This is a genomic window from Luteibacter sp. 329MFSha, from assembly GCF_900111665.1.
Taxonomy (GTDB): Bacteria; Pseudomonadota; Gammaproteobacteria; order Xanthomonadales; family Rhodanobacteraceae; genus Luteibacter.
This window is the reverse complement of record NZ_FOJE01000001.1, coordinates 1,077,383-1,133,710: the sequence shown is the minus strand read 5'-3', so window position 1 is coordinate 1,133,710 and position 56,328 is coordinate 1,077,383. Positions and strand designations below refer to the sequence as shown.

Genomic DNA, 56,328 nt, shown 5'->3' with positions numbered 1-56,328 from the left:
CGGTGGAAACGATCCGGTCCAGACTCCCCGAACTGCGCGGGCTGCTCCCGAAGGACATCACGATACGGCCCATCTTCGACCTGACGCAGACCACCCGGTCGGGGCTTCACGAGGTGGAGCTGACGTTACTGCTGAGCGTGCTGACCGTCGCCGCGGTAATGCTCGTGTTCCTCCGCCAATGGGGGCCGATGCTGATCGCCATGGCGAGCGTGCCGTTGTCGCTGGCCGGTGCCTTCGTGGCCATGTGGATGTTCGGTTTCTCGCTCAACACGCTGTCCCTCATCGCGCTGGTGCTCGCGATCGGTTTCGTCGTGGACGACGCCATCGTGGTGATCGAGAACATCGTGCGGCACATGGAACTGGGGCTGTCGCCACTCGACGCGGCGCTGGTGGGCACGAAGGAAATCGGGTTCACGGTCGTTTCCATCACGCTCTCGCTCATCGCCGTCTTCGCGCCCATGGTGTTCGGTAACAACATCTTCGTATCGCTGGTGCGGGAGTTCTCCGTCACGCTCACCGCGGCGATCATCGTGAGCGCGGTGGTTTCGCTCACGATCGCGCCGGCGCTCTGCGCGCACTTCTTCCAACGGCGCACCGGCAGCGATAGCCATCGGTTCGCCACGCTCGAGCGTCGTCTGGAGCGATTCGACGACGCGATGCTGCGTGTCTACCAGCGGATGCTCGCATGGGCCATGCGTCACCGCAGGATCATGCGCTGGCAACCGGTGGCCCTCATCGCGCTGACCGTCCTCATGGCGGTCGCCGTCGCGATGACGGCCGGTGGCGGCATCATGCCCGACGAGGACCTCGGCATGCTGCAGGCGAACGTGCGTACCGATGCGAACGTGTCGCCGGATCAGCTCGCGCGGCGCGCCAGGGACGTTTCCGCCGTCATGCTCGCGGACCCGGACGTTCTGGATGTCACCACCGTGCTCGGCGGTGCGAATGGTCCCGGCGGCGCCGTCGGAAGCACGGCGTCGTTCTACATCGATTTGAAACCTTTCGCGGAACGGGACGCCTCGGTCGACGAGGTGATCAAGCGCCTGGGCGAGACGTTCAAGGGGTGGGGCGACCTCGAGGTGGCACTCACGGCGGTGCAGTTCTTCGGCGGCGGCGGGGACACCCGTTCGGGTGGTGGCCAGTACCAGATGCAGCTGACCAGTTCCTCCGGACGAAGCCTGCAGGACACCACGCTCGAACTGGCGAAGCGGTTCCGTGCGCTTCCCCAGCTGCGCGACGTAGGTACGAGTTTCGACGGCATCGGCATGGAGCAGTCCGTGACCGTGGACCGCGAGGCGGCCTCGCGGCTCGGGGTGACGATGAGCAGGGTCGACGAGGCGCTGTACAACGCCTTCGGGCAACGGCCCGTATCGACCATCTATTCGGACATCAACCAGTATCGCGTCGTGCTGACGTCCTCGGGAGCGAGCTCGCTGCAGCCGGGCACTCTTCTGAACACCTACGTCCGCGGCGCACAGGGGCGCATGATCCCACTATCGGCGGTCGCGAGCATCGCGCCGTCCATTACGCCGACGGCGGTCAGCCACTGGAACCAGCTGGAATCCTCCGCCATCACGTACAACCTCGCACCGGGTGTCAGCCAGGTCGAAGGCATCAAGATCGTGGACGACCTGGTCGACCAGGCGAGGCTGCCTCCGGGGGTGCAGAGCGATTATTCGGGCAGCAACCAGAAACTCATCGAGGCGGTCGTGGGTGCCATCGTGATGCTCGTCGCCGTGATCGTGATCATGTACGTCCTGCTGGGCATGCTCTACGAGAGCCTCGTCCATCCGCTCACGATCCTGTCGACGCTCCCCGCGGCGGGCATGGGCGCCTACCTCGCCATGCTCGTGACACAGACCCCGCTCACGCTCATGTCCGTGATCGCCGTGCTTATGCTCATCGGCATCGTCAAGAAGAACGCCATCATGATGGTTGATTTCGCGCTGGTCGCCGAACGGAGACACGGCATGGGGCCGGTGGAGGCCATCACGGAAGCCGCGCTGGTCCGGTTCCGTCCGATCACCATGACGACGCTCGCCGCGATGGGTGCGGCGCTGCCGCTCGCGATTGGGTTCGGTGTCGGATCGGACGTACGCAGGCCGCTCGGCATCGCGATGCTCGGCGGACTGATCGTCTCGCAGATGCTTACCTTGCTCAGCACGCCGGCGATCTACCTGTGGAAGCACGACCGCGCGCAGCGCAAGGCGTTCAAGCGATCGGGCGCGACGGGTTCGCGTGTCGAGGCTTCGCCAATAGCCTGACCGCAGGGCATTTACCCGCTGAACTCGACGATCAGACGGTGCAGACGGTCACACGCGCCCGGGAGTCTGGCTTCGTCCGCGGTGGCGATGCCCAGAAGCAGACCTGGTTGTCGTGCACTTGCGGGACTGAACCAAGCGGATAGCGGCTCAGGTGCAAGGCCCCAAGTGCGAGCCTCCTTCGCCAGCGCGACGTCAGACACCCCAGCACCAAGTCGCACAAGCGCGGCGAGTCCGCCGATGCTCACTTGGTAGCCTTTGTTCTCCAAATTGCTTCGCAGAGCCTCGCCTCTGGCCGCGTACACACGCTTCATGCTGCGAAGATGCCGCATGTAGTGACCTTCGCCCATGAAGCGTGCCGTTGCCAGCTGCACTGCCGGCCCAGGCGCCGAGCCGAGGCACATCACCGCCTCCGTGAAGCGATCGGTCAGCTCCGAAGGCGCAACGATGAAGCCTAGGCGCAGCGTGGGGCTGATGGTTTTGCTAAACGAACCGATATGGATCACGCGCCCGTGACCGTCCAGACCCGCCAACGCAGGTGCAGCGCGGCGTCGGAGTTGTAGCTCGCCCAGATAGTCGTCTTCGACGATCCACGCGCCAGTGCGTGCCGCCCATTCGATCAACGCCACTCGTCGACTGAGCGAGAGGGTGCCTCCGAGTGGCGCCTGTTGCCCGGGTGTTACCAGAGCGAGCACCGCGTTCGGAAAGGTCTCGACACCATAGCCGACGTCCATACCATCGTCGTCGACCGGCACGTCAACGGGAACAAGCTGGGCTAGCTCAAGCGCGCGACGAGTTTGGAAAAACCCCGGATTTTCCATCCAGGCTGCTCCGCCTTCCAAGCGTAGCACCCGCAGCGTGAGCTCCAATGCGCCGGCAAAACCGGCGGTTACGAATATTTGGGATGGACGGCACGCGACGCCCCGCGCGATCGCGAGGTGTGCAGCGATTTCGCGACGCAACTCCAGCTCGCCACGTGGATCGGGATACGCCGCCGGCATCGCAACCTCACGCCGGGCGGCATTTGCTCGCAAGCGAGCGAATAGGCTTGCCGGGAAGCAGTCGGAGGCCGGTACACCCATCTGGAACATCGCGGGCCCGACGAATAGGTGCTGATAGAGCTCCGGCACATCGTCGGAACCGTTCGGCGGGGCGACCCGCAGGGTCCCAGGATGTTCGGCGACCCGCGTACCACCGGGTCGCGTCGAGGTGATGACCTGTTCGTCAGCCAGCCGCTCGTACGCGGCCTTGACCGTGCCGCGAGCCACGCCCAGCTGCGCCGCTAAGGCACGCCAGGACGGCAACTTCGCCCCTGGTGCCAGCGCGCCACTACGGATGGCGGATAGCACTCCCAGCCTGATCTGCTCGGCCAGCGTCGATGCGGCCGATCGGTCAATTCGGATGTTTAGCCCATGTGTCATGACTCATGGTACATCGGAAAAATCGAGTTTTGGTTCTTTTGGATGCACCTTGCTGGGCGCATGCTTGCGTCATTCCGACAAGGAGGACCCTATGCCGACCAAACGCTTGCTTCTCGCCGCGCTCCTATCCTTTGCACTCGGCGGGACGAATTGTGCACTCGCCCATGATGGCGTGGTGACACCTAACTTCTCCCATTCGATACCCAACATTCCGGGCAAATCGCTCGTCGCGGTGGAGGTCGAATACCCCCCGGCGGGAGCTTCGACGCCCCATCGCCACGCCCGCTCCGCTTTTATCTATGCGTACGTGGTCTCCGGTGCGATTGAAAGCCAGGCCGACGACGGTCCTGCCAAGGTCTACCGCGCCGGGGAGTCGTTCTACGAAGCACCTGGTGCACATCACCGCATCAGCCGAAATGCGAGCAAGAGCGAGCCGGCCAAGCTGCTTGCCGTGTTCGTCGTCGACAGCGGCGAGCAACCCCTTACCACCCCCGACAAATAGGTACTGCCATGTCTCCTCGCATCAATTACACCCAAGTGGCACCTGCAGGCGCCAAAGCGCTCGGCTCTTTGTACGGCTACATCACGCAGTCCGACCTCGATCCCATCCTTGTGGATCTGGTGTACCTGCGTGTGAGCCAGATCAATGGCTGCGCTTACTGTCTGGACATGCATACACGCGACCTCATGAAGCGCGGCGTGACCATCGAGAAGCTCGCGTTGCTTCAGGCGTGGCGCGAAGCAGGTAAGGTCTTCAGCGAGCGCGAAAAAGCCGCACTCGCCTGGGCTGAAACCGTGACCCGGGTTGCAGAAACAGGCGTCCCGGAGGACGATTTCAAGGCTGCTTCAGCTGTCTTCACCGAGAAGGACCTGGTCGACCTGACGTTCGCCATCGGCTTGATGAATACCTATAACCGCCTGGCCATCAGCTTCCGCAATACTCCGCAAGCTGCATTGCGTGCCGAAGGTTGAGCCGCGGAGCACGTCCCATGTTGGCCCCACAGCTCCCCGAGATCCATATTCCCGACAGCCCGCTTGCCCAGCAGGCGATCGAGCTCATCCGCGATTGTGAGAGTGAGTTGCTCTTCCTGCACTCGATGCGCGTTTACGCGTGGGGCGCTTTGGCGGGGCGGCGCGACGGCTTGGTTTTCGATCCTGAACTACTACTCGTCGGCGCGTTATTCCACGATCTGGGTCTTGTGGAACGGTTCCGCGGCAGCACACTTCGCTTCGAAGTGGACGGGGCCAACGCCGCGCGCGACTTCCTGGTCAGCCACGGTGTCGCCGGGGCCGAAGTCGATAAGGTGTGGGCTGCTATCGCGTTACACACCACACCTGGCATCCCTCAATTCATGCACGCCGAGGCCGCGCTGCTACACATGGCGACAGGTATGGACGTGGCGGGCCGTGCCTACGACCAATTCACCGACGCCGAGCGGAGCGCTGTGACGAATGCCTGGCCGCGCGGGACCGACTTCAACCAGGCGATCATCGACACGTTCTATGACGGGCTGAGGCACCGGCCGGACAGTACGTTTGGGACGTTCAACGACGATTTCCTGGCCGCCAAGGACCCTCATTTCCAGCGCGTCGACCTGTGCAGCATGATCCTTCAATCACCATGGGCGCGATGATGCGCCTCCGCCATCGCCTGGTCCGGAGCCGCATCATTCGTGGCTCGCGAATTCCTTCCGCCTAGCAACAGCCGGGCCCATTCAACGAGAAGAACGCATGCAATCCCGCACGTTTCTCATTACTGGTGCAAGCAAGGGCATTGGTCGTTCACTGTCTGAACGGCTCGCCCGAGCTGGTCATCAGGTCGTTGGCGTCGCGCGCCAGGCCGATGCGAGCTTTCCTGGCGAGTTGGTTTCGCTAGATCTCGCCGACAGCGTTGCCACCAAGCGTGCGTTGAGCGAGCTGAGCGCCCGTTATGCCTTCGACGGCGTAGTCAACAACGTCGCTGTGGTGCGGCCACAGGCCATCGATGATATCGATCTCGATACGTTCGATGCGACGGTTGCCCTCAATCTCCGTCCGGCGATTCAAACGCTACAGGCCCTTCTACCGGGAATGCGGCAACGCGGATGGGGGCGAATCGTCAATATCTCGAGCCTGACCATCCTGGGCATGATCGAGCGAACCGCTTATGCTGCCGCCAAGAGCGCGATGGTGAGCTTCACCCGATCGTGGGGCCTGGAGTTGGCGCGGACTGGCATTACCGTGAACGCGGTCGCGCCCGGCCCAACGGAGACTGTACTCTTCCGCGAAAACAATCCGCCCGGGAGCGTCGGCGAGCAGCGGTACCTCGCCTCGGTACCCATGAATCGGTTCGGTAAGCCAGAGGAGCTCGCGGCGGCAATAGATTTCTTCCTGGGAGAGGAGGCAAGCTTTATCACCGGGCAGACGCTATACGTGGACGGTGGAGCATCGATCGGCAAGCTGCAGTTCTGATCTCGCTTGGTGTCGACGTCATCGGGGCCTGTCCTACAGTAGCCAGCTGTCACATCTTTGCGCTTCGCCTCGGCACTCCCCGTGTCGGCTTTGTGCTGCTAGGCGACGAAGAATGGTGCCCTCAGGATATCCTGACACTTCGTGTCACGGTGCCTTCAACGCATGGCGTAAGATGGAGCTTACGCCGATGGCGACTGCGGCTACGCGATCGCTGTTCGTGGACGTTTCCGAGAGGGGCGATGTCGTTATGCATGCGATGACGACGTCGGTTGACGATCCCGAGTTCAATATCTCGATTAAGAAGGAATAGTAGGCTTCAGAGCAGGATGCGCGCCTCATGTTTCCGTACCGGGCCGTGTACGGTGTTCCGAAGCGCGAGACATACTCTGGTTATTCGGTTGAGCACTAGAGGGGCTTGAGATGAGCCCCGCACTAATCGCATTGCTGCTCTTGACCACTATGGCGACGGATCTCGCAGGCGCTCGTCGACAACAGATCAGTTTCGATTGGTTCCGTGCAGCTTGGTGAGAAGTTTGGCCTTCCACTTCGCCTCACTGGCCAAGATGTCAGCCACGGAGGCTTTCGAGGATGCGACCTCCAGGATGGTCACGGCGTAGTCGTCCTCGGACGCAAGCTTCAACCCGATGTTTCCGCCGTGCCCGTTCGCCGCGTAGGTGGCCCATCGACCCCAGAACCCATCTTCGCCCGTGGCGCTGCCGACGTACTGCTTCCCTGTTTTGAGTGACACCAAAAGGTAAACGCCCTTCGCTGCTGTGAGTACGGTCCTCCACGTTTGGGGCACGTGACCAAGATCGCGGATCGTGTGCATGAATCCGTCGTGCCCGGGATAAGGCGGATCTGTATGTGCTCGCCGGATTTCGATGACGGGCTTGGTCATGCCTCCGCGTTGGACCCACGCTCTTGCGCCAGGGCCCCACTCGATGACAATCCGGCCACGGTATTCAGCAAGCGCAGGGTGGGGTGAGAGCGTGTATGAATGGAGTCCGGTGACGTCGTGGCCAAGGAGGGGATCAACGGTATCATCAGCGGTTACCCCTATTGCATCGACGGTGTACACGCCCACAAAGATCGTCTCGCCGATCGGAGTGACGACGAACGAGACGATGCTACCGCCGACTGAGAAGCGCTCGGTGCCCTGAATCGCTTGGTAACGATCGAAGGAACCATCGTCGGAGAGCCAAAGGCTGTGAGGCGTCCGGCCCAATGTCCCGCGCTTGTCCTGGTGCCTCACCAAGCGGGTGGTCTTCAGGTCGATCCCATTGATTTCGAGCAACGCGTTGATCGTGATCATCGTTTGTCCGGCCGCGGCTGGATGGCGACGGCGAAAAGAAGTGGTCTCGGCGAGCGACGTATGCTGGCCCTAAGCTTGGAAATCCTTGGGCAACGCCGGGGCAGGGCCGAAGCTCGGGCTGTTCCATCGCGCATCTTTAGCATGTACAGGAAGCAGCTTGTGTCCCACCGCTACGCTACTGCGATAAACCCTGTGTAGGTGGTGCTACCGGAACAGGTTGTGTCGTTGGAGCTTGCTGAATGGCCTGGATCTGTTCTGCTTGCTGCTGAGCCTGGGCGCTCTGAAACTGTTGCATGGCTTGCGGCCATTGGACGCTCGTCTCGGCGATCGGGGTCATGGCTGCATGTGTGGATACACTCGTGACCCGATCAAAGAAATGATCGCGCACGCCTGGCGGTCTTTGTGCTCCCCAAAGGCGCGAACCGTCGTCGGACAGCGCAATCTGGTCGACGCGCAGCAGGCCGTCCTGTCGTGCCGACACGGTAAGTCCGGCGGCCAGGTTGTCGCTGTGGACATCGGAGGGCCGGCCGAGATCCGCGTCCAGTCGATACACGTGTGAGCGAACCTGCAGAAAAAGGGCGTGGTCCGGGTGGTCAGGATGGTCCAACGGCCGGGTAGCACCTTGCGCGAGCGCGTTCGCGACCGCCTCCTGGGTGCGAGCGCCGGCGATGCCGTCGGCGGCCAGCCCATGCTCTCGCTGGAAAGCCTCCACGGCCGCCTGGGTACCCGCGCCAAAGCGACCGTCGGCACCAAGGGGCCGGCCCTCCGCGTCGGCGTAGCCAAGCTGCGCGAGCTGGGTCTGCAGATCGGACACGGCTTGGCCATGCGATCCGTGCCGCAGGGCATGCGAGGCGGCTTGCGCCGGTTCAGGCGTCACGTGCGTGCGAGAGTGGAACTCGGGATCCGCCGGCAGGCGTTCGTGGTGTTCCTGCCTGGCGGCGACGAAGCGTTCAAACGCCGGTACATAGGGGACAACGTGTTGACGCGACAGCGCAAGAGCTTCTGGGCTGGCGTGGGAGCCATCGTGATGGTAGGCGTAGATGTATTCATCGCCTTGGCCGCGGCTGCGAGCTAGTGCGGCGTTATCCTTGTAGATCGCCACCAGTCCTTCGGCTTGTCGGGTCAGGTCGCCGATCTGAGCATCGGAGATGCCATAGCTATGTCCCGTTCTCCGTACGAACTGTCCGACTCCGTACGCCGAAGTGGGCCCCGCTGCGGCGTCCGGGTTAAAGCCGCTCTCGAACCGGGCTGTCGCCAGGACGTAAGCCGTGTCCTTGTCATCGAGTCCTGCCCGTTGAGACGCCTCCACCAGCGCATCCATCACTGCGGCCTGAGTCTCGACGCTCGCGTCACCGTGGATGTGTGAGTTGCCGGCGAACCGGCCGGGTGAACGATCGATCGGGTCGTTGTAATGCGATAGCCGGGAGTCCACCTGGTCGTCGCGATACGCCGGCCCGCGAGGCTGTAAGTACGGCGCGTAGAGGTCCCTTTGATCGTCCATGTTCCACTCCTATGGCAGGCTAGTGCGCGTAGCTCATCGGCGCCTTAGATAGGCCCAGGTTCTTCGAAACCCGCATAAAGTCGGCGGTGTTGGGATGCAGCGATTGCGCACCGGGTAGCGATGGGTCGGAAACGAAAGCCGGATCGCTTTCCGTCAGGCGCTGCCCGTCCGGCGTGTAGACGTGATGCCATTCGCACGATGCGCAGGCATGAGACACGTCCCCGTATTCGACGACGAAGAAGGGCTTGGCGTTTGCCGCATGTGTGCAGCTCAACCCCACCGGATCGTACTTTTCGAGGCCCCGCGGCGTGGGGACGACAACGGGCGGCGACGCACCCGAGCGGAGGACCAGTTCGGTGCGCGAGCAATCTGAGCCCTCTCCGCTGCAGCGAAGTACCATCGTCGAACCGCCGCAGGTCTTGGCGACGGCCGGGTGCGCATTTTCGGCCAATGCGTGTGACGCTCCACTGCTCGCAATCATGAGCACGAGCGCGGCAACCGCGTGATGTGGTCCAGCCATCGTCTTCTCCTCGTCCACTTATGCGTCAACGATAGCCTGTACGTCCGGCAGATCAAGCCTATGCTCCTAGGCCTGGTGGTCGAACCGTTCGTGACGCCGCAGCCCAATTTCGAGCGACGGAGTTTAGCCATACAGGGCGACGATGACTTGATTACCGATTTCAGTTCCGCTTGTGCGGACTTGCTCAACCGAATCGGGTTTGACAAAAACTACAATCCGGACGCCGATGGCCGACTCCTCGAGAAGCTGATTGATGACCTTTTCGAGTAACGAGTCGCGCCCTTCACCCGGGGAGAAACAAAAATCCTTCTAGCCAACACGAGGCGTAGCTCCGGTCAAGCCGGTGCGGGCGAACCTGACGAGAATTTGCCCCACCTCCCATAATGGGCGGCTCGAGGGTATGTGCTGAACGATAAGTAGGGGTTCGATCTTTCCCGTCAGCTGTATCGCGAAGCGGCTAGTAAGCTCTCGCAGCAAGACGTCATGCTGATGGCTTTTCGTGGCGTATGCTGACCAGTTCACGGTGCGGGCATCGGGCCTGATTTAATATGGCATCGAACTCCGAATGCTCCGCCTTGAAGCCGAGCGCCTGGCCGACTTCGTGCTCACGCCGCGGAATGCCCATGCCGAAGGCATGCACTCGTATGCACCGCTGAACCCTCCGCTTGCCCTCCGCAATCCGGCGTTTCGAAACGCCATTGGCGAGCAGTGGATAGCAGCTCGGAACGCCGACATATCGGAGTTCGGGGTCCCGAACCGGGGAGCGGCTCAATGGCCTAGTCCGGTGCCGTTCCGCATTGGCAGCAATTTCGCTCTTGAATCTCATCGTCTCGCCATTTCTGCCTCTGTGCACTCCTGGTCGAAAGTGGACGTCAGGGTAGGGCGATTTGCCCATGTTATCGCGGGTGAGAGGACTACTGCCGCCCACGCGGGATTTGTAGCGGCTAGGGCAAGACGAGCACCGGACGCGGGTGGCGTCCGATCTCAGAGCGCGTCGAAGGCCGATTGGTACGGAAGAGGCGGGGCGGGCCATGATGCTGCAGGACCGTCGCCTGCGGCTTAACATAGATCGTGATGAAATCCGAAGGGGATGCCCGGTGACGGAGTACCGATACACAGCAAACGACAGGGTAGAGCAGCTACGCGCGCTTGAGCAGTCTCTTGTTGACCTCATTCCTCTGGTCGAGGCCATCCCTGCAAAGGCCGACCTTGCCCCTCGATATCGATGTGCCCTGGAAGAGGTGAGGGCGCTGATGGACGGAGGTTTCGAACAAGGAGATCTGTCACAACTTTCGCGGGCAATTCCGGACGCATTTCCTCGTCACAAGGACTGGATTCCGCCACTCGAGTTATCCGAAGACGGGCACTGGCAGGAGCCGGAATGGTTCAAACGATTGGAGTCCAAGCTCGCACCGGTGCTCAACATTGCTGCGAAGCTCCGCGTAACCGGCTTTTACTGAGTGTTTCAACTGCGCGCTTCCGGCACGTGGCGGGTGATCGACTACCTGTTGTCCGCCGTTGCAGCAGGAAACCGCGGAGGCGATGCGCGAGCGTTGAACAGCTACCTCGCGATAGTCGAACGGAAGGTGGGATGCTTGGTTATTTCAAGGAGATATCCGCGAAAGTTAGCTTTAACGTAATTACGGCGATGCTCGTCTTACTTGCCATAAACCTCCTTGCAGGTCTGTGGGGTCTTCCGCTGCGCGTGATGAACATTACGTGTGTCCTGGCCTTCGTCTTCTTCGTCTACACACTGCTGCCGTCATCTCTCAAGGGCTTCGCGCTCACCCTCAGGGAATGGGGGCGACATCTACCGCCGTGAGATGCACGGGATCGACGTCCCCACCGCGTCCGACTTCCGCAGGGCGGCCGGAAGGTCCCTCTCCGTTCTGACGGCGGTCGTTCTGTTTGGCGCCTGGATGCAGTTCTTCCGGCGCGATGTGGGGGCCTCGTATTCATGCAGTCCATGGCGGTTCTGTTCGGCATGGAATCGGGCTTCGTCATCGGTTACATGGTTGTCATCCGGCGTCGTAGCTCACCACCGTAGTACGTCTTCATCCCTGATGTCCGAAAGCTGGCGGCCTCGAATGCCGGCTAATCCCGCTACGTGAACGGAGTAAGGTAGTGCGCATAATGTATATTATGTAAAATCGCGACATCGTGTTTTCAGCGGCGTGCCGACCCCTCTACCGCGTGCGTCGATCGCTGCGGTTGTGCCGATTTGGGATCTAAAAGTGAGTTTCCAGACGCTCCAGCCAAACAAACGAAGCGAACGCATTCTGCGGTCCGCCGGGCTAATGCTTTTTTACAAAGGTGCCATCTGCCTTACTCGTCGGGGCATCGAGCTCCTTAAGGAAGGACTCGCGTATCGCGACTAGACAATCTTGCGCGTCAAGACCATAGCCATCACGAAGCGCCACCGAAACATGCCGAGCCGTGTCCGCGAGTATGATGCCCCAAGCGCGTTCCTCGTCGATGCTGACGGTCTTGTTCTCTCTGTACATTCCGATTTTGATCGAAGCATGGAGCCTTCTTTTTGCGATCCAGACGCGGAGCATCTCAACGGCTTGCTCATCTTCGATCGCAGCTTCTGGAATGGGTTGTTGCTTCATCGTCGACTCCGATCAAACACAATGTTGCTACTTCATCGCCGCTTCCGCAGCCACCACGATGGCCTTACGGACGTCTTCCAGAGGCATGAGTAATCGAGCGTATTGGTCCTCCCGCATGAGGGTCTCGTACACCGTTTCCAAGTCGGAATAGGTTTCGAGAAAATGGAAGAGCGTACTTTCGCAAGCCTTGAGAATGTCACGAGCGACCGAGTCCACATCCGAGGCCGCTGCTACCGTCCAGCGATGCTGTCCCGTCCCCAGCAGGTTGCCATACTCGCAACCAATCGTGGCTTGATGGCCGCGTCGATCCGTGGCGCCGCCGATTCGCGCTTGGATCACGTCCAGGCGAACGGCGGCATCGACTACCACATCGAAATCGGCAGGATGTTGGACGATCGCAAGGTGGATAGACTGCCAGCACACTGGCGTGGGTTTATGAAAGGAACGTCTCGCAGCAACGAATGAAAAACCGAAGCGAGCGAGAAGATCGCCCAACTCGGCCAACAATCGCTTCTGCCACTCCGCTTTCGCACTCACCGGATCGGATTCTTTTGCTGGACGGCTTTCATAATGACCGTTGCTCGCCTTTAGTTCCATGGGGCGAGCCGGTTCACCGCGGCCGATCGATCGCGCCACCGGGAAGGCAGTCGCAAGCGCACGTGCCAGATCGCTGGTGTCGGTCCTGAAGCCGGACCCGCGTGATCGCACCGATCGAGGACGACGGTGTATATCCTGCCATCGTCGCGTTGGCCGTCGAACTTCACGAGGGCGCGCATGCTATTTCCGTCCAGGGCTCGAGGTATGGCCTGTATCCGTCTCGCGGCGTCTTCCCAATTCAACGATGATCCCCTGTTCGCGCCGGACGCGGTATGTCAGGAGTATGCATCCTCGGGACCAGTGTTTCCCAACCTGAGGCCCCCTGCCTCGCCAGCCGCTCCAGCCAAAGAAACGAAGCGAACGCGGACGTCGCAGGATGCGATCTCGTTCGCACGATCGTCTCCAGCAGGTCGAGTACGGCGTTCCGGTCCACGAGGCCCATGTCGGCCAGTGCGCATTCCCGCAGTTGCGTCGCCAGCGACGCCGCCTGGCGTGCGATGAGCGGCGGCAGCACGTCGGCGAAGGTTTCTTTCAGGTAACCCTTGGGAAACACGTCGGTACCCAGATGGCTTTCCAGGTAGCGGCGCATCACTTCCCTGCCCTCGCGGCTGCTTCTCGGCAACCGATGGCAGAACGCGGCCAGGTGCGGATCGCTCAGCGGGTTGACGGGCCACTGGCCGTGCGCGAGCAGGTCGGGCGCGCGGCAGGCCTGTGCCAGAAGCGACGTCACTGGCACCGGGCTATCCGGTGCATCGAACAAGGGCCGGCTGCGTGCCGCCGCTCGCGCGTGGGACGTCATGATCGCTTCGGCGTGGCCGCGCGCGTCCTTCGACCACTCGGGGCCCGTGACCGCGCCGGTCGACACTTCACCGATGTACGCGGGAAAGAGTTCGTCGCCGCCGATACCGGTGAACAGGACGTCGCGGCCTCGCTCGCGCGCGGACGTCCACAGGGCTTCGCATGCCTCGAGGTAGAAGTCGCGACAGAAGCCGTAGGGCCGCGTTGGCTGTGCGAGGCCGACGTCCGGCGGCCAGTCGGCGATGTCGACGGTGTGGTCGGACAGGCCAAGCCGCTCGGCAATCATCCGGCGGCGGTGCACCTGCGGAGCGCGCACTTGCCCGTCGAGCAGGATGCCCTTGCTGTCGATGCCGGCGTGTTGCCTCGTCAAGGCTGTCGCGACCGTCGCGGAGTCCATGCCGCCGCTGAGTTCGAGCGACGCGCTGCCGTCTCTCCACGGGCGAAGATGCACCGCGCGTTGCAGGGCCTCGGCGAACGCTGGAAGCGTGTCTTCGCCGTCGTCGTGCGAAGGCGCTGCCGCCGGTACGGCTTCCGGGTAGCGAAAGCGCGCCCTCCCCGGTTCCACGTGCAGCGAGGCGCGCTCCGTGAGCATCACCACGCCCGTGTAGAGCTGCCGCGCCGCGTAGAGCGTGCGCAGGGCCAGCTGATGGCTTGCGACCTCGAGATCGAGCAACGCAGGCCCGGCGGCGAGGTCGGCGGAGTTCCACGACAGCGAGACACGGTCGTCCAGCACGCGCGCATACACCGGTAGCACGCCGAGGACGCCCGCGCGGACACGCAATCGGTGGCCGGCCTGGGCGACCTCGATCATCACGTAGTCGAGCGGCCAGAGCAGGCTGGCCTGATACAGCGCATGGAACCTCGCCTCGTCGACATCCTCGACGGCGATGGCACGCGAGTCGTCGAGCGGTGCATCGGAAGCCCTCCGCTCGCGCGTCACGAGAAACCATTGTCCCGGTGCGCGAATGCATAACGTCTCGAGCATCGGATGACGGCAGGGAACGATCCTGCTTCCGCCCAGCACGATCGCGTCGGCACGGGGCATGGGATCGAACGATAGGTCGGACAGCGCGATCTCGGCCTTGATCAATGGCGGGGCTCCCTGAAAACAAAGAAAGCCGCCCTCTTCCGAAGGCGGCCTCGACCTGCGTCCTGCAGACGATGGTCCGGAGACTCAGCCCCAGTCGCCGCCGCTATGGGTGGAGCCGATGCGGCCGATGTCGCCGACGTCGTCGATCTTCGGGGCCCACTTACCCACGGTCATGGTCGGCTGCATGGGTCCTTCCATCTGGACGCCGAAGGGGTTCACGTCGTGCATCACCTGATCGCGCTTTTCCATGGAACGCTCCTGAGGTCATACGCCGCCGGATGCGGCCTTGGGACCGTAGCATGCCCCTCCTCCGCGCGGGGCATCATCCATACGCAAACTCGGCAGGCGTGTGCGTCCGGCGCCAAAGCGCTCGACGGACACGGCACCTGATCCTTGTTTGCGTCGCGAATTCGTAGGGCTTCCCCTACAGCATCACAGTGAGTCTTCGTGCAGAATTTGTGGCCAATCGAGTCTTGCCTCCCGGCGACTGGCCCGAGGATTCGAATGCATCGCATACCCGAGGAGACGCATCATGAAGACGTATGCCCGCTTTCTCGCCGTGCTACTCGCGCCCGTTCTCGCGCTCCCGCTCCATGCGGCCCCGTCCGAGAGTCGCGATATCGACGACATTCACCAGGTGATCGCCCAATTCCAGCAGGCCATCAAGGGCCGGAACAGCGACGCCATGCTGGGTCTGTTCGTGGACGGCAATGCTCCGCTGCTCGCGTCGGCAAGTGAGAAGACCCTTGCCACCGTCCGGGCGAAGAAGGCGGACGCGGCAAAGATCCTTCCTTCGACCAGCGCGAAGTTCGCCATGCAGATCGGAAAAGCCGAGACCTCGGACGAGGAGCGGTTCTCAAACATCAAAATCGATGCCGACGACGCCGTCGCCGCCGTATCGTTCGACTTCACCTTCCTTTCCGAGCAGAAGCCGATGAACGAGGGCAAGGAGGCGTGGCTCCTCGTCAAGACCGAGCGGGGATGGAAGATCAGTTCCATCGTCTACTCCATGAATTTTCCGAGCAAGGGCTGAGCATGAGAAGCCGCCCTCGTCCCGGGGGCGGCTTTGACATGACTGCACGCGGCCATGGGCTCGGGCAAATCCGGCCTGATCAGGGCAGCATCCGGACCTTGGCCTCGCGTGCGAAATAGCGGCCCATCGCGCCGTCGATGAATGCCTTGACGTCGGTCGCGGGGATCACGCCTTCGTCGGCGTCGAGCCCCGACGCATCGAACAACGTCCGGCCGCCCTCGTCGAGCGCGATGGCCTTCAGGTGGCCGAAGGCATCGCGCACGAAGTCCACCGCGGCCGCCTCACGGACGAGCTGACCGGCGCCCTCCTTGCTGAGCACGACGGCGACGGCGTCGAAGTTGATCGACGGGGTACCGGCCAGTTGCCCGTCCGCGGCCAGCTTCTTGCCGTCCGAGAGCGTCGCGCCACCGACTTTGGGGGCCACGATCTTGGGCGTGGCTCCTGCGCTTTCCACCGCCTTCGTGAGCGCCGAGACGACCTTCGCATCCGAGCCATCGTTGATCAGGATGCCGACCACGCGGCCTTCCAGCGTCTTCTTCATCTTGCCGATGATCTGCAGCGCTGGCGACGGTGGCATGTCGATCGGGGCGACCTTCGCCGGCGGCGCCGGCGGCAGATCGTCCATGGCGAGACCGCTCGCGACGCGCTTGGCCAGGTCGTCGTCGATGTGACGAAGATGGCCCACGACCCGCTCACGAACGTGTTGCGTGTCCACCTTGGACAGTTCGAAGACGAGGGCCGACGCGATGTGCGCCTGCTCGTAAGCGGTCTGACTCGTGTAGAAGAGGCGAGCCTGGCTGTAGTGATCCGCGAACGTCTCCGCACGCACCCTGCCCCGCTTGCCAGCCTCCTCGCCGTCGTACGAGCGGAAACCGCGCTTCGCATCTTCCCGCGGCGCATCGGGTTCAAGGGAACTCGGCCCGTACGCGACGCGCCCCTTGGGCACCTGGTGCTGCATGTGTCCATCGCGCTGGTGGTTCGCGAACGGGCACTTCGGCGCATTGATCGGCAACTGATGGAAATTGGGCGAGCCCAGTCGCGACAGCTGCGTGTCCAGATACGAGAAGAGGCGGCCGTGAAGCAGCGGGTCGTTGCTGAAGTCCAGTCCGGGCACCAGATGCGAGGGACAGAACGCCACCTGCTCGGTCTCGGCGAAGAAGTTGTCCGGCCAGCGATCGAGCACCATGCGACCGACGATCTTCAGCGGCACCAGCTCTTCGGGGATGAGCTTGGTGGCGTCGAGGTGGTCGAACGGGAACGCCGCCGCCTCCTCCTCCGTGAACAGCTGCACGCCCAGTTCCCATTCCGGGAAATTGCCGGCCTGGATCGACTCGAACAGGTCGCGACGATGGAAGTCGGGATCGGCGCCCGCGAGCTTCACCGCCTCGTCCCACACGGTGGACTGCAGCCCCAGCTTCGGCCGCCAGTGGAACTTCACGAAGGTGCTGTCGCCGCTGGCGTTGACCAGCCGGAACGAATGAACGCCGAAGCCTTCGATCATGCGCAACGAACGCGGAATGGCCCGGTCCGACATGGCCCACATGATCATGTGGAACGCCTCGGGCGTCAGCGAGATGAAGTCCCAGAACGTGTCGTGCGCACTCGCCGCCTGAGGGAATCCGCGGTCGGGTTCCATCTTCACGGCGTGGATGAGGTCGGGAAACTTGATGGCGTCCTGGATGAAGAACACGGGGATGTTGTTGCCGACCAGATCCCAGTTGCCCTCCTTGGTGTAGAGCTTCACGGCGAACCCGCGCACGTCGCGCGGGGTGTCGACCGACCCGGCGCCACCCGCGACGGTCGAGAAGCGGGTGAAGACGGGCGTGCGCTCGCCGACCTCCGTCAGCACGCGCGCGGTGGTGTACGCCTCAAGCGACTCCGTCAGCTCGAAGAAGCCGTGGGCCGCCGAACCGCGGGCGTGCACGATCCTTTCGGGAATGCGTTCGTGATCGAAGTGCGTGATCTTCTCCCGGAGGATGAAATCCTCGAGGAGCACGGGGCCACGCGGTCCGATCTTCAGGGAGTTCTGATCGTCGCCGACCGTCAGACCCTGGTTGGTCGTCATCGCAGGGTGCGTGCCACCCGCCTGCTGGTGGAGTTCGTCACCTTCGCCGCGAACGTCGGTCGACGTCGCAGGCGTTACCTTCTTGCTCTTCGTTGCCATGGCTGCTCCCCACTCGGTGAACCGCTACGATGAGGGCCGCGACGTATAGGTAAAGTTCATTTGCTTCAGCGATCCGTCACACCGACATCACACCCAGAACGTGCCCATGCCACTGACTCTTCTGATTGCCGACGACCATCCGATGTTTCGCGGGGCGATGCTCCATGCACTGGCCACGTTGCTGGCGGATGGCAGGGCGCTGGAGGCCGGCAGCCATAGCGGCATGGAGGCCGTGCTCGCGAGGGGTGAGCCTGTCGACCTCGTGCTGCTGGACCTGACCATGCCCGGCGCCATGGGATTCTCGTCGCTGCTGTGGCTGCGCGGCGAACACCCCGACATTCCCGTGCTGGTGGTGTCGTCCAACGATCATCCACGCAATGTGCGCCGCGCGGAGCAATTCGGCGCGGCCGGCTTCGTGTCGAAATCGGCGCCTGCGGATGTGCTGCGCGAAGCGGTGCTCACGGTGATGCAAGGCGGAACCGCCTTCATCGGCGCCCGGTCGGAACGCAGCGAGGATGACGCCAGGCTCGCGGCACGCCTGGCGAGCCTCACGCCCCAACAGTTCCGCGTGCTCATGCTCCTGGCCGAGGGGTTGCTCAACAAGCAGATCGCCGCGGAGCTGGGGCTGGCGGAGAACACGGTAAAGATCCATGTCACCGCCGTGCTGTCGAAGCTCGAATGTCGCTCGCGCACGCAGGCCGCGGTGCTGGTGAAGTCACTGGACCTCGACGATGGCGTGGAAGGCTCGCACCCGGGCTAGCCGGTTACCATCAGCAATCGCGTCATCATGGCGCGCAGGCGCGCTGGGGCCAGCGGTTTCACGAGGTAGCGCAGTCCGTGAGCCGATGCGCGCTCGATGTCGGCCTGCCGCGGGGACGCCGCCATCAGCACGGTGGGCGGCAAGGCCCCCCAGCGCGCCACCATGGCTTCACGCAAGGCGTCGCCTTCGCGACCGTCGAGCGGATCGTCCATGAGGATCAACGCCGGCGCATGGTCCGTCTCGGCGAAGCGCAAGGCGCCGCGCTCGCTGTCGACGCCCTGCACGTCGCAACCCCAGCCTGCGAGCAGGTCCATGGCCTGGCGACGCGTGAGGGGATCGTTGTCGATCACGAGGACGCGCTTGCCCGCGAAGGGTGAATCGTCATCGTTCGTCACCGTGTGCACGGGCGACGACGCGTCGGCATCGGCCAGGGGCAGCGTGATCGAGAACACACTGCCCTTCCCCTCCCATGAGCGCACAGCCACTGTCGCGCCGAGCAGCCTCGCGATGCGGTCGACGATCGACAGGCCCAGCCCCGCGCTGCGCCGGTCGCGGTCCACGCCGTTGTCCAGGCGGAGGAACTCCTCGAAGATCGCCCGGGTCTTCGGCTCCGGAATGCCGACACCCGTGTCCCATACCTCGATGCGCGCCTGCCCAGCGGCACGGCGCACGCCGAGCACGACGCGCCCGCGCGGCGTGTAATGGATGGCGTTGCTGAGGAAGTTCTGCAGCACCCGGCGAAGCAGCAGCGCATCGCTGCGCACGGTGAGCGACGTGCCCACGTAGACGAGCGACAGGCCCCGCGTGGATGCGAGCACGGCCGATTGCCGCGCCAGGTCGCGCAGCAGGGCATCCAGCAGCACGCTGGCGAACCGCGGCGCCACGGCGCCGCCTTCGAGTCGCGACATGTCGAGCAGGCTGGCCAGCAGCTCGTCCTGTGTGTCGAGCGCGCTGCGCACGCGCTCGGCGAGTTCGCGGCGTTCGGTATCGAGTCCGCTGGACGCGAGGCTGCCGATGAACATGCGCGCGGCGTTCAACGGCTGGAGCAGGTCGTGCACCGCCGCCGCGACGAAGCGCGTTTTCGAGCGATTGGCCTTGTCGGCCTCGGCCTTGGCTTCGATCAGGTCGCGCGTGCGCTCCTCGACGCGGCGCTCCAGCGACGAGGCCAGGCTGCGCAGTTCGCGTGCCGTGGCCTTGTAGGCCGTGATATCCGCATAGCTGGTCACGAATCCGCCGTCCGGGAGGGGATTGCCGCGGATCTCGAGCGTGGTGCCGTCCGGACGCTCGCGCTCGTACATGTGCGGGCTGCCGGCACGCAGGTACTGCAGGCGGCGCTCGATCGCCTCTTCCGTGTCGCCGGGACCGAGCAGTCCGCGGCGCGCGTTGAAACGGAAAAGGTCTTCGATGGGACGCCCGACGCGCATGTACTCGTCCGGAAAACCGAAGATCGCCTGGTACCGCGAGTTCCACGCGACGAGGCGCAGCCCCGCGTCGACCACGCTGACGCCCTGGGGAAGGTGCTCGAGATTGCCGTGACCGCCTCCCGCAGCCTCGTGGGCCGCGGCCACGATGCTGTCCTGGGCGGAGCGAAGCGCGGATGCGTGGTGCGCGACCATCCGTTCCAGTTCTTCGCGGCTGCGCTGCCGCAAGCGGCTCAGCCGCAGGCGCTGCTGCAGGAACAGGCCCAGCAGCAGCACGGCCAGCCACGCCGCGAGGACGGCGAACACCGCATGGCGCGCCGCGACGGTCGCGGGGCCGGCGTCGGCGAGCAGGTGCAGGGTCCACGCTTGCTGCGGCATGGTCAGCGAGCGCCAGATCGTGTCCTCGTCGAGCCCGGGCGAGGTCACCCTGACCCGGAGGATCCCGCCCGCCGATGGTTCCAGCACCTTCCATTCCACGCGTTGCAATGGCCGCATGCCGTATTGGCGCGTGCCCGCGATGGCGGTGGCATCGGCCGTCGAGAGGAGATGCAGCGCGCGGTAAATCCACGCCGGCCGATTCGCGAGGAAGACGACACCGTGCGCATCCGAGAGGAACACGACGTCGTCCCCGCGTGCCCAGTCCTCCTGCAAGGCATCCAGCGAGATCTTGAGCACGACCACGCCGATGCGGTGGCCCGCCGCGTCCTCTACCGCCTCCGCGATGAAGTAGCCCGGCACGTTGGTGGAAACGCCCAGCGCATAGAACATGGCATGGCCGTCGCGCATCGCGTCGCGGAAATACGGCCGGAACGCATAGTCCAGCCCGACGTTGCTCTCCGGGGTGTTCCAGTTGTTCGCGGCCAGGGCGCGACCGTGGCGATCGAGCAGCGTCAGCGTCGAGGCACGGACCGCGCCGTTCGCCTGGTCGAGCTTCGCATTGAGGGCGGCGCCGTCGACCGCATCGGGCGGCCCTTCGAGGGCCGTCCGCAGCTCCGGATCGAGCGCGAGCACCCGAGGCAGCACGCGGTACCGGTCGATCAGGCGCTGCACCGCCAGGGCATGGAGGCGGAGGCGGTCGCCGGCCTGCGCGTCGATGGTCAGCAGCGTCTGCTGCCACGCGTACCACCCGCCCAGTGCCGCGCTGCCCGCCACGAGCAGCAGGAGCACGAGGATTCGCAGGGCGCGGGATGAGCGGATCTGGGCCATAGATGGACGGGCATCGTCGCACGGCCGGAGGGCGACTAGCCGGAATGTGCTATGGGGTTGGGGGCCGTGGCGGGCTACAAAGCATACCCTTGCCCCCAGCCGAACCCGCCATGCACGTGCAGGACACCACCCCGGCCGCGCCGGTCCCCTTCTACCGGCAGACCTATGTGCAGGTGCTGGTGGCGATCGCCGCCGGCGCCCTGCTCGGCCACTTCGCGCCCGCCTTCGCCGAGCAGCTGAAGCCGCTTGGCGACGCCTTCATCAAGCTGGTGAAAATGGTGATCGCCCCGGTGATCTTCCTCACCGTGGTCACGGGCATCGCGGGCATGCCGCACCTCAACGCCGTGGGCCGGGTGGTGCTCAAGGCCATGGTCTATTTCCTCGTGTTCTCGACGCTGGCGCTCATCGTCGGCATGGTCGTGGCGAACGTGGTGCAGCCGGGCCGCGGCCTGAACATCGACCCGGCATCGCTGTCCACCCGCGAGATCGCCGCGTACGCGTCGAAAGCGCACGACATGACGCTCACGCACTTCCTGCTCGACATCATCCCCGACACGGTGGTGGGCGCGTTCACGTCGGGCAACATCCTGCAGGTGCTTTTGTTCGCGGTTTTGTTCGGCGTCTCGTTGACGCTGGCCGGCGAGCGGGCCAGGCCGGTGGTGGTCTTTTTCGACGCGTTGACGGCGCCGGTGTTCAAACTGGTGCACCTGCTGATGAAGGCCGCTCCCGTCGGTGCGTTCGGCGCCATCGCCTTCACGATCGGCCGCTACGGCATCGGATCGCTGTCTAACCTGATGTACCTGGTCGCCACCTTCTACGCGACCGCGCTCCTGTTCGTGCTCGTCGTCCTCGGCGGCGTCGCACGCGCCACGGGTTTCTCGATCTTCCAGCTGCTGCGTTACCTGAAGGACGAGTTGCTGCTCGTGCTCGGCACGTCGTCATCGGAAGCCGCCCTCCCCTCCCTGATGGAAAAGATGGAACGCGCGGGGTGCGAGAAGTCGGTGGTGGGCCTTGTGGTGCCCACCGGCTATTCGTTCAACCTCGACGGCACCAACATCTACATGACGCTCGCCGCGCTGTTCATCGCGCAAGCGACCAACACGCCGCTGACGCTGGGTGAACAGGTGGCCCTGCTGCTGGTGGCCATGGTGAGTTCGAAGGGCGCGGCCGGCGTGACCGGCGCCGGCTTCGTCACGCTCGCAGCGACGCTTTCCGTGGTGCCGTCGCTGCCGGTGGCAGGCATGGCGCTGATCCTCGGCGTCGACCGCTTCATGAGCGAGTGCCGCTCGCTCACCAACTTCGTGGGCAATGCCGTGGCCACCATCGTGGTCGCGCGCTGGGAGGGCGCGCTCGACCGCGCCGCGCTCGGCGATGCCCTTGCCAACCGTGCCGGGGAGAGCGGCACACCGTCGATCATCGCCACCCAGGGGAAACAGCCATGACCCTCGTTCGCGCCGCGCTGCTCGCAGCCGTCGTCGCCCTCGCCTGCACCGGTACCGCGGTCGCGGATTCCACCGTGCAACCCGGCAAGCCCATCTCGTACGACCTGTGGCCGGGCCCGCCGCCGGGCGGTGGTGGCCCAAGCGGTCCCGAACGCGTCGGCCAGACCGGCACCGGCGTGGGCGCGGTGTCCAACGTGAGCAAACCGCGTATCGAGGTGTACAAGCCGGCCAGCCCGAATGGCGCCGCCGTCGTGATCGTCGGTGGAGGTGGGTACTTCCGTATCGGCATCGGCCACGAAGTGATGCCGACGGCACGCTGGCTCGCCGCGCTCGGCGTCACCCCGGTCGTGCTCTATTACCGCCTGCCCGCCGACCGCTGGCCGGCCGTCGCGCCGTTCCAGGACGCGCAGCGGGCCATCCGCCTCGTCCGGGCGCATGCGCAGGAGCTGGGCATCGATCCGAAGCGCGTGGGCGTGCTCGGATTCTCCGCGGGCGGCAATCTCGCCGGCATCGCGGAGACGCGCTTCGCCGCTGCGTTCTACCCCGCGGTGGACGCCAGCGACACGCTTTCGGCGCGCCCGGACTTCGCCGGACTCATCTACCCCGTCGTCTCGCTGCGGACGCCCTTCGACACGACGCGGTCGTTCCGCGAACTGTCGACGCAGGGCGACGCCGTGCAGGCGTATTCGGTCGAGCTGCACGTCACCCGCGACACGCCGCCGACGTTCCTCGCCCAGGCGGCGGACGACCCCATCGCCAATGTCGGGAACAGCCTCGTGATGTTCGACGCCTTGCGCAAGAACGACGTCGACGCCGAACTGCACGTCTTCGACAAGGGGGGCCACGGTTGGGGTCTGGGCGATCCAGGCAGCGCGCCATCGGCATGGCCGCGTCTGTTCGCCGCGTGGGCGCGCCGCCACGGCTTCTTCAGCGCCGTCGACGCCAGCCCGTTCGCGAATCCCGCCGCGTCGACGCCCATCAGATCCGCGCCTGCCGCGTCGCCCGACGACGCTGGCAACGACGACGACAACAACTGAGCGGGGAAACGATCATGACAATCACGTCCCGTCTCTACCCGGCGCTGGCCGCGGTGTTGTTCGCCGGTGCCGCCATGCCTGCCCTGGCCGCGCAGGAAGTCAACAACGCCGAACTGCTCAGGCTGATCAAGGCGCAGGCCGCCGAGATCAAGGAGCTGAAGCAGCGGCTCTCCGCGGTGGAGGGCCATAACACGCAGGGCGCAATCGCGGCGGAGCACACCGGGACCACCGCTGTCGCGGCAGGCGATGAATCGAGCCGTCGTGACGCCCAGGTCGGCAACGCCATCGCGGACACGCGCGAAAGCGAGATGGCCGTGGCCATGGCGCGCGGCAACGGTGGTGGCTCGGCGGGTGGCGGCTCCGGCGTGCGTTGGGGCCGCGGTGGCGAAGCGGGCCCCACGTTCCGCAGCGACGATGGCTTCTTCACCTTCAAGCCCGACGGCCGCCTGCTGTTCGATGTGAGCCGCACCTCGGGCTCGAACTTCGAATCGCGCAACATCACCGGTTCGCAGGTCACCAGCGCACGCCTCGGCGGTGAAGGCACCATCGGTGCACTCGGCTACCACGTGGAAGCCGATTTCGCGGACAACGAGGTGGCGCTACGGCAGACCTATCTCACTTACACGACGCAGGTCTTCGGTCAGCGTACGCGGTTCTACCTCGGCAATTTCCTGAAGGACCTCGGCACCGAAGGTTCGTCCGAATCCGCGCGCGTGCCCTTCATGCTGCGCAACGCGGCGACGGCCGTGGGCCAGCCGGTGGTCAGCTACTTCGGCCTGGGCGCCCAGATGCGCATGTGGGGCGACGGCTGGCATGCCAGCCTGTCCATCAGCGGTAATTCGCCGAACAGTTCGACTTCGGGGTCGAACACCGACAGCACCACGTACCTCACGCGCGCGCACTGGACTCCCGTCAAGGGTGCAGACGGCTTCCTCCACGTGGGTAGCTGGTACTACTACGAGAAGATCAGCGACGGCGTCACCAGCATCAACAACACGCCGGCCATCGCCGCCGACTACAACGACAACCTCGCGGTCTCGGCCAGTTCGATCGCCAATCCGACGCAGGACCACGGCAAGGGCTTCGAACTGGGCGGCGTCTATCGAAACTTCTGGATGATGAACGAGTACGGCAAGCGCACCATCGATTCCAGGACCGCCGATTCGGTGAGTCGCCACGGCTCGTCGTTCGCGGCGGGCTGGATGATCACCGGCGAGGCGCCCGGGTTCTCGCAGCGCTCGGGAAGCTGGAAGGCCGTCAAGGTGAACGACCCTGTGACTTCGGGTGGATGGGGCGCCTTCGAACTGGCGGGCCGCGTGGACCACTACGATTACGCCGACGCGCCACGCGGCGGCACGGGCAAGAGCTATACGCTGGGCCTGAACTGGTACCTCAACGACTGGTCGCGACTCATGCTCAACTACGTGCACTGGAACACCGACAACAAGGTGGGCGGGTTCCAGGGCCCGGACGCCGGCAATACGCTCTCCATGCGCGCGCAGGTGGTGTTCTAGAGGGCGAAGGGCCTCGGAGCCTCAGCCGGTACGAGCGTCGCCAGACGACTCCGTAACCAACGCTGGGCTGGATGCCTGTCGTTTCGACGATGCCAGCACATGACGTACGGGCATGGCGACAGTTCGACCGGAGGCTCGAGCAGATCGAGCCGATCGTGCCACCCGCCGATATCGACGACGCCGCGCATCAGCGTGGCGATCAGGTCCGAGCCGGCGATGATCGCCGGGGCGGGATACATCTGGTTGATCGTCACGCTCAGCCTGCGCGAAAGCCCCCGCTTCGCAAGCTCGGTATCCGTGTGACCGAATCGATCGCCCTCGGGTGATACGAGCAGATGTTCGAGCGTCAGGTACGTGTCGAGGTCGAGCGGACGCCGGGAGACCGGGTGCCCCTTTCGTACGACGCAGACAAAGGCCTCCTCGAACAACGGCTGCAGGAAGATGCGGCCCGGCGCACTTGCGGGAGGCACGCCGACGGCGACGTCGACTTCGCCGCTATCGAGCAATGTGAGGGCGTCGTCCCTAGCGGGATACGCGACGACGTTCACGCGGACGGCCGGGCAGTCTTTGCGGAGGCACGCCAGAAGACCCGGCAACAGCCTGAAGGCCGCGTGTTCCTGCATCCCGATGTTGACGGACGGTGCCGATGCGAGCGGATCGAACCGGTCCGCGTCGCCGAGCGTCCGCCGGATCTCGCGCAATGCGCGGCCGATGGGTTCGGCGAGGTCGACGGCGCGTTGCGTGGGCTGGAGCTGTTCCCTTCCCCGCACGAACAGTTCGTCGCGGAAGAGCGTGCGAAGCCTCGCAAGCGAAGCGCTCATCGCGGGTTGCGTCCGCCCTACCCGCTTCGCCGCGCGAGTCACGCTGCGCTCCGACATCAACGCGTCGAAGGCGACGAGCAGGTTGAGGTCGACTCCGTGAAAATCCATGGCGGTGATGAAAACACATATCCCGCATCGATGGATTGCATCGGCATACTCGTTCTCCGTCTCCTTCGTCCGCATCGGTAACGAAAGGAAAAACGACAGGTAACAGCGAGGTCGTGATCGTCATGGCGAGGTAAATGCCTCGTCGCGTAAACATCCATCCGGGAGCTTCCATGAAAGTCGCCTTCAAAGATGATTCGTTCGCTTTCGAGTTCGTCCGCAACCTGGGATTCACCTACTACGGTGGCGCCGACATCGGGGAAATGATGGCCACCGCGGCCGAGATCACCGAGGGCGATTTCGAAAGCTGGTTCACCGCCTGGGACAAGCGAGCGAAGAAGCTCCTCGCGCGGGCCGACGACTACCTCGCGGGAGGCCATGCGGTGAGCGCGCGCGAAGCGTACCTCCGGGCGTCGACCTACTTCCGTATGGGCGAGTTCTATCTGCATGGCGATCCGTCCGATCCGCGCATCCTCGAAAGCGCCCACGCGTCACAGCGCACCTATGCGAAGGCGGCATCGCTCATGGGGCCGACGTGGGAGCCGATCGAGATTCCCTACGAGGGCACGACGCTGCCCGGCTATTTCTACAAGGTCGACGACTCGGGAACGCCCCGGCCGACGATCGTCTTCCATGGCGGATACGACTCCAGCATCGAGGAGCTCTACTACTTCGGCGCCGCGGCGGCGGTGCGGCGGGGCTATAACTGCCTGACCTTCGACGGCCCCGGCCAGGGCCTGCCGATGCGCGACCAGGGCCTGCCGTTCCGGCACGACTGGGAGAAGGTCGTCACCCCTGCCGTCGACTATGCGCTGGGGCGGGCGGACGTGGACGGCGATCGGCTGGCGTTGATCGGCATGAGCCTGGGCGGTTACCTGGCGGCGCGCGCGGCCGCCTTCGAACACCGTTTCAAGGCGGCGGTGTTCTTCGACGGGGTCTACGACTTCGGCGGTGCGATGCAGAAACTGTTGCCGCCTGAAGCCAGCGAGGCGTACGCCACGGGCAACGACGCCGCAGGCGACCGGATCATCCAGAAGATGATGGACGAGGTGACCAACATCCGCTGGGCGATCACGCAGGGCCTGTGGTCCTTCAAGGCGCCGAGCATCGCGGATTTCCTGAAGCAGACGCAGCGCATGTCGATGCAAGGCCTGGCCGACCGGATCCAGTGCGCCTGCCTCGTCCTGGAAGCGGATGGCGACATGTTCTTCAAGGGGCAGCCGAAGCAGATCTTCGACGAGCTCCGTTGCCCGAAGACCTTCTACGCTTTCGGGGCCGACGATGGCGCCGAGAACCATTGCCAGTCCGGCGCGCTCGGATTCAAGGACGAGGTGATTTTCAACTGGATCGACATGATCCTCACGCCGGGGTCATAGCGGCTGGCCTGGGTGGCCAGTGGTCTACGCGTGCAGCGACAGGCCCTTGACGGTCTTGTCCACGGCGTTCTTCGGCCCGCGTACCGCGAGGCCCACGAAGTCCATGGCGTCGATGTTTTCCTCCCGGAACGCGCGGCGGTTGTCCGCGTCGTGGCCGGTACGGAACATCGCCGCCACGTACGGGACGATCGCCAGTTCGCGCTCCAGCGCCTTGCGATGCACCTTGCGCAGTGCGTCGACATCGGCGGCGTAGATCATCATCGGCTGGATCAGCATGCGGCCATACCTCGTGCCGGCCGCGTCGACGTATGGGTCGCCGAGCGCATCCGGCGCCCCGGCCGCGACGCCCGTCGCGAGGAACGCCACCACGTTGAGTTTCTGCCATGTCATCAGGTCGTCGCGCACGACCAGTGCCACCTTGGTATCGAACATCGAACGGTCTCGTCGGCTTCGTTGGCCACGAGCATCGGTGCGTCGGCGACGGGCCTATAGAACGTTTGTGCAAGCCCGTTGGTAATCGCCCGGCGTGCTGCCGAAGGCGCGGCGGAACCAGCGGCCGAGATGGCTCTGGTCGGCGAATCCCACGGCCGAAGCGACGTCCGCCGGGGCTTCTCCGCGCGCCAGGCGTTCGCGCGCGGCGCGCAGACGCAGACTGACCAGGTACGCGTGTGGCGACTGCCCGATGGCGGCCGTGAACTGCCGATGCAGCCGGAAGCGGTCCACGCCGGCCTCGGCGGCAAGCTCGTCCAGACCGACGTCACTGGCCATGTGCGCATGCAGGTATTCGCGCGCACGCAACGCCGCGCCGCCTTCCGACGCGGATCGCGACGCCCGATGATCCCAGTGTCCCGACAGGTGGTCCACCATGCGGTGCAAGCTCAGATCGCGCGCCAGGCGGCCTTCCGCTCCGGCGATCGCGGTGAAGGCGCGGACGATGGCGTCGCGCAGGCGCTCGTCGTCGCACAGCGTCGCGCGGAAGCGGCCGGCGAACGCCGACGCGGCGGCTGACGACCGTTCCTCCAGCGTCGTGCGTAGCCACGCCTGGGGCACGTAGAGCATGGCGTAGGTGAAGCCGCCTTCGTCGATCGCATCCCCGTCGTGCACGGCGCCGGGCTCGATGAGGATCACCCTGCCCCGCGTGCTCGTCAGCGTGGCGCGCTGGCAACGGAAGCGCTGCACGCCTTGCTGTGTCACACCGATCAGGATCTCGTCATGCGCGTGCGCATCATAGGCATGGCCCTCGAAGTGCGCCTGCACGCTCTCGATGCCGGTCTCGGCGTCGCGACGGAGGTGGAACCAGTCGTTGGTGCTGCGGGAAGCGCGGGGCATGCGCCCAGTATGCACCCGCCGTGCCGGGTGGTCGCAACCCGATGCCTATGCATCCAAAACCGCCGGCCCCGCGTATGACCTTCCAACGGTGGTCGCGTGAGGGGTCTGAGCATGAGGCATGGGTCGAGGGGCACGTCCTGGCTCGGCGTGGCCTTCCTGATGGCGGCCGCTCCGGCGGGAGCCTCGGGGACGACCACGTCCCACTACACCGGGACGGCCTACGCGCCCGGTTCGGGTGCGATCCTCTACAGCGAGGAACACTGGATCGTCGACGAGGGCGCCTCGCGCGAGCGGCTGGTCCTCTACCGCTGCACGGACGGGCGTCCCTTCGCGCGGAAGTACCTGCGCTATGCGAACACACCGTGGTTGCCCGACGTCGACTACGAAGACGGGCGAACCGGTTATCGCGAACGCGTCAGGGTCGACGGCCGCCGGCTGTCGACGACGGTCGTCGACGGCCGCTCCGACAACGCCGATACGGCGACGCTGGCGGTGCATCCGGACACCGTCGTCGACGCCGGCTTCGACGATTTCGTGCGCATGCATTGGGACACGATCTCCGCGCCGAAGGGGCTGAGCGCGCGCTTCGTCGTGCCGAGCCACGGGGACGACCTGGGGCTGAACATCCGCCCCGACGGTGCGGACGACCCATCGGCACGGGTGCGCCGCTTCCGCATGGCGCTGGACGGCTGGCTGGGCGCCATCGCACCGAAAGTCACGCTCGTGTACACGGCGGACACCCGGCGACTGGTCGGCTTCGAGGGTCTGAGCAACGTCAGGGGAGACGACGGGAAGACGCAGAAGGTGCGCATCGTCTTCACGCCGGAGGACGATCGACCGCCAGCCTCGCTCGCCCAGGTCGACGCGGCGCGGCGCCTGCCGCTCGCGGGGCGCTGCACACGCTGACGCGAGGCGTGGCACGAGCGGCTCGCTGGCTTTACGCCTCTACACGACGCTTTGCCAGGCTTTACGAGCGCCGGTGGGGACGGGGTGTTACATCGAGAGTCGTACCGCGAGACCGCCCGAGCCGCCCATCCCACGACATCGCCGGAGCCACCACCATGCGCGTCAAGCACGTTCTCTGCATCGCCACAAACACCGCCGTCCTGGGGCCTTTCGAGCGGACCGTCGGCTTCTTCTTTCCCGAGATCGCCCATCCCTTCGATGTCCTCGAAGATGCCGGCGTCGCGGTCGAGTTCGCCTCGCCGCTCGGCGGGATCGTCCCGGAAGACGGGTTCGACCCGAAGGACCCGGTGCAGGCGAAGTTTCGCGAGAGCGCCGCGTATCGGCGTCTGCAGAGCAGCCGCAGGTTGTCGGAGGTCGACGTGCTCGACTACGACGCGATCTTCTTCCCCGGCGGTCTTGGCCCCATGGAAGACATCGCGAAGGATCGCTACGTGAAGCGCGCCGTCGTGCGGGCGTGGGGCGGCGGCAAGATCGTTTCGGCGGTGTGCCACGGGCCGGTGGCGTTCCTGGGCGCACGTCTGGACGACGGCACGCCTTTCGTTAAAGGCCATAAGCTGACGTCGTTCTCCAAGGCCGAAGAGGATGGTTACGCCGCGCGCGACGTCGCCTTCGATCTCGAGGGTGTGCTTCGGGAGACTGGCGCCGACTACAGCTGCGTCGAGCCCTGGCAGCCGTACCATATCGTCGACGGACGGCTGATCACCGGCCAGAACCCCGCCTCCGGCACCCTCGTCGGCAAGGCGATCGCCGAGGCGCTGGCGAAGGTCGACTGACCGATCGCTTCGCCTGTCACCGAACGAACCCATGCCCCCTGCCCCGGAACGTTTCCCATGAACCAGACGGCACCGACGACTTCGCGGCGAAAGATCCAGGCGGTGCTTACCGCCAGGCCCGGGAGCGAGGGGGCGCTCGGTGAGCTCCTGCGCGGCATGGTGGCGCCGTCGCGCGCCGAACCGGGCAATCTTCGCTGGGACATCTGGCGCGATCCGGAGCAGCCGGGGCGCTTCGTGCTCGACGAGCTCTACGTCGACGCCGATGCCGTCGCGGCCCATCGCGCGAGCGCGCATTTCGCGCACTATCTGTCCCTCGTCGGGGGCCTGGCCGAGCGGCAGGCCCATCTCGTGGTGCCTTTCGACGTCGCCGGCGAGGGCTGACGCCGCCGGATCGCCGCGCCGGTCAGGCGACGCGAACGAGGTCCATGTTGCCCGCGACGCGCACCGTTTCCCTGACCTGCTCGATGTCGGCGACGAAGCAGTAGCCCCGGCCCGCGACGCTCGCGATGTAGCGACCGCCGTCCTTGCCGCAACCCAGCGCCTTGCGGAGGTTCGCGATCTGCACACGCACGTTGGAATCGCCGACCACGAGACCACCCCACGCCTTGGCCATGATCTCGCGCGGAGAGACGATCGCGCCGCGACCCTCGACGATGGCGACCAGGGTGTCGAACGCCCGGCTGCCCAGCACGACTTCCGCGCCGTGGCGGAGAAGGCTCCGCCTTGCCGGATCCAGTCGATAGGGTCCGAAGAGGTAGACAGCTTTCATCGTGAACTCCCGGCCCTCGGGCCTCATGAATCGATGAATCCGCGTCGCGACGCGATGGTGACCGCATGCGTCCTGTCCGTCGCACCGAGCTTCGCGAGGATGCTCTTCATGTGCGCCTTCACCGTGTCCTCGGTGATGTAGAGGCAATCGGCGATCAGGCGGTTGGTCATGCCTTCCTTGACCAGCCGCAGCACCGCGAGCTCCCGCACCGTCAGGCATTCCATGCCGCGGTGTGCCGCCAGCGCCTCGCTGACCTCGGGAGCGACGATCTGCCGCCCCTCGGCGCAGGCGCGAATGGCCTCGAGGATGTCGTCCCGGCTGGCGGACTTCAGCAGGTACGACGTCGCACCGAGATGCAGCGCCTGGGTGACGCGCGCGTCGCCCGGATACACGGTGAACACGACCACGCCGGTGGACGGATGTCGCCGGCGTATCGTCGTCAACGCCTGGAGACCGTCGACCTTCGGCATCTGTAGGTCCAGCAGCGTCACGTCCGGCGACAGCGCGTCCACCATGGCGATGGCTTCCGAGCCGTCGGCCGCTTCGCCCACCACGAGCATGTCGGGCTCCGGGCCGATGGTCGAACGCAGCCCGTCCCGCATCATCGGGTGGTCGTCAACGATGAGGACCCGGATGGGTCGCGCGTTGCCCACGCTCCGCTCCTTGCGCCATGTTCCCGGAGACCATTAGGCGACGCGAGGGTGAGCGTACGCAATTACCCGATGGGGTAGACGCGGCAAGCGGAGAACGGGCAATCGCCGGGGCCCGGCTCGGGTATATAACGGCTCCCCCGACATCTGGGCCAGGCCGCGAGTGCGCATCGAACGCCTCATCCCGAACATTTTCCGATGGCTGGCGTGGTGGCTGACCCCCACCACCGTCGTCGCGACCGGCGTGCCACCCGCCATCGTGCAGCCGGCGCAGTACGTGCACCAGACCTGGACGATCCAGGATGGCGCACCGCCGGCGATCTGCGCGATCGCACAGGGACCCGACGGATACCTCTGGCTAGGCACGGGTAGCGGTCTGTATCGATTCGACGGCGTGGAGTTCAGCCGCTACCAGCCCTCGTCGGGACAGCACCTCGTGGCCACGAACCTCACCGCGCTCGCCTTCATGCGCGATGGCGGCTTGTGGATCGGCTCGTACGACGGCGGCGCTACCCATCTGAAGAACGGCACCCTGCGCTCGTCGACCACGCGCGACGGTTTTCCACCGGGATGGGTCTACGGTTTCGCCGAGGGGCTCGACGGCGAGGTGTGGGCGGCGTCGGGACAGGGGCTGGGCCGCTTCGACGGCACGCACTGGCGCACGATCGGACGCGACTGGAACTTCCCGGTGGACCGCGCGGACTGGGTGGCCGTGGACCGCGAAGGCACGCTTTGGGTCGCCGCCGTCAACCGGCTGGTCTACCTCCCGCGGGGTGCGAAGCGCTTCCAGTCGACCAACGTCGCGCTCGCCCCCGGAGCCACGATGGCCATCGACGGCAAAGGCACGTTATGGATATCGGACCGCCTGCATGGCACGCGTCCCCTGCCCGACCTCTCGGCGTCGCATCCGTTGGCCACGGATCCGGATCGACTCCCCGTCAGCGCCGCGCACGCCGCCGCCCGTATGACGTTCGACCATGGAGGCAGCCTCTGGGCGACGGCGCTGGACAACGCCGCGGTGTTTCGTGTCGCGCGGGATGCGCTGCCTGGCGCCGGCGAGAACGTCGTCGAGGCGACGATCGGCGACAGGTTCGAGGCACCGCTGTCGTTGACGGCCAATACCGCGATCCCCGTCGCCGTCGACCGCGAAGGAACGGTCTGGGTCGGCACCGGGCTGGGCCTCGACAGCTACCATCGCGGGCCCGTCGGATCCCTTCGCGACTTTCACCTCGCGCCGAAGACGCACCTCGGCATCGGCAAGGACGCGGCTGGGCGGCTCTGGCTTTCCGACAGCGACCGCATCTATCGCCTCGATGGCGACCGCTTCACAACGGTCGTCGACGGCATTCCGGATACGGTGCTCGGCGTCTTCCACCAACGGGACGACACCCTCTGGATCATCGGTTTCCACGATCTGTACCGATACGACGGCGGTCGGCTCGCCAAGGTGCCCCTGCCCGGCCACCTCTACGCGTCACGGCTGAAGTTCGTCGCCTCGGCGCCGGACGGTGCGGTCTGGACGTCGATCGAAGGCCTCGGGGTGCACCGATGGGTCGGTGGCGCGTGGAAGCCGTGGCGACCGCGCAGCGGCGATCTGGAGGCAAGCCCCACCACCGGCGCCGTCGCCGACGACGGCTCGGTATGGCTGGGCTTCGGCGACGGGGCGCTGCTGCACGTCGACCCGTCGGGCGCCGAGCGCGTCTATCGTTTCGAGGCCGGTCGCGAGATCGGTCCCGTCAACACGATCGCGTCGACGCGGTCCGGCGTGATCTTCGGCGGTAGCGCGGGGCTGGCGACCCTGCGCAACGGCCAGCTCACTTCGCTGACCGACCGCGACTTCGCCGCGCTCACCGGCGTCACCGGCATCGCGCAGACACGCGATGGCGAGGTCTGGGTCAACGCGGGGCGCGGCGTCGTACGCTTCGGCGACGGCGAACTCGGCCGCGCGTTCGACGATGCGGCTTACCGGCCCGCGTTGCGCGTCTTCGACTTCCGCGACGGCATCGCGGGGAGCGCGCGCCAGGGGCAGCCGGTCGGCACGATGGCGCTCGACGATGCCGGACGCCTCTGGTTCCTCACGAACGAGAACGCCTACTGGCTCGACCCGGCCGCGCTCGGTGGCAACCGGCTGCGGCCGCCGGTCTACATCCGCTCGATCGTCGCGAACGAAAAGGCCTTTCCGCTTTCGGCGAGCGTGGACCTCCCTGCCGGCGTGAGCACGCTCGAGATCGGCTACACGGCGCTGAGCCTCACGTCGCCGTCGCGCGTTCGCTTCCGCTACCGGCTGGTCGGCGAGGATGCGGCATGGATCGATCCCGGCACGCGGCGCAAGGCGTATTACACCAACCTCGGCCCGGGCGACTACCGCTTCGAGGTGATCGGTTCGAACGACCAGGATGTCTGGAACGAGCGAGGCGCGACGGTGTCGCTGTCGATCGCTCCGCACTTCTGGCAAACGTGGTGGTTTCGTGCCGTCGTGGCACTGCTCCTGCTCGCGCTGGTCGGGCTCGCCTATGTGTCGAGGACGCGCGCCATGGCGCGCGAGATTCGTGTGCAGGCGAGCGTCCGGCACGAAGAGCGCGAGCGCATCGCGCGCGACCTGCACGACACCCTCCTGCAGGCGATCTACGGCATCATCCTTAAGTTCCAGTCCATCGCGGCCACCCTGCGGGACGACGACCCGCTCAGGAAGCAGCTCGACGACAGCCTTCGGCTCGCGAGCGATTTCGTCGTCGAAGGTCGCGACCGGGTGCGAGAGCTGCGGGCGCGGATCGAATCCACCGGTGAACTGCTGGATGCGATCGGCGAGGTCGCGCGCGTGCTACGCCAGGCGTCGCCTATTCCGATCGACACGTCCATGCATGTGGCGGACCATGCGATGGATCCCGCCGTCGCGGACGAAGTGCTCTCCATCGTCCGCGAAGCCCTGATCAATGCCGTGCGGCACGCTCAGGCGTCGCGCATCGAGGCGTCCCTGACGGCGTCCGAGCGCGGCATCGTCGCGCATGTGCGCGACGACGGACAGGGCATGGCCGCCACCTTGATCGATGGATGCGCGGCGGATGCGGGCCGCTGGGGTATCACGGGGATGCGCGAACGCGCGGCGCGCATCGGCGCCTTGTTCGACATCGCTTCGTCGCCCAGGGGAACCGACGTGTCGATTGCCGCACCGCTGCGCCTTCCCACGGTGCATGCGCGCGTGCGCACCGCGGGACGTCGCGTGCCACCTACAAGCATGCACTGACCCAGCGCCACGACGCGAGCACGGCATGCGCGGCGTCGAGGGCCTGCGCCCTGCCTGCTTCCATGTACAGCACGGTCACGACGTGACGTGAACCGTCCAGCGCATGGGTGTATTCGAACGATTGCGCTCGCCGGTCGCCGAGGACCCGTCGCGTCAGCTCCCAGCGTTGGCCGGCGACATCGCGCGCGGATCGCGACACCGCCCGCCACGTGCCGGTCGCGCGAGCGAGCGAACCGGAGGGAAGCGGGGCCCCATGGTACGCGGACGCGATGTCGAGCCGGATGCACGCGGCGCCCGGGCAAGGGCCGGCCACGTCGAACGACACGGCGCCGTCGTCGTGGCGCACCGTTCGTGCCACGGCATCGGACAGCACCACGCGATAGCAGAACACCGGGTCGACGTACTCTTGGTCCGCATGCGCGACGGTCGCGAGCGCGCACAGAACGATGGGAACCAGGCGGCGAGCGGTCACGGCACGGCGAGCCTCGTTGCGGAAGTCCACGACGTTTTACCGCGTTTGCTGCCGGGACGGCTGTCCGATGTTGCTTGCCAGGGCGCCGGGAGGGTCGTTTTCTCCGAAAACCCCGAGGTTCCGACAAGACGCCCGGACGTCCGGGGTGCCCAATGCCCATGGCCACCGACGTCCCGCCCTGGGGAGTCCTCATGAACAAGCCAACGCGCCCCGCCCCGATCCTGGCGTTTGCCCTGCCCGCCGTCGCCATCGCAGTGGCCACGGCCACCCATGCCCAGGCCGTCCGGCAGGTCAGCCCGGTCGTCACGATCAACGAAGCCGCGCAGACCACCCCGATCACCGCCACACCGCTCAGGGGCCCCCTGACGATGCTATCCGGCTCGGGCGGCAATATCACCGTGCTCAACGGGCCGGACGGGAAGCTTCTTGTCGACGCGGGTATCGCCGTGTCCCGCCCTCGCGTCGAGAAGGCGCTGGCGGCCATCAGCGGCGCGCCGCCGAAATACGTCATCGATACGCATTACCACTGGGATCATACCGACGGCAATCCATGGGTCGCGGAACAAGGCGCGACGATCGTCGCCACGCGCGAGACGGCGAAGCGGCTGGCCGTCGACACGCACGTGACGATGTGGGATTACACGTTCAAGGCGATCGCCAGGGACGGGATGCCGACCGAGATACTCACGGCGGACAAGACGTATCGCTTCGCCGGCCAGACGGTGGAGGTGCGACTGCTGCAGCCATCCCATACGGATACCGATCTCTACGTCGTCTTCAAGGAAGCCAACGTCGCCGCGCTTGGCGACCTTTTCTGGAACGGCGTCTATCCGTTCATCGACAACGAGCACGGCGGCGGTATCGACGGGATGATCCAGGCCGACGACGCGATCCTCGCGCGGCTCGACGACGACGTGATCCTCGTGCCGGGCCACGGCCCCGTGGGAACGAAAAAGCAGTTCAGGGATTTTCGCGACATGCTGGCTGGCATCCGTGACAACGTGGCGGCGCTGAAGAAACAGGGCAAGTCACTCGAGGAAGTCATCGCAGCGAAGCCCACGGCCCGCTACGACGCGGTCTACGGCAAGTTTCTCATCACGCCGGACTTCTTCACGCGGATCGTTTACGAGGGCCTGAAATAGTCGCATCCGGTGGAAGGCCCGGCGTCGCCAGGGTGAGCGATCGTACGGAGGCGATGAAGCCGATGGCGATAAGCGCGATGCGAAACGAATCCCACGCTATCCATCGGGTGGTCAGGTGGACCGCCTCGGGCACGCTGACGGACGCCTTACCGGTCGCGATGGCGTACTGCTCGTTGATCATCGGCCAGAAGACCGTGGGCGTGATCGCCCAGATCAGCACGAACGCGACCGCACCCGTGATGAGCCAGTGGCGGAGTGGACGAGGTTGCCGCCAGCCGGCGACCAGGGCGCCGAGCATCGCGAGCGCCATGACGGCCGACAACGGCTGGAAGAATCCGCCAGGCGTCACGGGGTATTTCGACCCATAGGGCAACAACGCGAAGGAACCGGGAGGGGATGCTCCCCAGGCGCCGGCGACCACGACAAGGTCGAAGAGCTTCGCGCCGAGGCCGATGGCCCACGCGAGCGTCGAAGCCCATAGAAGCACTTGTGTGACTCGGGTTCGCGACATCGCATCAGTCCCTGCCCAGACACGGGAAGCCGAGGGAGCGCGAGCACGCGCCCCCTGCGTGCCATGGGATGCTATCGCATTCAGCGGGCGACGTTCAGCCGCCCTTCGCCGAGTACCTGCGCCTGCACCAGCGGAAGGAAGCGGTGCGGGAACGGCGTCGCGATGTCGCTGGCGCGGTCGAGACGGGCCACCTGCTCGGGTGACAACGTGACCGACAGCGCCTCGAGGTTCTCTTCGAACTGGCTCGCGGTGCGCGCACCGAGGATCGGAATGACGGCCGGCGCGGTCTTGGCCAGCAGCCACGCCAGCGCGACTTGCGCCGGGCTGTGTCCCGTCTCTTCCGCCACGGCCTTGACGACGTCCGCGATGTCGAGGTTCCGCTCGCTGAGCGAGCCGACGCCCGCGGCGACCGCGGCGCGACCACCGGTGAACATGTCGGCGCCCTTGTGCGCTTCGATGTCGGCGCGGGTGTACTTGCCGGACAGGACGCCATTGGCCAGCGGCGACCAGGCCACCACGCCGAGCCCGAGTTCGCGCGCCATGGGAACCAGATCGTGCTCGACCGTGCGTTCCACCAGGCTGTGCTCGATCTGCAACGCGACAAGGGGTGCCCAGCCGCGCAGATCCGCCAGCATCTGCATGCGCGCTACCTGCCAGGCCGGTGTATCCGAGATGCCGGCGTAGACGATCTTGCCGGCGCGCACCAGGTCGTCGAACGCGCGCATCACTTCGTCCACCGGCGTCGTGCCGTCCCACACATGCAGGTAGTACAGATCGATGTAGTCGGTGCCCAGCCGCTTCAGGCTCTCGTCCACCGCGCGCACCATGTTGCGGCGATGGTTGCCGCCGGCGTTGATGTTGGACGGGTCGACGTTCAGCGAGTACTTGGTGGCCAGCACGGCACGGTCGCGGCGTCCGCGCAGGAACTCGCCCAGCAAGCGCTCCGAGGTGCCGCCCGTGTAGAAGTTGGCGGTGTCGATGAAGTTGCCGCCCCGCTCCATGTAGACATCGAGCATCCGGCGGGCGTCCTCCTCCGTGGCGCCCCACCCCCAGTCCTTGCCGAAGGTCATGGTGCCGATCGATACCGGGCTGACGCGCAGGCCGGAGCGGCCGAGCGTGACGTAGTCGTTGAGTTGCTTGCTCATGGGGGCGGTTCCAGTGGGGGTTACGAGGAATCTAGGTAGCCCGGTCGTGTGGAAAAAGAGGGGCGGCGCGCATACGCTTTGAAGTCACACTTCACAATCGGCCAGCCCATGACGCCCGATCAGTTCCCCGCCATCGCCGCCTTCGCCTGCGTCGCCCGGCACGCCAGCTTCACCCGCGCGGCGGCCGAACTCGGGGTGTCGACCTCGGCGTTGTCGCAGACCGTGCGGACGCTCGAGGCGCGTCTGGGCGTCCGGCTGCTCGATCGCTCGACCCGCCGCGTGGGCCTGACGGAGGTCGGCCAGCGCTTCCTGGACGAGGCGCGGCCGGCGCTCGATGGATTGACGGCGGCGATGGCCGCGGTGACCGAAACGCGCGACGCGCCCGTCGGACTCCTGCGCATCAACCTGCCGCGCGCCATCGCCGACATCCTGGTGATGCCTCACCTGCCCGACTTCCATGCGCGGTATCCCGACGTCGTCGTCGAGTTGCACTGCGACAACCGTTTCGTGGATCTCGTGGCGACGGGGTTCGACGCTGGTTTCCGCATCGGCGAATCGCTGGGCAAGGATGTGGTCGCGCATCCGATCGGAGGCCCGCAGCGGATCGCGACGTTCGTGTCGCCGGCGTACGCGCGGGCACATGGCGTGCCCGACACGCCTGCGGACCTGCTTCGCCACCGCTGCGTCGGTGTGCGCCTGGACCACGACCGTAGCCCGATGCGATGGGAATTCGTGCAGGAGGGGCGGCTGGTCGAAGTCGACACGCGCGCCAGCATGATCAGCAACGACGATGGCCTCCTGCTCGCCGCGGCGCTTTCGGGCGTCGGCGTCGGCTGCCACTTCGAGAGCATGGCGTCGCCGCACCTGGCGTCCGGCGCGCTGGTCCCCGTCCTGCAGGCGTACTGGCCGACCTATAGCCCGTTCCACGTGTACTACCCGAGCCGCATGCACATGCCGCGCAAGCTCCGGGTCTTCATCGATTACCTGCGCGAGCGCCATCTGCTCAGCTGATTCCTTCGCGGCGATCGGCGTGGCGGGCCCATTGCGATTCCCGCCGAATCCGGCAACCCTAGGGCCCGGCCGCCGCGCAGGCGGCCCGATCCAGCGCGCCGTCGAACGGCGGAAACCAGGGACCATCACAGGACGGAACGACGCCGTGGGCGAAAAACTTACTCAATCCAGCGACCGCAAGGAGCTGACGGTCCGTGGCCTGGTCCTCGGCGTGATCATCACGGTGGTGTTCACCGCCGCCAACGTCTTCTTCGGCCTCAAGGCCGGCCTCACGTTCGCGACCTCGATTCCCGCGGCGGTGATTTCCATGGCCCTGCTTCGCGGGTTCAAGGATTCCACCATCCAGGAAAACAACGTGGTGCAGACCATCGCCTCGGCGGCGGGCACCCTGTCTTCCATCATCTTCGTGCTGCCGGGCATGATCATGATCGGGTGGTGGGCCGATTTTCCGTTCTGGACGTCGTTCGCCGTGTGCGCGCTGGGTGGCGTCCTGGGCGTGATGTACTCGATCCCGCTGCGCCGCGCGCTGGTGACCAACTCGGATCTGCCCTACCCCGAAGGCATCGCCTGCGCCGAGGTGCTCAAGGTGGGCAGCGGCGACGACGCCGATGCCGCCAGCGTGGAAGAAAGCCGCGCCGGCCTGCTCGCCGTGCTGTGGGGCTCGATCGTCTCGGCCGTGTTCGCCGTGATCGTGGCCACCCAGGTGTTCGCGAGCGACTTCGTCCGCTACTTCCGCGTCAGCGAGCGCGGCGGCGTCACCGGCTTCGATTTCGGTCTGTCGTTCGCCCTGCTCGCGATCGGCCATCTGGTCGGCATCACGGTGGGCGTCGCCATGCTGATCGGCGCCATCATCGGCTGGGTCTGGGGCGTGCCGCACTTCTCCGCGCTGGGCGACCTTTCCCAATCGATGGCCGATCTCGCCAACGCCACCTGGAGCCAGAAGGTGCGCTACGTGGGCGCGGGTACGCTCGGCGTGTCGGCCATCTGGACGCTCGCCAAGCTGGTGAAGCCGGTCATCACCGGCCTCACCTCGGCGATGGCCGCGTCCAGGGTGCGCAAGGCCGGCAAGGCCGACACGCTCCCGCGGACCGAGCGCGACATCCCGATCGGTATCGTCGGTGCCGTCACGCTGGCCTGCTTCGTGCCGATCGCATGGCTGCTCGGCTACTTCGGCAACTCGGCCGGCCTGAGCGGTCAGGTCGGCGTGCTGGCCATTGGCGGTGTCGCCTTCGTCGTGCTGATGGGCTTCTTCGTGTCGACCGTGTGCGGCTACATGGCGGGCCTCATCGGCTCGTCCAACAGCCCGCTCTCGGGCGTCGGCATCCTGGTGGTGATCGCCGCCGCGCTGTTGCTGGTCGCGTTCGTCAAGCCGCATGTCGGCGAAGCCGAAGGCAAGGCGCTGGTGGCGTTCGCGCTGTTCATCACCGCGGTGGTGTTCACCGTCGCCGCCATCGCCAACAACAATCTGCAGGACCTCAAGACCGGTCAGCTGGTCGACGCCACGCCGTGGCGACAGCAGGTCGCGCTCGTGGTGGGCGTGATCGCGGGCGCCGCGGTCATTCCGCCGGTGCTGGACCTGGTGAACACCGCGTACGGTTTCGTCGGCGTGGCGGGCGCGGGGCCGCAGGCCCTGCCGGCACCGCAGGCCGGCCTGATCTCGGCGCTGGCCCAGGGCGTGATCACCGGGAACATCGACTGGAGCCTGATCGAGGTCGGCGTCGGCATCGGCATCGCGCTCATCGTCATCGACGAAGTCCTGGCTCGCACCACCCGGCATGTACGCATTCCGCCGCTGGCCGTCGGCCTGGGCATCTACCTGCCGACCGTGAGCACCCTGATGGTGGTGGTCGGTTCCGTCGTCGGCTGGTACTTCGATCGTCGCGCCGATCGCACGGTGCGGCCCGAAAGCACGAAGCAGCTCGGCGTGCTGCTGGCCTCGGGCCTGATCGTCGGCGAGAGCATCATCGGCGTGCTGATCGCCGCGATCGTGGCCTTCGCGGACAAGCTGGGCTTCAGCAACCCGCAGGCGCCGCTGGCGCTGGTCGGCCCCGACTTCGCCGAGAAGGCACAGTGGATCGGCGGCATCGCGTTCGCGCTGGTCGTCCTCTTCATGTATCGCTGGGTGGCCCGCATGGCCGGGCGCATCGGTGGCCGGTAGGGGGCAAACCCGAGCGGTCGCGAAGCGTGGACTTCACCACATTTCGATGGAAATCCGTCCACTATCCTGTGTAGGTTTAGGGGTTACCAATCCAGGAGTGACGGATGCACATGGTCAAGACGCTCGCCCTCGCCTTCGCCCTCGTCGGCGCCGCCGGTACCGCGGCCGCTTCCGAGAGCACCAGTCAGGTCATCCGGAGCCAGGCTCCGCAGGGCATCACGCAGTCGTTCTACGGCTGCATCGACAAGGCGGGCTCGGACCAGGGCGCACTGGGCAACTGCATCAACGCCGAAAAGGCGCGCCAGGACGGACGGCTCAACGCCAGCTACAAGGCGTTGACCGCGAAGCTCAGCGGCAAGGCGAAGGAGAACCTCGTCGCCGCGGAGCGCTCGTGGCTCGCGCTACAGAAGGCCAGCAACACGTTCGAGGCGTCGCTCTACCCGGACGAGACCGTCGCCGATCTGCAGGTCGCGCAGAGTGAAGTGTTCCGTCTGTGCGAGCGTGCGAACGCCCTCGACAAGTACTTCGCGGTCGCCAACGACCTCTGATCCCGCTGACATGGAGTGACCCGTCATGGCTGGTCCCGATACGCACGATCTCGATTCCGCCGCCGGCGCCACGTACTTCGTGGTGGGCCGCGGCACGGAAGGCGGCCCGTCCTCGTACCACCTGTCCATCACCGGCGTCACGGTGGGAACGTCCGATCCCCACTGGGGCACCCCGGGCAGGATCGTGGCGGATAGCGGTTACACGCTCGGCACCATCCAGGTGGACCTGGGCAAGCGGGGCACGTGGGCCCTCGGCGCGACCGACGGCGCCGCGCTGAAGCCGGGCGAGACGACGTATGTCGACGCGGTCATCGATCAGTCGGCGAAGTACGCGAAGGACCATGGCCTGAGGTTCACCGGCGACACCGCGCAGCTGCGCAAGGACCTGCTCAGCCACGGCAACGGAAAGGACGGTCGCTCCACCCTCTCCTTCATCGATACCGATACCCGCGACGGCATCAACGCGTGGGCCGGATCGGAAGAAGGCCAGAAGTGGATCCACAAGAACATCGACTACCCGCAGATCCGCAATGCGACGCAGTCCGCGATGGCTACGGTCGACCGGCTCGGCAAGAACATTCCCGAAGACCGTCGCCTCGAGACCATCGCCATCCTCGCGAAGACCGAAAACCAGATTCCCTCGCAGGTCGCGAAGTTCGAGAAGGTGCTCAAGGACGGCGGCGACTACGACGACGTCCTGGCCAAGGCGGAGCAGATCAAGCGCACGTATCCGTACTACGACGGCCCGAAGGCCGCCGAGATCGCCGAGCGCTACAAGGACGCCTACAAGGATCCGACGAAAGCCGCGGTGCTCGACCGCGCGCACGACAAGGTCGGCAGCCCCGACTTCAACCCGAAGCAGTCGGCGAACGACGCGGACATCAAGGACGCGCTCAAGGCGATCGGCCAGGGCGGTCGGTCCCACGACCATCATGGTTCGACGCTGCGTCAGGGAGCGCATGGTGCAAGCGTCACGGCGATCCAGGAAAAGCTGATCAAGCTCGGTTATACGGACGGCCACGATCGTCCGCTGACGCCCGACGCGCAGTTCGGTCCGGGCACGAAGGCCGCCGTGGAGAAATTCCAGCACGACCACGGGATGAAGGAAGACGGCATCGTCGGACCGAAGACGCTCGAGGCGCTGAACAAGGCGGCGCAGCCGGCAGCTCCCGCTCGCACGTCGCCTGGCCACCCGAGCCTCACGGATGCCGCCAGTCCGGGGCATGCGATGTACAACCAGGCGCTGCAGGGCGTTCGCGCGCTCGACGCGCAGCACGGCCGCACGCCGGATCACCTCACGGACAACTTCGCGGGATCGCTCGCCGTCGCCGCACGTGCCCAGGGACTCACCCGCATCGACCATGTCGTGATGGGTGACGATCGGGCGCGCGCGTATGCCGTCCAGGGCGAGCTCAACTCGCCGTTCAAGCGCGTGGCCGACGTCGACGTACGCCAGGCCGTGACGACGCCGCTGGATCAGAGCAGCGCGACGTTCCACGCCGCGAACCGATCCGAAGAGCAGGAGCGTCAGCCGGTCCTTTCGCAGCAGCCACAGCAGCAGCATCCCGCGCCGCCACTGCAGCATTGACGCCGGACACTCGCTGCCGGGCGGTAAGATGGCCGTCCCTGTCCGAGGAAACCTGACGATGATGAAGCTGGCAAACGGCATCCTGCTCGCGGCGCTGCTGACGAACGCCGCCCAGGCGCAGACCAACGCAGGTGACCAGAAGGACGACCCCGACCTGCCCTTCACCGTGACGAAGATCGCCAGCCTCGACCTGCCATGGCGCATCGCGTTCCTTCCGGATGGACGCATGTTGGTGACCGAGAAGGTCGGCCGCCTCCAGCTGGTGACGCCCGATGGCACGAAGACCGAAGTCCAGGGTGTGCCCGCCAGTCAGTTCGAAGGCCAGAACGGCATGCTCGGCGTCTTTCTCTCGCCGCACTACGCCACCGACCACAACGTGTATCTCACTTACGTGGCGCCGGGCGACTACGGCGGCGGCCTCGCGATGGGCCGCGGCCGGCTCGTGCTCGAAGGCGGACAGCCGCGGCTCGAAGGCTTCAAGGTCCTCTGGCAACAGCTGCCCACCGGCAAGGGCGGCCAGGCCGGCGCGCAGATCGCGTTCTCGCCCGATGGCAAGTACCTCTTCCTGACCGTCGGCGATCGTCAGCGCTTCACGCCGGCCCAGGATCCCGATCAGCCCGTCGGCAAGATCCTCCGCCTCACGCTCGACGGCAAGCCCGCGCCGGGCAATCCGTGGGCCGGCAAGGAAGGCGCGCGCAGCATCCCGCTCATCGATCCGGCGAAGGACACCGAGGCCGCGAAGAACGCGCCCGTGGTCAGCACCTATACCTTCCCGGGCCCGAACCTGACGCCCGCCGAGACGTGGAGCACCGGGCACCGCACGCCTTACGGACTCGCCTTCGCACCCGACGGCCGGCTCTGGGAACTCGAACACGGTCCGCGCGGCGGCGACGAGCTGAACCTGATCGAGCGCGGCAAGAACTACGGCTGGCCGCTGGTCTCCTACGGCGTCAACTACAACGGCGTCGCGATTCCCAGCCCCGACTCGCGACCGGATCTCGTCAAACCCGTCATCTACTGGGTGCCGGTCATCGCGCCGGGCAACATCATGTTCTACAAGGGCAAGATGTTCCCGCAATGGAAGGGCAACGCGTTGATCAGCGGGCTCGTCAGCATGGGGCTCATCCGGGTAACCGTCGACGCCAAGGGCGGCGCGACCGCGGTCCAGCGCTGGAACCTGGGCAAGCGCATCCGCGATGTCGAGGAAGCGCCCGATGGCTCGCTCTGGCTGCTCGAGGACGCCATGCCCGGCGGGCTTTACCGGCTCACCCCGAAGGAAGGCTGATTCGGTCCACGTCGTCCGCCGTGGATCGGCGGACGACCTGTCAGACGGGGACGGCGCGCACGCGCGATGGCGCGAGCTGCGTGAAACGCGGCAGGTCATCCATCACACCGGCGAGCTCCGGCGAGCCGAAGGCGGTTTCCACGGCGTCCTCGTCACGGAAAACGCATTCGCAGATGGCGACGGTGCCCACACGGTCGACCGCCGGGAAGAACGCCTGAAGACTGAGCAGGCCGTATTTTCCCCACGCATCCATGACCAGCGGCAGGTGCCCAGAGATGTAATAGTCGCGATCGAAGCGGTCGTCGGGGGTGCCGTGGTAGGTGACATAGACCACGACCGGTGTGTCGCTCGCTTTCATGGATGCTCCGAAGCTTGAAGAGAGTGGAAAGATATGTATCGACCGATACATTAGGGGCCTCGTCCCCGCGATTGTCAAGAACTTCTGTATCGCTTAGTATCTTAGTCACGTTCACCTTCCGGAGCCGGCGATGGCGACCATGGGACGCCCCAGGACATTCGATCGCGAAAAAGCCGTGGAAGAAGCCATGCACATCTTCTGGCAGCACGGCTACGAATCGGCATCGCTCAGCCAGTTGAAGGCGGGCATCGGCAACGGCATCTCGGCGCCGAGTTTCTACGCCGCGTTCGGATCGAAGGAAGCGCTGTTCCAGGAGTGCGCGCAACGTTATCTGTCGACGTATGCGCAGGTGACTGAATGCCTCTGGGATACCTCCCTGCCCCCGCGCGACGCCATCGAAACCGCGCTCAGGCGCTCCGTGAAGATGCAATACGAACGGGGCCACCCGCGCGGATGCATGGTGGCCCTCGGCGCGATGAGCGCGCCCTCCGACGAGCACGCCGCCGTGACCGAGCCGCTGGCGAAGTCACGCGCGCGGACCCGTGCGGGTTTCGTGGCATGCGTGCAGCGTGGCGTGGACAGCGGCGAACTTCGTGCCGACACCGAGCCCAGGGCGCTCGCGGCGGTGTTCGACGGATTCCTGCTGGGCGTATCGACCCTCGCACGCGACGGCGTTCGCCACGCCGTCATCGAACAGGCCATCCCGCAGGCGATGTCGGCATGGGATGCGGCGTCGGCGAAACACGTCCGGCGCTGACCGGAAGGCTCGCCCCGCCGCGAACATCAGGAAAGGGCCAGCGCGATCGCCGCTTCGCAGTGGACGAGCGTCGTATCAAACACCGGCACGGATACGTTGCCCTGATCGAGCAGCATGCCCACCTCCGTGCAGCCAAGGATGAGGCAGTCCGCGCCACGGTCGACCAGGCGCCGCGCGATGCCGACATACGCCTCGCGGCTCGTGTCGCTGACGATCTGCCGGCAGAGCTCGTCGTAGATGATGCGATGCGTCTCGGCGCGATCGTCCGCGCCGGGCAGGATCACTTCCAGGCCGGCCGCGGCGAGGCGGTCCGTGTAGAAGGTCTGTTCCATCGTGAACGCGGTGGCCATCAGCCCTGGCGACCGGAACCCCGCCGCCACGATGCGCGACGCGGTCGCGTCGGCGATGTGCAGCAACGGGATGCCCACGCCGTCCATCATCCGCGCGGCCACCTTGTGCATCGTATTGGTCGCGAGCACGAGGACATCGGCGCCGCCACGTTCGAGGGCCTTCGCCTCCTCGTTCAGTCGCTCCCCTGCCCTGTCCCATGCCCCCGCCGCCTGCAGTGCCTCTATGTCCGCGAAGTCCACCGAGCGGATCAGCAGCTCGGGCGAATGCAGCCCGCCAAGGCGCTCGGCGGTGAGGCGGCAAAGTTCGCGGTAGTAGATCTGTGTCGAGGCGGCGGACATGCCGCCCAGGATGCCTATCGTCTTCATGGTCACCATGGTGGGTGCGTCGGAAGTTCAGTGACGCCTACTCGTGGCAACCTACTAGGAGGTAGAGCTCAAGGCAATCGTTTCGGTAGCGGCGGCGTCAGAACCGCGCGCGCAGCGTGACACCGAGCATCCGCGGATCGCTTGGCTGCCCAAGGATGAGTCCGGAATTTCCGGTCTGGACCGTGAGCGCGGTGATGTAGTCGCGGTCGAACAGGTTGCGTGCGAAGACGTCGACCTCCCAGCTGTCGTTGAAACGGTAGCCGATGCTCGCGTTGGTGACCGTATAACCCGCGATCTTGGTGTAGACCGAGTTGGTGGTATCGGAGTTGTACCCGCTGCGCGCGCTCACATCGGCGTGGGCGAGGAAGGCGCCGTGGCCAACCGGCAGTTCGTAGTCGAAACCCAACGAACCCGCCCACCGCGAAAGTCCGGCCAGCGGCAGACCGGTGAGGACGTACGCACCGGGAATCTTCGGGTTGCCGCGGGGATTGGACGTCTTGATGGCCAGGCCGGCTGGCGGGTTCAACGGCTGGCAACCGCCGGTGGCATTGGGGTTCTGCCATTCGAGGGGGCACGGGCCCGCGGGGTAATCGGTGTACTTTCCGTTGGCGTAGGCGAACGAAGCACGCAGCGTGAAGCCCCTGAAGAGCAGCGCCGCCAGATCGCCTTCGACACCTTTGACGCGTACCTCGGGAATGTTGGCCGGATAGGTGCGCAGCGCCGCCGTTTCGGTGCTCGACGTGACGTTGGCCTGATAGTCGTCGACCACGGTGTGATACGCGGCGAGGTTGAGCGTCGCGCGACCGTCCCACCAGGCCGTCTTGACGCCCGTCTCCCAGGTCTTGTTCGTCTCGTCCTTGATCACCGCGGTCGCGAGCGCCGGGTTGTTCGAGGCGTCCAGCGGAAGGCCGGACATGTTGAGGCCGCCGGACTTGTAACCGTAGGCGTAACTGACGTATCCCAGCACGTCGTCGGTGAACTGGTAGCCGAGGTTGGCGCGTCCCGAGGGATTGCCGCCGCTGTCCGACGCGCGGTAGCTCTGCGGACGGAAGAGCGAAAGCTTCGCGTTGTCCTGCGCGGTACCCGGTCGTGTGGGCAGACCGCCGGACACCGTCGTCGCGTACCGTCCGTCCTTGTCTTCATAGGTGTAACGCGCACCGAGCGTGGCGACCAGACGGTCGGTGACGTGATAGTTCACTTCGCCGAAAGCCGCGTAGCTCTTCATGCGGAAATGGGAATCGCCGAACTGGCCGTAGCCATCCGCCAGGTTGTCCGGCATGCCCGGAAAGCTCGTGGTGCTGACCAGCCAGTAAGTCGCGGCCGGGCCGTAGATGCTGATCGGCTTGCCGTTGATCTCCTGGGTGAAGAAATACAGACCGCCGACGAAATCCACAGGACCGTCGCCGTTCGACGCGACCCGGAATTCCTGACTGTACTGATCCTGGCGCGACGGGATTCGCTGCACCGTCTGGATCGGGATGCCGGTGTAGTCGCGGTCGTTGGCCACATCCCATTTCCAGTAGCGCCACGCGCTGATCGACGTGAGCGTCACCGGCCCCACGTTCCAGTCGGCGTTGAGCGACACGCCGCCGTCCTGCGTGTCGATGTGCAGCGGCGCGTCGATATCCGTCAGGCGGTCGTAGACATCGCGGCTCGCCGGCGAGTACGCCGGCAACCCGTGGGCAGGCAGGTTCGCCGCGAGGCCTTCGAACTGGCGGGCCGCGCCACGCAGGCTCTTGCCGACGCGCAGGTAGTTCTGGGTGCAGCAGTCCGAGTCGAGGTTCGAGACGTCGCCGATCAGACGGATGTTCACGTCGTCGTCCGGCCGGAAAAGCAGCTGGCCGCGGAGCGCGTAGTTGTTCAGTTCGTTGACGTCCTTGCCGGTCCGGACGTTGTGCAGCACGCCGTCGCGTTCCGTGAACTGCGCGGACAGGCGCCCCGCCACCGTTTCGCCAAGCGGGCCGGATACCGTTCCCTTGGCCTGCAGAAAACCATTCTCGCCGATAGAGATCTCGCCATCGCCTTCCGGCTGGAACGTCGGCAGGCGGCTCGTGATGTTGATCGCGCCGGCCGTCGTGTTCTTTCCGAACAGCGTGCCCTGCGGGCCCCTGAGCACCTCGACCCGTTCGATGTCGGTGAAGTCGAACGCCGCGGTGGCGGGCCTGCCGTGGTACACGCCGTCGATGTAGAAACCCACGCCGGGCTCGATGCCATCGTTCGCGGCGCTGACGGACAGCGTGTTCGAGCCGAGTCCGCGGATCGTGTACGCCGTGTTGCGCGGGTTCGCGGAGTTGTAATACAGCGACGGCACCAGCTGACTGAGCTGCTGGGTATTCACGGTGTACGAGCGGTCGAGCCAGTCGCCGTCGACGACCGATACCGCGATCGGCACCTTCTGCAGGTTCTCGTCGCGCTGGCGGGCCGACACGGTGACTTCCCCGAGTGTCGTGGCCGGCGCGTTCTCCCCTGACGGACCCGTCGAAGGCGACGCCTGAGCGGCGACACGGAAGACAGCCATGCACGCCAGCATGGCCACGAACGACGGCGTACGACGCATTCGGATCCCCAGTCTATCGGGCGATGCGCTCGCCCCCGAGACGCTATATACCCAACTATATATCGATTCGACTTGCACGTTTCACTCGCGGGACCGACCGGCCAGCGTGCGTCGGGCTACGATGGGCCGTCGGACCCTGCCCAACAGGAGATCGTCATGAAACGTTTGCTGCTGTTGACCGCGCTGACAGCCACCACCGCCCTCGCGCACCACGGCTGGAGCGAGTACGACGCCCAGAAGCCGTTGAACCTGACCGGCACGATCGAATCCTCGACCTACGAGCAGCCACACGGCACGCTTCGCCTGAAGACGGCGGATGCCACGTGGAACGTGGTGCTCGCCCCGCCTTCGCGCATGGAAAGCCGGGGCCTCGCCAAGAGCATGCTCGCGCCCGGCCAGAAGGCCACGGTCTACGGGTACCCTCATCGGACGAAGGCCGACGAGATGCGCGCCGAGCGCGTGACGATCGGCGAGAAGACGACGGAACTTCGCTGATGATCGACCGGGCCGGCTGGCTGTCGGCCACACCGCTGGCCCGGGCCATGCGTGACAGCCCGTGGCTGTACCCGGCGGTGGAGACCGTCCACATCGTCGGCTTCTGCATCCTCGTCGGCGCGGTCGCGATGTTCGATCTGCGGGTGCTCGGCTGGGGACGCGCGCTTCCGGTGTCGGCCCTGGGCAGGCACCTGCTGCCGTGGTCGGCGGGGAGCGTCGCGCTGGTGCTTCCCGCCGGACTGATGATGTTTTCGACCCAGCCGCAGGCTTTCCTGGGCAATCCACTGTTCCTGCTGAAGCTGACCCTGATCGCGCTCGCCGGCGTGAACGCCCTGGTGTTCCACGTGGGCGTGTACCGAAGCGTCGCCGCATGGGAGACGACGCACCCCGCTCCATCGCTTGCCAGGATGCAGGCGTCGCTGTCGCTCGTGCTTTGGCTCGCCGTCATCGCCTGCGGCCGGATGCTCGCGTATTACTAGAGCGTCAGGCTGGCCCATGGGCAGGCACCTTCGCGTCGGCGAATCTGGGCTACCCTCGGGCGCGAGGCATTCGTACGGATGCCGATCGGCTGTACCTGGACATCCCGCCACTCAATCAAGGAACGCATCGCCATGCTCAACGCCGTCGCTCCGTTTCGTCACCGTCTCGCCCTCGCCATCGCCATCTTTCCCCTCGGACTGGCCTTCATCGCGGGTGCCGCGCATTCGGCCTCGCCCGGCACGGCGAAGCCGGAGCCGCCGATCTATCAGCTGGTCACGCGATGGGAGGGGAACGGCGCGCCGATGGCGAACGCGACCGTCTGTCTGAAGGCGGACACCCCGGCGACGATTCGCGATGCGGCGAAAACCGGAGGCGATGCGTGGGAATTCGGATTCCACGTGACGCCCGCCGCCGGCGACCTGCTCCAGGTGGACGTCGCCGCGCATCTTGGGAATCACCCGGTCGTGCACGAGGTCGTCCGCGGCAAGCCGGGCGAGCCGATGGCCGTCCGGTTTCCGGCCACGCCGGACTCGGAGCCGCGAACGCTGACGATATCCGCAGTGGAAGGTTGCCCCGCCGCGGCCCGGAAGACGGGCTGATCCAGAAGCGCCGGCGGCGCGCCGGATGAATCGCAAGAACCTGCTCTTGAAACGCCTGTGAGGCCGTCCCACAAATAAAGGGCCACTGGACCTTTATCGGACCGCATCCGTGGTTGCCGCCGGCGGGCGACGTCTCGACGTCGCCCGCCGGCGAATCAAAAACCAAAGCAGAGCGCAGGTTTAGCCATGACATCTCGAAAGACCTGGATCATTACCGGAGCCGCTCGCGGCCTCGGTCTTTCCATCACCGCCGCCGCCCTCGAGGCCGGCCACAACGTCGTCGCCGGAGCACGTAAGCGGGATGGCCTCGCCGATCTCATCGAGGCCTACGGCGAGCGACTCGTCCCCGTCACGCTCGACGTCACCGATCGCGATGCGGCGGCCGCCGCCGTGTCGACGGCGATCGAACGCTTCGGCACGGTCGACGTTCTCGTGAACAACGCCGGCTACGCGGACGTCGCGCCGATCGAAGACATGGAGGAACAGACGTTCCGGGCACAGATCGAAACCAACTTCTTCGGTGTGGTGAACCTGAGCCGCGCCGTGCTTCCCGTCATGCGCAAGCAGGGCTCTGGCCGGATCATCCAGGTGTCGTCGGTCGGTGGGCGAATCGGCGGGCCGGGGCTGTCCGCTTACCAGTCGGCGAAGTGGGCCGTGAACGGCTTTTCCGAAGTGCTCTCGCGTGAAGTGGCGTCGTTCGGGATCAAGGTCACCGTGGCCGAACCGGGTGGCATGCGAACGGACTGGGCGGGCTCGTCGATGGATATTCCGGCGATCAGTGACGCCTACGCGCCCGTGCTGGGCCCCGTCGTCGAGCGTTTGCGCGGCGCGAGCGGCAGGCAGCCAAGCGACCCGGACCGCATCGCAAGGGTATTGCTCAAGATCGCGGAGGCGCCCGAACCGCCGTTGCGGCTACTCCTGGGCAGCGATGCCGTCGAAGTGGCCCGTCAGGCGGCGGAGCGTCTGGCGGCGACCGATGCGCAATGGCGCACGACCAGCGAGTCGGTGGCTTATCCTTCGTGACGATGAACGAGGCGCCCGCTCCGACGGGCGCCTCATCGACGGAGACGACGGTGGACGACACGGCAACGGCTTTCCTGCGGGCGCGCAGTCCGGAACAACGCGAGGTCAGGCGCCGGACGATCCTCGCGGCCGCCGAGACGCTGCTGGAAACGCACCCTGTCGGCGACATCAGCCTGCGCGAGCTGGCGCGAACGGCCGAGCTCTCGAAGACGAACGTGACGCGCTACTTCGCCACCCGCGAGGCCGTGTTTTTCGCGTTGCTCAACGAGCGTTTCGCCGCGTGGATCGACGAGCTCACGGCATCCGGCGTCGGGGCCGGCCGCTACGACGCTGTGGCAAAGCACGTCGGTGAATCCCTCGCGGCGCAGTCCACGTTGTGCAAGCTCTGGGCATCGCTCGGCAACGAACTGGAGCGGAACATTCCCGCCGACGCCATCGTGGCGTTCAAGACGGAGCACACGCGGAACCAGGTCGCGCTCGCGACGTGGGTCGTCCAGCGTCTCCCCACTTTGGACGAGGACGCGGCGCGGGAATGGGTGCAGATGCTGATCCTCCTCGTCGCCGGGCTCTGGCCATTCGCGCATCCCTCGCCCGCATTGGCGGAAACGTTGGTGCGTCCCGAGCACGCTTCGCTGCGCGTCGATTTCCCGAAGCGGCTCTCACGGGCGTTGACCGTTTCACTCCTCGGCATCGTGGCGGCAAGAACCACGTGAGCCGGCGACGGGCGACCTGACGGAACGTGACGGGTTTCGCGGCACGCGATGTCCACCCTCTTCCGGGGCATCAGGGTGTCGGCAAGGTGGGGCATCATCGCGGGTCCCCTCCCCAGCCCTACCCCTATGGCACAGCCCTCCCAGCCCATTCTCATCGCGGGCGGCGGCATCGCCGGCCTGGCGACCTGGCGCGCGCTGAAGCGCCGGGGTATCGCGTCGCGCGTCGTCGAACGCAGTGCGCGCGCCACCGATGGCGGCCTCGCGATCAACCTTCCCGGAAACGCCATCGCCGCGCTCGATCGCCTTGGGCTCGCTGGCGACATCGAACGTCTTGGCCACCCGGTGAGGAAACGCGAATACCGCACGTCCGACGACCGCCTGCTCGCCGCCATCGACGAGGATGCGTTCTGGGGCGAGGCCATGCGGCCGCGCGCGGTTCGCCGCGCCGACCTCATGGCGATACTCGCCAGCGGCATCGAACCGTCGGACCTCCATGTAGGCGCGATCGCCGGCGTCCGCCAGGACGCGTCGACGGTGCACGTCGCGCTGGCGGACGGTTCGGAGGTCTCGGCCCCCCTGCTCGTGGGCGCGGACGGCGTGCGCTCCACCGTGCGCCAGGCCGTCACCGGCGCGGCTTCGGCGACCGCCGCGCGACTCGCCTCGGAGAGCTGGCGCTTCATGGCGCCGAACCCCGGCGTCGACGGCTGGACGGTGTGGACCGGAAAGCACGGTCTGATCCTGCTGCTTCCCGTCGACGACCACACCGTCTACGGCTGGGTCTCCCTCGGCACCGCCGGCAACGGCGAACCCCAGCTCGATCGACTCGCCGCGGCGTTCAGCGGCTTCCCGGCGCGCGTGCGGAAGGCTCTCGGCTGGGCGCTCGCGAATCCCGAGAACATCTATCACTCGCCCATCGAAGAGGTACGTGCGGCTCGCTGGAGCCAGGGGCGCGTGATCCTGATCGGCGATGCCGCCCACGCCACCGCGCCCGTGTGGGCGGAAGGTGCCGCTCTCGGGATGGAGGATGCGCTCGTTCTCGCCGGGATCGTCGCGGAGTGCGACGATCCCGGCGCGATCGGACCGCGCTTCGAACAGGCCCGCCATCCGCGCGTGGCTCATGTGCAGGCCATGACCGACAAGCTGTCGAAGGCCGCCCGCCTTCCCCACGCGCTGCGCACGATCCTGATGCCCTTCATCACGCCCAAGAGCTACCGCGGCACGTACGAGCCGTTGAAGACGCTTTAGCCTGCGGTGTGGGAGCGGACCCGGCCGCGACAGCTTCTCGCGATGAGCCGCAGGACCTGTCGCACCGGGGCGAAAAGCCGTCGCGGCCGGGTCCGCTCCCACAAGATCGGTCAGGTTTTCTTTGGCTTCCGTTTCTCGATGTACGCGCGGAACGCTTCGATACCGGCATCGCGACGCAGCAGTTTCGAATCCGGATCGATCGTGTAACCGGCGCCTTCGGGCAAGGTGACGTCGCCGCTGCCGTCGGTCATCGGCAGCGCCACCACGCGGTCGCCCACGCGCACATCGACCGGCATCGGGAACGGCCCGTTGCCCGGAACCGACCACGTCAGGTGCAAACTCTGGCCGGTGCGCGCGACCTTCAGATCGGGCAGCGCGGCCTGGCGCAGGTAGACGTCGAAGAACCAGCGCATGTCCCTGCCGCTCGTCCGGTCGACGATGCCGACGAACTCGTCCGTGGTGCCGTAGCGCGGCGAGAAGTTGCCCGGTTCCGGATGCTCCGTTCCGTACACCAGCAGGCGCAGCGAGCGGTAGAACGCGTCGTCGCCGATCACGGTACGCAGCGTGTGGAGCATCAGTGCTCCCTTGTCGTAGATGTCCTGCCCCGGGCCGCGCTCGTCGTCGTACACGTCCTCTTCCCGGCGCGGCTGGCCGGAGACGATGGGGTGCTTGTTGGCGACGCGGCTGCGCAGCTGCATGAGGCTGGCGAAGTACGCCTGCCGACCGCCGATGGATTCCGCGTACAGCGGCTGCATGTAGGTCGCGAACGCCTCGTGCAACCACATGTCGTCCCAGTTCGCGTTCGTCATCTGGTTGCCGAACCACTCGTGAGCCAGTTCGTGCTGGAGCAGGTCGTCGTAGCCTTATGGGTTCTTCGCGTACTGGTTGCCGTACGCGTTGATGGTCTGGTGCTCCATGCCTTTGAACGGCGTTTCCGCGACACCCATCTTCTCGCTGGCGAAGGGATAAGGTCCGACCGCACGTTCGAGGAAATCGAGCATCGGCGGGAATTCCGCGAAGAGCGCTTTGGCCTGCGCCTCGTCGTCGACATACCAGTAATGCGTCGGAATCGTGTTGCCGAACCGGCTCGCGTACGAGCCGGAGAGTTCCCGGTAAGGACCGATGTTCAGCGCGACGCCATAGGTGCTCACGTCGTGGCTCTGCCAGTGGTACGTGCGCCACCCGTCGACTTCGTCCATGCCCCTCGCCACGCCGTTCCCCACCGCGACGAGCGGTGCCGGCACGGTGATGTGCTCGTCGACCAGCTTCGGGCGTCCCATCGGATGGTCGATGCACGGCCAGAACAGATCGCAGCCTTCGCCCTCGACGGCCGTGGCGACCCACGGCTTGCCGTCGGGCGTCTTCGACCAGACAAAGCCGCCGTCCCACGGCGCACGGACAGCGGTGTGCGGGCTTCCGTGGTAAACGACGCGCACGGTCGTGCGAGCTCCCGCGGCCAGTGGCGACGGCAGGTCGATCTGCAGCCGGCCCTCCGGATTGCGGAACGCACGGCGCGGCAACGCCTTTCCATCGACCTCGACGGTATCGATGGGCAGGTTCCGGTCGAGATCCAGCATGACACGTCGCAGCGGCGCCGTGGCGAGGAACGTCAGTTTGGCATCGCCCTCGATCCAGTGACGGACCGGATCGACACGGATGCCCAGGTCGGCGTGCTCGAAGGTCACCGCCAGCTGTTCCGGTGCGCGCGCCGCTCCCGAGTTGCGGGTGTAGTCGGTGAGCGGCGGCGGGGCCGGCGGCTGCGTCGGCGAGCAGGCCACGGTGGTCAGCGCGAGGCTGACACCGAGCATCAGGGTCTTTTGCATGGAACGGCGGCCATCATCGAGGTGGAAGACCGGAACCCTACCCACCCCTCCGCTTCACGTCATGGGTCGTTTGGGGGGGTAGCTTTTTGCCGGCGCGGTGGTCCGCGATTCCGTCATCGCCGCGGCGAACGCGGGCAACAGCGGGCGATTGGCGCAACCGCTCCCAGACCGCGATCCGGGACGCGCTTCGCTCCTCGCCCGGGCACCGTCGGAAAGGCACAATGGACGTCGACGAATAGCGTGGTATGGAAAGCAGCATGAATGACGCCTACCCCATCGGGTACGTGATGACCGGGCCGGTGGCCGCGCTGGGCGATGCCGGCGCGGTCAGCGCCATGCACAAGCGTCCCGTGCACGACGTGGTGCGGGTCACCACCACAGGCCTTGCCACCGATGCGCAGGCCGACCTGAAAGTGCACGGTGGCCCGGAAAAGGCGATTCACCACTACCCGTTCGATCACTACGCCGCCTGGCGTGCCGAGTTACCGGCAAGGCCGGTGCTCGACGAACCGGGCGCGTTCGGCGAGAA

General features: G+C 66.0%; 54 protein-coding genes (2 of these 54 only partly in view). 31 read left to right on the top strand and 23 right to left on the bottom strand.

Annotated features, from left to right (window positions below; genetic code table 11):
- On the top strand, positions 1 to 2,264 hold the 3' portion of the coding sequence (locus BMW54_RS05070; protein WP_090053490.1) for an efflux RND transporter permease subunit. It extends 886 nt beyond the left edge of the window; only the last 2,264 of its 3,150 coding nucleotides appear in the window; its start codon lies off the left edge, out of view; its stop codon occupies positions 2,262 to 2,264.
- 11 nt (positions 2,265 to 2,275) lie between these two features.
- Here BMW54_RS05070 and BMW54_RS05065 read toward each other — a convergent pair whose 3' ends face one another.
- Positions 2,276 to 3,682, bottom strand: coding sequence for a MocR-like pyridoxine biosynthesis transcription factor PdxR (locus BMW54_RS05065; RefSeq protein ID WP_090053489.1), 1,407 nt, complete (start codon positions 3,680 to 3,682; stop codon positions 2,276 to 2,278).
- 91 nt (positions 3,683 to 3,773) lie between these two features.
- Between BMW54_RS05065 and BMW54_RS05060 the strand changes: the two genes are divergently transcribed.
- The 4 genes from BMW54_RS05060 (at position 3,774) to BMW54_RS05045 (ending at position 6,133) form a co-directional block, all read left to right on the top strand.
- Positions 3,774 to 4,184 (top strand): cupin domain-containing protein, encoded by a 411-nt coding sequence (locus tag BMW54_RS05060; RefSeq protein ID WP_090053487.1) that lies wholly within the window; start codon positions 3,774 to 3,776, stop codon positions 4,182 to 4,184.
- Positions 4,185 to 4,192: 8 nt separating this feature from the next.
- Entirely contained in the window at positions 4,193 to 4,654 is a 462-nt protein-coding gene (locus BMW54_RS05055; RefSeq protein ID WP_090053485.1) for a carboxymuconolactone decarboxylase family protein, read from the top strand.
- A gap of 17 nt (positions 4,655 to 4,671) precedes the next feature.
- On the top strand, positions 4,672 to 5,316 hold the full coding sequence (locus BMW54_RS05050; protein WP_090053483.1) for an HD domain-containing protein: 645 nt from the start codon (positions 4,672 to 4,674) through the stop codon (positions 5,314 to 5,316).
- A 97-nt stretch (positions 5,317 to 5,413) separates the two neighbouring features.
- Entirely contained in the window at positions 5,414 to 6,133 is a 720-nt protein-coding gene (locus tag BMW54_RS05045) for an SDR family oxidoreductase (protein WP_090053481.1), read from the top strand.
- A gap of 496 nt (positions 6,134 to 6,629) precedes the next feature.
- On the opposite strand, the gene BMW54_RS05040 is transcribed toward BMW54_RS05045, so the two are convergent.
- The 3 genes from BMW54_RS05040 to BMW54_RS18450 form a co-directional block, all read right to left on the bottom strand.
- A complete protein-coding gene (locus tag BMW54_RS05040) occupies positions 6,630 to 7,445 on the bottom strand; it encodes a GIY-YIG nuclease family protein (protein ID WP_090053479.1) in 816 nt (271 codons plus the stop codon).
- A gap of 175 nt (positions 7,446 to 7,620) precedes the next feature.
- A complete protein-coding gene (locus BMW54_RS05035) occupies positions 7,621 to 8,946 on the bottom strand; it encodes an XVIPCD domain-containing protein (protein ID WP_090053477.1) in 1,326 nt (441 codons plus the stop codon).
- 19 nt (positions 8,947 to 8,965) lie between these two features.
- On the bottom strand, positions 8,966 to 9,466 hold the full coding sequence (locus tag BMW54_RS18450) for a hypothetical protein (RefSeq protein ID WP_139206036.1): 501 nt from the start codon (positions 9,464 to 9,466) through the stop codon (positions 8,966 to 8,968).
- Positions 9,467 to 10,497: 1,031 nt separating this feature from the next.
- Here BMW54_RS18450 and BMW54_RS18440 point away from each other — a divergent pair.
- Positions 10,498 to 10,926, top strand: a complete 429-nt coding sequence (locus BMW54_RS18440) for a hypothetical protein (protein ID WP_139206035.1) — start codon at positions 10,498 to 10,500, stop codon at positions 10,924 to 10,926.
- Between the two features lie 131 nt (positions 10,927 to 11,057).
- On the top strand, positions 11,058 to 11,288 hold the full coding sequence (locus tag BMW54_RS05025; protein WP_090053473.1) for a hypothetical protein: 231 nt from the start codon (positions 11,058 to 11,060) through the stop codon (positions 11,286 to 11,288).
- A 472-nt stretch (positions 11,289 to 11,760) separates the two neighbouring features.
- On the opposite strand, the gene BMW54_RS05020 is transcribed toward BMW54_RS05025, so the two are convergent.
- The 4 genes from BMW54_RS05020 to BMW54_RS18745 all read right to left on the bottom strand — a co-directional run bounded on the left by BMW54_RS05020 (position 11,761) and on the right by BMW54_RS18745 (position 14,812).
- Positions 11,761 to 12,078, bottom strand: a complete 318-nt coding sequence (locus BMW54_RS05020) for a DUF5076 domain-containing protein (RefSeq protein ID WP_090053471.1) — start codon at positions 12,076 to 12,078, stop codon at positions 11,761 to 11,763.
- Between the two features lie 27 nt (positions 12,079 to 12,105).
- Positions 12,106 to 12,675, bottom strand: a complete 570-nt coding sequence (locus BMW54_RS18435) for a hypothetical protein (protein WP_139206034.1) — start codon at positions 12,673 to 12,675, stop codon at positions 12,106 to 12,108.
- Between the two features lie 238 nt (positions 12,676 to 12,913).
- A complete protein-coding gene (locus tag BMW54_RS05010; protein ID WP_254779069.1) occupies positions 12,914 to 14,284 on the bottom strand; it encodes an asparagine synthase-related protein in 1,371 nt (456 codons plus the stop codon).
- Between the two features lie 363 nt (positions 14,285 to 14,647).
- Positions 14,648 to 14,812 carry a hypothetical protein gene (locus BMW54_RS18745; protein WP_175472767.1) on the bottom strand — a complete coding sequence of 55 codons (165 nt, stop codon included), beginning with the start codon at positions 14,810 to 14,812 and terminating at the stop codon, positions 14,648 to 14,650.
- A gap of 283 nt (positions 14,813 to 15,095) precedes the next feature.
- Here BMW54_RS18745 and BMW54_RS05005 point away from each other — a divergent pair, with 283 nt between their 5' ends.
- Entirely contained in the window at positions 15,096 to 15,596 is a 501-nt protein-coding gene (locus BMW54_RS05005) for a hypothetical protein (RefSeq protein ID WP_090053465.1), read from the top strand.
- Positions 15,597 to 15,675: 79 nt separating this feature from the next.
- On the opposite strand, the gene BMW54_RS05000 is transcribed toward BMW54_RS05005, so the two are convergent.
- Entirely contained in the window at positions 15,676 to 17,760 is a 2,085-nt protein-coding gene (locus BMW54_RS05000) for a catalase (protein WP_090053463.1), read from the bottom strand.
- Positions 17,761 to 17,866: 106 nt separating this feature from the next.
- On the opposite strand from BMW54_RS05000, the gene BMW54_RS04995 reads away from it, so the two are divergent.
- On the top strand, positions 17,867 to 18,520 hold the full coding sequence (locus tag BMW54_RS04995; protein ID WP_090053461.1) for a LuxR C-terminal-related transcriptional regulator: 654 nt from the start codon (positions 17,867 to 17,869) through the stop codon (positions 18,518 to 18,520).
- Here the strand turns inward: BMW54_RS04995 and BMW54_RS04990 are convergent.
- On the bottom strand, positions 18,517 to 21,138 hold the full coding sequence (locus BMW54_RS04990; protein ID WP_090055728.1) for a hybrid sensor histidine kinase/response regulator: 2,622 nt from the start codon (positions 21,136 to 21,138) through the stop codon (positions 18,517 to 18,519). The two genes, BMW54_RS04995 and BMW54_RS04990, sit on opposite strands and share 4 nt — an antisense overlap.
- Before the next feature lie 11 nt (positions 21,139 to 21,149).
- Between BMW54_RS04990 and BMW54_RS04985 the strand changes: the two genes are divergently transcribed.
- Genes BMW54_RS04985 through BMW54_RS04975 form a run of 3 tightly spaced genes read left to right on the top strand, consistent with a single transcriptional unit; the run spans position 21,150 to position 25,140 of the window.
- A complete protein-coding gene (locus tag BMW54_RS04985; RefSeq protein ID WP_343124110.1) occupies positions 21,150 to 22,589 on the top strand; it encodes a dicarboxylate/amino acid:cation symporter in 1,440 nt (479 codons plus the stop codon).
- Complete coding sequence (locus BMW54_RS04980) at positions 22,586 to 23,626, top strand: alpha/beta hydrolase (protein WP_090053458.1); 1,041 nt, start codon at positions 22,586 to 22,588, stop codon at positions 23,624 to 23,626. The genes BMW54_RS04985 and BMW54_RS04980 overlap by 4 nt, the downstream gene beginning before the upstream one ends.
- 14 nt (positions 23,627 to 23,640) lie before the next feature.
- Positions 23,641 to 25,140 carry an OprO/OprP family phosphate-selective porin gene (locus BMW54_RS04975; RefSeq protein ID WP_217642609.1) on the top strand — a complete coding sequence of 500 codons (1,500 nt, stop codon included), beginning with the start codon at positions 23,641 to 23,643 and terminating at the stop codon, positions 25,138 to 25,140.
- Here BMW54_RS04975 and BMW54_RS04970 read toward each other — a convergent pair.
- The gene (locus BMW54_RS04970; RefSeq protein ID WP_217642608.1) at positions 25,137 to 26,144 is read right to left on the bottom strand and encodes a LysR family transcriptional regulator; all 1,008 of its coding nucleotides are present in this window, start codon (positions 26,142 to 26,144) and stop codon (positions 25,137 to 25,139) included. The genes BMW54_RS04975 and BMW54_RS04970 overlap by 4 nt on opposite strands.
- A 95-nt stretch (positions 26,145 to 26,239) precedes the next feature.
- Here BMW54_RS04970 and BMW54_RS04965 point away from each other — a divergent pair, with 95 nt between their 5' ends.
- The gene (locus BMW54_RS04965) at positions 26,240 to 27,442 is read left to right on the top strand and encodes an alpha/beta hydrolase family protein (RefSeq protein ID WP_090053456.1); all 1,203 of its coding nucleotides are present in this window, start codon (positions 26,240 to 26,242) and stop codon (positions 27,440 to 27,442) included.
- 24 nt (positions 27,443 to 27,466) lie between these two features.
- Here the strand turns inward: BMW54_RS04965 and BMW54_RS04960 are convergent, their stop codons facing one another.
- Together BMW54_RS04960 and BMW54_RS04955 are read right to left on the bottom strand one after the other, a co-directional pair.
- Positions 27,467 to 27,874 carry a DUF2000 family protein gene (locus BMW54_RS04960; protein ID WP_090053454.1) on the bottom strand — a complete coding sequence of 136 codons (408 nt, stop codon included), beginning with the start codon at positions 27,872 to 27,874 and terminating at the stop codon, positions 27,467 to 27,469.
- Positions 27,875 to 27,928: 54 nt separating this feature from the next.
- The gene (locus BMW54_RS04955) at positions 27,929 to 28,771 is read right to left on the bottom strand and encodes an AraC family transcriptional regulator (RefSeq protein WP_090053452.1); all 843 of its coding nucleotides are present in this window, start codon (positions 28,769 to 28,771) and stop codon (positions 27,929 to 27,931) included.
- A 111-nt stretch (positions 28,772 to 28,882) separates the two neighbouring features.
- On the opposite strand from BMW54_RS04955, the gene BMW54_RS04950 reads away from it, so the two are divergent.
- The 3 genes from BMW54_RS04950 to BMW54_RS04940 all read left to right on the top strand — a co-directional run bounded on the left by BMW54_RS04950 (position 28,883) and on the right by BMW54_RS04940 (position 30,891).
- Positions 28,883 to 29,677, top strand: a complete 795-nt coding sequence (locus tag BMW54_RS04950; RefSeq protein ID WP_139206033.1) for a hypothetical protein — start codon at positions 28,883 to 28,885, stop codon at positions 29,675 to 29,677.
- Between the two features lie 155 nt (positions 29,678 to 29,832).
- Positions 29,833 to 30,510 (top strand): type 1 glutamine amidotransferase domain-containing protein, encoded by a 678-nt coding sequence (locus tag BMW54_RS04945; RefSeq protein ID WP_090053448.1) that lies wholly within the window; start codon positions 29,833 to 29,835, stop codon positions 30,508 to 30,510.
- 57 nt (positions 30,511 to 30,567) lie between these two features.
- A complete protein-coding gene (locus BMW54_RS04940; protein ID WP_090053446.1) occupies positions 30,568 to 30,891 on the top strand; it encodes a putative quinol monooxygenase in 324 nt (107 codons plus the stop codon).
- Between the two features lie 22 nt (positions 30,892 to 30,913).
- Here BMW54_RS04940 and BMW54_RS04935 read toward each other — a convergent pair whose 3' ends face one another.
- Together BMW54_RS04935 and BMW54_RS04930 are read right to left on the bottom strand one after the other, a co-directional pair.
- Positions 30,914 to 31,279 (bottom strand): winged helix-turn-helix domain-containing protein, encoded by a 366-nt coding sequence (locus tag BMW54_RS04935; RefSeq protein WP_090053444.1) that lies wholly within the window; start codon positions 31,277 to 31,279, stop codon positions 30,914 to 30,916.
- A 23-nt stretch (positions 31,280 to 31,302) separates the two neighbouring features.
- A complete protein-coding gene (locus BMW54_RS04930) occupies positions 31,303 to 31,932 on the bottom strand; it encodes a response regulator (protein WP_090053443.1) in 630 nt (209 codons plus the stop codon).
- Positions 31,933 to 32,092: 160 nt separating this feature from the next.
- Here BMW54_RS04930 and BMW54_RS04925 point away from each other — a divergent pair, with 160 nt between their 5' ends.
- Entirely contained in the window at positions 32,093 to 35,173 is a 3,081-nt protein-coding gene (locus BMW54_RS04925; protein WP_090053441.1) for a sensor histidine kinase, read from the top strand.
- Here BMW54_RS04925 and BMW54_RS04920 read toward each other — a convergent pair.
- The gene (locus tag BMW54_RS04920; RefSeq protein ID WP_090053439.1) at positions 35,157 to 35,675 is read right to left on the bottom strand and encodes a hypothetical protein; all 519 of its coding nucleotides are present in this window, start codon (positions 35,673 to 35,675) and stop codon (positions 35,157 to 35,159) included. The two genes, BMW54_RS04925 and BMW54_RS04920, sit on opposite strands and share 17 nt — an antisense overlap.
- Positions 35,676 to 35,836: 161 nt before the next feature.
- On the opposite strand from BMW54_RS04920, the gene BMW54_RS04915 reads away from it, so the two are divergent.
- Entirely contained in the window at positions 35,837 to 36,787 is a 951-nt protein-coding gene (locus BMW54_RS04915; protein WP_217642607.1) for an MBL fold metallo-hydrolase, read from the top strand.
- On the opposite strand, the gene BMW54_RS04910 is transcribed toward BMW54_RS04915, so the two are convergent.
- Both BMW54_RS04910 and BMW54_RS04905 read right to left on the bottom strand, forming a co-directional pair.
- A complete protein-coding gene (locus BMW54_RS04910) occupies positions 36,756 to 37,274 on the bottom strand; it encodes an anthrone oxygenase family protein (protein ID WP_090053437.1) in 519 nt (172 codons plus the stop codon). The two genes, BMW54_RS04915 and BMW54_RS04910, sit on opposite strands and share 32 nt — an antisense overlap.
- A gap of 104 nt (positions 37,275 to 37,378) precedes the next feature.
- Positions 37,379 to 38,443: an aldo/keto reductase gene (locus BMW54_RS04905; RefSeq protein ID WP_090053435.1), complete on the bottom strand. Its 1,065-nt coding sequence runs from the start codon at positions 38,441 to 38,443 to the stop codon at positions 37,379 to 37,381.
- Positions 38,444 to 38,551: 108 nt separating this feature from the next.
- Between BMW54_RS04905 and BMW54_RS04900 the strand changes: the two genes are divergently transcribed.
- The 5 genes from BMW54_RS04900 to BMW54_RS04880 all read left to right on the top strand — a co-directional run bounded on the left by BMW54_RS04900 (position 38,552) and on the right by BMW54_RS04880 (position 45,033).
- Positions 38,552 to 39,454: a LysR family transcriptional regulator gene (locus BMW54_RS04900; RefSeq protein ID WP_090053433.1), complete on the top strand. Its 903-nt coding sequence runs from the start codon at positions 38,552 to 38,554 to the stop codon at positions 39,452 to 39,454.
- A 145-nt stretch (positions 39,455 to 39,599) separates the two neighbouring features.
- A complete protein-coding gene (locus BMW54_RS04895) occupies positions 39,600 to 41,612 on the top strand; it encodes an OPT family oligopeptide transporter (RefSeq protein WP_090053431.1) in 2,013 nt (670 codons plus the stop codon).
- Between the two features lie 104 nt (positions 41,613 to 41,716).
- Positions 41,717 to 42,160 carry a lysozyme inhibitor LprI family protein gene (locus BMW54_RS04890; protein ID WP_090053429.1) on the top strand — a complete coding sequence of 148 codons (444 nt, stop codon included), beginning with the start codon at positions 41,717 to 41,719 and terminating at the stop codon, positions 42,158 to 42,160.
- Positions 42,161 to 42,185: 25 nt separating this feature from the next.
- A complete protein-coding gene (locus BMW54_RS04885; protein ID WP_090053427.1) occupies positions 42,186 to 43,748 on the top strand; it encodes an XVIPCD domain-containing protein in 1,563 nt (520 codons plus the stop codon).
- 58 nt (positions 43,749 to 43,806) lie between these two features.
- Positions 43,807 to 45,033 (top strand): PQQ-dependent sugar dehydrogenase, encoded by a 1,227-nt coding sequence (locus BMW54_RS04880; RefSeq protein ID WP_090053424.1) that lies wholly within the window; start codon positions 43,807 to 43,809, stop codon positions 45,031 to 45,033.
- A 40-nt stretch (positions 45,034 to 45,073) separates the two neighbouring features.
- Here the strand turns inward: BMW54_RS04880 and BMW54_RS04875 are convergent, their stop codons facing one another.
- Positions 45,074 to 45,391, bottom strand: coding sequence for an EthD family reductase (locus BMW54_RS04875; protein WP_090053422.1), 318 nt, complete (start codon positions 45,389 to 45,391; stop codon positions 45,074 to 45,076).
- Between the two features lie 187 nt (positions 45,392 to 45,578).
- Here BMW54_RS04875 and BMW54_RS04870 point away from each other — a divergent pair, with 187 nt between their 5' ends.
- Positions 45,579 to 46,148, top strand: coding sequence for a TetR/AcrR family transcriptional regulator (locus BMW54_RS04870; protein WP_254779067.1), 570 nt, complete (start codon positions 45,579 to 45,581; stop codon positions 46,146 to 46,148).
- Between the two features lie 26 nt (positions 46,149 to 46,174).
- Here the strand turns inward: BMW54_RS04870 and BMW54_RS04865 are convergent, their stop codons facing one another.
- Positions 46,175 to 46,864 (bottom strand): aspartate/glutamate racemase family protein, encoded by a 690-nt coding sequence (locus BMW54_RS04865; RefSeq protein ID WP_090055715.1) that lies wholly within the window; start codon positions 46,862 to 46,864, stop codon positions 46,175 to 46,177.
- A gap of 97 nt (positions 46,865 to 46,961) precedes the next feature.
- On the bottom strand, positions 46,962 to 49,421 hold the full coding sequence (locus BMW54_RS04860) for a TonB-dependent receptor (RefSeq protein WP_217642606.1): 2,460 nt from the start codon (positions 49,419 to 49,421) through the stop codon (positions 46,962 to 46,964).
- Between the two features lie 156 nt (positions 49,422 to 49,577).
- On the opposite strand from BMW54_RS04860, the gene BMW54_RS04855 reads away from it, so the two are divergent.
- The 6 genes from BMW54_RS04855 to BMW54_RS04830 all read left to right on the top strand — a co-directional run bounded on the left by BMW54_RS04855 (position 49,578) and on the right by BMW54_RS04830 (position 53,976).
- Complete coding sequence (locus BMW54_RS04855) at positions 49,578 to 49,916, top strand: DUF6152 family protein (RefSeq protein WP_090053418.1); 339 nt, start codon at positions 49,578 to 49,580, stop codon at positions 49,914 to 49,916.
- Entirely contained in the window at positions 49,916 to 50,395 is a 480-nt protein-coding gene (locus BMW54_RS04850) for a hypothetical protein (protein ID WP_090053417.1), read from the top strand. The genes BMW54_RS04855 and BMW54_RS04850 overlap by 1 nt, the downstream gene beginning before the upstream one ends.
- 132 nt (positions 50,396 to 50,527) lie before the next feature.
- Complete coding sequence (locus tag BMW54_RS04845; RefSeq protein WP_090053415.1) at positions 50,528 to 50,995, top strand: hypothetical protein; 468 nt, start codon at positions 50,528 to 50,530, stop codon at positions 50,993 to 50,995.
- Positions 50,996 to 51,181: 186 nt separating this feature from the next.
- Positions 51,182 to 52,018 (top strand): SDR family NAD(P)-dependent oxidoreductase, encoded by an 837-nt coding sequence (locus BMW54_RS04840; protein WP_090053413.1) that lies wholly within the window; start codon positions 51,182 to 51,184, stop codon positions 52,016 to 52,018.
- Positions 52,019 to 52,068: 50 nt separating this feature from the next.
- Positions 52,069 to 52,731: a TetR/AcrR family transcriptional regulator gene (locus tag BMW54_RS04835; protein WP_217642605.1), complete on the top strand. Its 663-nt coding sequence runs from the start codon at positions 52,069 to 52,071 to the stop codon at positions 52,729 to 52,731.
- 126 nt (positions 52,732 to 52,857) lie between these two features.
- On the top strand, positions 52,858 to 53,976 hold the full coding sequence (locus tag BMW54_RS04830) for an FAD-dependent monooxygenase (protein ID WP_090053409.1): 1,119 nt from the start codon (positions 52,858 to 52,860) through the stop codon (positions 53,974 to 53,976).
- Positions 53,977 to 54,086: 110 nt separating this feature from the next.
- Here BMW54_RS04830 and BMW54_RS18990 read toward each other — a convergent pair whose 3' ends face one another.
- A complete protein-coding gene (locus BMW54_RS18990; protein ID WP_256374584.1) occupies positions 54,087 to 54,827 on the bottom strand; it encodes a M1 family metallopeptidase in 741 nt (246 codons plus the stop codon).
- 12 nt (positions 54,828 to 54,839) lie between these two features.
- Positions 54,840 to 55,799 carry a gluzincin family metallopeptidase gene (locus tag BMW54_RS18985; protein WP_254779062.1) on the bottom strand — a complete coding sequence of 320 codons (960 nt, stop codon included), beginning with the start codon at positions 55,797 to 55,799 and terminating at the stop codon, positions 54,840 to 54,842.
- A gap of 257 nt (positions 55,800 to 56,056) precedes the next feature.
- On the opposite strand from BMW54_RS18985, the gene BMW54_RS04820 reads away from it, so the two are divergent.
- Positions 56,057 to 56,328 carry the 5' portion of an MOSC domain-containing protein gene (locus tag BMW54_RS04820; RefSeq protein WP_090055709.1) on the top strand. Its footprint extends 433 nt past the window's final position, so the window shows 272 of its 705 coding nt (coding positions 1-272); its start codon is at positions 56,057 to 56,059; its stop codon lies off the right edge, out of view.

Coding starts and splice junctions, on each gene's coding strand:
- BMW54_RS05065 (WP_090053489.1), bottom strand. CDS start 3,682: ATGACACATGGGCTAAACATCCGAATTGACCGATCGGCCGCATCGACG.
- BMW54_RS05060 (WP_090053487.1), top strand. CDS start 3,774: ATGCCGACCAAACGCTTGCTTCTCGCCGCGCTCCTATCCTTTGCACTC.
- BMW54_RS05055 (WP_090053485.1), top strand. CDS start 4,193: ATGTCTCCTCGCATCAATTACACCCAAGTGGCACCTGCAGGCGCCAAA.
- BMW54_RS05050 (WP_090053483.1), top strand. CDS start 4,672: ATGTTGGCCCCACAGCTCCCCGAGATCCATATTCCCGACAGCCCGCTT.
- BMW54_RS05045 (WP_090053481.1), top strand. CDS start 5,414: ATGCAATCCCGCACGTTTCTCATTACTGGTGCAAGCAAGGGCATTGGT.
- BMW54_RS05040 (WP_090053479.1), bottom strand. CDS start 7,445: ATGATCACGATCAACGCGTTGCTCGAAATCAATGGGATCGACCTGAAG.
- BMW54_RS05035 (WP_090053477.1), bottom strand. CDS start 8,946: ATGGACGATCAAAGGGACCTCTACGCGCCGTACTTACAGCCTCGCGGG.
- BMW54_RS18450 (WP_139206036.1), bottom strand. CDS start 9,466: ATGGCTGGACCACATCACGCGGTTGCCGCGCTCGTGCTCATGATTGCG.
- BMW54_RS18440 (WP_139206035.1), top strand. CDS start 10,498: ATGATGCTGCAGGACCGTCGCCTGCGGCTTAACATAGATCGTGATGAA.
- BMW54_RS05025 (WP_090053473.1), top strand. CDS start 11,058: ATGCTTGGTTATTTCAAGGAGATATCCGCGAAAGTTAGCTTTAACGTA.
- BMW54_RS05020 (WP_090053471.1), bottom strand. CDS start 12,078: ATGAAGCAACAACCCATTCCAGAAGCTGCGATCGAAGATGAGCAAGCC.
- BMW54_RS18435 (WP_139206034.1), bottom strand. CDS start 12,675: ATGGAACTAAAGGCGAGCAACGGTCATTATGAAAGCCGTCCAGCAAAA.
- BMW54_RS05010 (WP_254779069.1), bottom strand. CDS start 14,284: ATGATCGAGGTCGCCCAGGCCGGCCACCGATTGCGTGTCCGCGCGGGC.
- BMW54_RS18745 (WP_175472767.1), bottom strand. CDS start 14,812: ATGGAAAAGCGCGATCAGGTGATGCACGACGTGAACCCCTTCGGCGTC.
- BMW54_RS05005 (WP_090053465.1), top strand. CDS start 15,096: ATGAAGACGTATGCCCGCTTTCTCGCCGTGCTACTCGCGCCCGTTCTC.
- BMW54_RS05000 (WP_090053463.1), bottom strand. CDS start 17,760: ATGGCAACGAAGAGCAAGAAGGTAACGCCTGCGACGTCGACCGACGTT.
- BMW54_RS04995 (WP_090053461.1), top strand. CDS start 17,867: ATGCCACTGACTCTTCTGATTGCCGACGACCATCCGATGTTTCGCGGG.
- BMW54_RS04985 (WP_343124110.1), top strand. CDS start 21,150: ATGGACGGGCATCGTCGCACGGCCGGAGGGCGACTAGCCGGAATGTGC.
- BMW54_RS04980 (WP_090053458.1), top strand. CDS start 22,586: ATGACCCTCGTTCGCGCCGCGCTGCTCGCAGCCGTCGTCGCCCTCGCC.
- BMW54_RS04975 (WP_217642609.1), top strand. CDS start 23,641: ATGACAATCACGTCCCGTCTCTACCCGGCGCTGGCCGCGGTGTTGTTC.
- BMW54_RS04970 (WP_217642608.1), bottom strand. CDS start 26,144: ATGCGGACGAAGGAGACGGAGAACGAGTATGCCGATGCAATCCATCGA.
- BMW54_RS04965 (WP_090053456.1), top strand. CDS start 26,240: ATGAAAGTCGCCTTCAAAGATGATTCGTTCGCTTTCGAGTTCGTCCGC.
- BMW54_RS04960 (WP_090053454.1), bottom strand. CDS start 27,874: ATGTTCGATACCAAGGTGGCACTGGTCGTGCGCGACGACCTGATGACA.
- BMW54_RS04955 (WP_090053452.1), bottom strand. CDS start 28,771: ATGCCCCGCGCTTCCCGCAGCACCAACGACTGGTTCCACCTCCGTCGC.
- BMW54_RS04950 (WP_139206033.1), top strand. CDS start 28,883: ATGAGGCATGGGTCGAGGGGCACGTCCTGGCTCGGCGTGGCCTTCCTG.
- BMW54_RS04945 (WP_090053448.1), top strand. CDS start 29,833: ATGCGCGTCAAGCACGTTCTCTGCATCGCCACAAACACCGCCGTCCTG.
- BMW54_RS04940 (WP_090053446.1), top strand. CDS start 30,568: ATGAACCAGACGGCACCGACGACTTCGCGGCGAAAGATCCAGGCGGTG.
- BMW54_RS04935 (WP_090053444.1), bottom strand. CDS start 31,279: ATGAAAGCTGTCTACCTCTTCGGACCCTATCGACTGGATCCGGCAAGG.
- BMW54_RS04915 (WP_217642607.1), top strand. CDS start 35,837: ATGAACAAGCCAACGCGCCCCGCCCCGATCCTGGCGTTTGCCCTGCCC.
- BMW54_RS04905 (WP_090053435.1), bottom strand. CDS start 38,443: ATGAGCAAGCAACTCAACGACTACGTCACGCTCGGCCGCTCCGGCCTG.
- BMW54_RS04900 (WP_090053433.1), top strand. CDS start 38,552: ATGACGCCCGATCAGTTCCCCGCCATCGCCGCCTTCGCCTGCGTCGCC.
- BMW54_RS04890 (WP_090053429.1), top strand. CDS start 41,717: ATGCACATGGTCAAGACGCTCGCCCTCGCCTTCGCCCTCGTCGGCGCC.
- BMW54_RS04885 (WP_090053427.1), top strand. CDS start 42,186: ATGGCTGGTCCCGATACGCACGATCTCGATTCCGCCGCCGGCGCCACG.
- BMW54_RS04880 (WP_090053424.1), top strand. CDS start 43,807: ATGATGAAGCTGGCAAACGGCATCCTGCTCGCGGCGCTGCTGACGAAC.
- BMW54_RS04875 (WP_090053422.1), bottom strand. CDS start 45,391: ATGAAAGCGAGCGACACACCGGTCGTGGTCTATGTCACCTACCACGGC.
- BMW54_RS04870 (WP_254779067.1), top strand. CDS start 45,579: ATGCACATCTTCTGGCAGCACGGCTACGAATCGGCATCGCTCAGCCAG.
- BMW54_RS04865 (WP_090055715.1), bottom strand. CDS start 46,864: ATGAAGACGATAGGCATCCTGGGCGGCATGTCCGCCGCCTCGACACAG.
- BMW54_RS04860 (WP_217642606.1), bottom strand. CDS start 49,421: ATGCGTCGTACGCCGTCGTTCGTGGCCATGCTGGCGTGCATGGCTGTC.
- BMW54_RS04855 (WP_090053418.1), top strand. CDS start 49,578: ATGAAACGTTTGCTGCTGTTGACCGCGCTGACAGCCACCACCGCCCTC.
- BMW54_RS04850 (WP_090053417.1), top strand. CDS start 49,916: ATGATCGACCGGGCCGGCTGGCTGTCGGCCACACCGCTGGCCCGGGCC.
- BMW54_RS04845 (WP_090053415.1), top strand. CDS start 50,528: ATGCTCAACGCCGTCGCTCCGTTTCGTCACCGTCTCGCCCTCGCCATC.
- BMW54_RS04840 (WP_090053413.1), top strand. CDS start 51,182: ATGACATCTCGAAAGACCTGGATCATTACCGGAGCCGCTCGCGGCCTC.
- BMW54_RS04830 (WP_090053409.1), top strand. CDS start 52,858: ATGGCACAGCCCTCCCAGCCCATTCTCATCGCGGGCGGCGGCATCGCC.
- BMW54_RS18985 (WP_254779062.1), bottom strand. CDS start 55,799: ATGCAAAAGACCCTGATGCTCGGTGTCAGCCTCGCGCTGACCACCGTG.